Here is a 57,671-nt window from a genome sequence, read left to right on the forward strand (position 1 = left end):
CATTGAAAATCAATCTTCTTTTAAATACACTTCTGGCGAGTTATCACGTCTCATAAACTCCATTCGATTAGCTGCAAAAGTTGTTAATCATGAAGTTAATAAAGCAGGTTTAGTTGATATCATTGGAGTTGCTGGAGATATCAATATTCAAGGTGAAGATCAGCAAAAATTGGATGTTTACGCTAATGACAAGTTCATTCAAACCATGACCAAGCGAAATATTGTTTGTGGCATTGCTAGTGAAGAGGAAGACGATTTTATTTCTATCAATAGTCAAGATGAGAATCATCAAAATAAATACGTTGTCTTAATTGATCCTTTAGATGGATCCTCAAATATTGATGTTAATGTTTCTGTAGGTACTATTTTCTCAATATACAGGCGCGTTACTCCTGTAGGTACTCCTGTAACCATTCAAGATTTCCTCCAAAAAGGAAACCAACAAGTCGCAGCAGGTTACATTATTTACGGAACATCAACAATGCTTGTATACACCACTGGAGATGGTGTAAACGGTTTTACGCTAAACCCAGCAATTGGAACATTTTATTTATCACATCCAAATATGGAGTTTCCAAAAAACGGTAAAATATATTCTGTGAATGAAGGGAATTATATCCACTTCCCACAAGGTATAAAAGATTATATCAAATACTGTCAAATGGAAGAAGGAGATCGACCATATACAAGTCGTTATATTGGTTCTTTAGTTTCTGATTTTCATAGAAATATGATTAAGGGTGGTATTTATATGTATCCAAAAAGTTCACTAAACTCTAACGGTAAGTTACGTTTGCTTTATGAATGCAATCCAATGGCTTTTATCGCTGAACAAGCTAATGGTAAAGCAAGTGATGGTTTCACTAAAATTATGGATATCAAACCTACCGAACTACACCAGCGTGTTCCTTTTATTTGCGGAAGTAAAAACATGGTTGAGAAAGCTGAAGAATTTATGTTAAACGCACAAAAAAAAGCGACAAATTAATAAATTATCGCTTTTTTAAGAGTTTTGAATTTGCAAACTACTGATTCATGTTTTTCATACGCTCAGTAAACTCATCTAAATCTAATTCATAATGCACTAAGGTTAGTGCTTTATCTGTAATATATTTAACATTCTCCGGATTGAACCCTAAACCAATACATAGTTTTTCTAATAGGCTTACTTGGTTTGGTCCCTCTATGTGATCGGCCCATACCATACGCGCTAAATCATACAAGCGCTCTAAACGATGATCGTAAGATAATGGTGGATTGATTGGATGACTTCTATAATCTTTTAAAATCTGTTTATAATCGCTCTCTGTGATATCTAAACGTGTCGCTAAACGATCTAAAAATGCTTTTTCCGAGTCATTGATAATTCCATCACTCATCGCAACTCTCACGATAGCTGCAAAATGGTCTTCATTACGCTTTTTAAATCCGCTTTCGAATAATTCTGAAAATGACATGTGTTTTGTTTTTTTAGTACCACAAAGATAGTTTTATTAATACATTTTAACAATATGCTATGGCACAAAAATTTTATATTTGCACAAAATAAAATGTCTTGAGTAAATCCGTTCTCTCGCAATCATATGCACAGGCTTTGCAGAAGCAAAATCTGCGAAATGCTATTGCCTATTCTGGAGCAAAAATACATATTAAAGGTCTTGTTGGCTCTTCCCTGTCACTCGTTATTAGTGAAACATTTAAACAAACAGAGTTACCGTTTTTACTCATTTTTAATGACAAAGAGGAAGCAGCCTTTCACCTAAATGATTTGGAAATACTTCTGAACGACAAGGATGTACTATTTTATCCAGGAAGTTACCGCAGACCTTATCAAATTGAAGAAACAGACAATGCCAATGTCTTACTTAGATCAGAGGTCTTAAACCGTATTAATTCTCGAAAAAAACCAGCGCTTATTGTCACTTATCCCGATGCCCTTTTTGAAAAAGTTGTGACGCGTCGCGAATTAGAGAAGAATACCCTGAAAATAGGGGTTAGTGATAAACTCTCTATCGATTTTGTGAACGAAATTCTATTTGAGTACCAGTTTAAACGTGTTGATTTCGTGACCGAACCCGGAGAATTCTCAGTCCGCGGTGGAATTGTCGATGTGTTTTCATTTTCACATGATGAACCCTATCGCATTGAGTTTTTTGGGGATGATGTGGATAGTATTCGAACCTTTGATGTAGAGACGCAGCTCTCAACAGAACAAATCAAAAAAATAAGTATTATCCCGAATGTAGCGAATAAATTTCTAGAAGAAAACAGGCAGAGTTTTCTAAAATATATTGCTCAAAAAACAGTGGTCTTTACTAAAAATTCGGACTTATTATTTTCAAGAATTGATGACAACTTCTTAAAGGCTGAAGAGGCCTTTAAGACTTTATCCTCTGAATTAAAACATTCAGAACCTGAAGAATTATTCTGCAACTCCAAACTGCTAAAACAACAATTACTAGATTTCAGTTTGGTTGAATTTGGCACTTCAAATTTGTTTTCTAAAGAGACTTTTCAATTCAATACAATACCTCAGCCTTCATTTAATAAACAGTTCAACTTATTAATTGAAGACCTTAATACCAATCATAAAAAAGGTTACACCAATTACATCGCATGTGTTAGCGAACAACAAGCCAAACGTTTTCACGATATTTTCGAGGATGTAGCAGAAGACGTACATTATCAAACCATTGTGCTTTCCTTACATCAAGGTTTTGTAGATCATGACCAAAAGATTACTTGCTATACAGATCATCAAATCTTTGAACGTTATCATAAATTCCATCTTAAAAATGGTTATGCTAAGAAACAAGCCATCACGCTTAAAGAATTGACCAATCTTGATATTGGAGATTATGTAACACATATTGATCATGGAATTGGAAAGTTTGGCGGTCTGCAAAAAATTGATGTAGAAGGCAAAAAGCAAGAAGCCATCAAGTTAGTATATGGCGAACGTGATATTTTATACTTGAGCATACACTCACTTCATAAGATTACCAAGTTCAATGGCAAAGATGGAAAACCACCAAAAGTCTATAAACTCGGTAGCAAAGCTTGGAAAACACTTAAGCAAAAAACAAAATCTCGTGTTAAGGAAATTGCTTTTAACCTTATAAAAATCTATGCCAAACGAAAACTTGAAAAAGGCTATCAATACAAACCTGATAGCTATTTGCAACATGAACTAGAAGCATCTTTTGTTTATGAGGATACACCCGATCAAACCAGCTCTACGGCAGACATTAAAGCCGATATGGAAAGTGAACGCCCAATGGATCGTCTGGTTTGTGGTGACGTAGGTTTTGGTAAAACTGAAGTCGCTATTCGAGCTGCCTTTAAAGCCGTTGACAACGGTAAACAAGTCGCTATTTTAGTGCCTACCACAATTTTAGCTTATCAGCACCATAAAACCTTTACTGAGCGCCTTAAAGATTTTCCAGTAACCGTAGATTACCTCAACCGCTTCCGAACAGCCAAAGAAAAACGTGAAACCCTAGAGAAACTTGAAAAAGGTCATGTAGATATCATTATTGGTACACATCAATTGGTTAACAAAAATGTAAAATTTAATGACCTTGGTTTACTCATTGTTGATGAAGAACAAAAATTTGGCGTAGCAGTTAAAGAGAAACTAAAAACACTCAAAGAAAATGTTGATGTCCTGACACTTACTGCAACACCTATACCACGAACGCTGCAATTTAGCTTAATGGCAGCAAGAGATTTATCGGTCATTACGACGGCGCCTCCTAACCGATTTCCTATAGAGAGTCATGTCATTCGATTTAATGAAGAAACTATAAGAGACGCCATCACTTATGAAATTCAACGTGGCGGACAAATATTCTTTATTCACAATCGTATTGAAAATATCAAGGAGGTGGCAGGTATGATTCAGCGTTTGGTTCCTGATGCTAAAATTGGTATTGGTCACGGACAGCTTGACGGCAAAAAACTAGAGCATTTAATGTTAGCTTTTATGAATGGATCCTTTGATGTTTTGGTGAGTACAACCATCGTTGAAAGTGGATTAGACGTGCCAAATGCCAATACCATTTTTATCAATAATGCGAATAACTTTGGTTTGAGCGATCTCCACCAAATGCGAGGACGAGTAGGAAGAAGTAATAAAAAGGCCTTTTGCTATTTCATTACTCCTGAATATTCTGCAATGACGAACGATGCTCGTAAGCGTATCACAGCGCTAGAACAGTTCACCGAATTAGGAAGTGGTTTCAATATCGCGATGAAAGATCTCGAAATTCGTGGTGCTGGAGATTTATTGGGTGGTGAGCAAAGTGGATTTATAAATGATATTGGTTTTGATACCTATCAAAAAATCCTCAACGAAGCCATTGAAGAACTCAAAGAAAATGAATTCAAAGACTTGTATCAAGACGATGGAAAAGAGAAAAACTATGTCAAAGACATTACCATTGATACCGACTTTGAGCTCTTATTCCCTGATGATTACGTGAATAATATTACAGAACGCCTTAATCTGTATACAAAGCTAAATACACTCAAAACCGAAGAAGAATTAAAAACTTTTGAGACCGAAATCATTGATCGCTTTGGAGAATTACCTGTACAAGTAATTGACTTACTAAATAGCGTTCGTATCAAATGGATTGCCACTAAAATAGGTCTCGAGAAGATTATTATGAAAAAAGGTCGATTTGTAGGTTATTTTATCAATGATCAACAAAGTCCGTTTTATCAGAGTGCTAATTTCACAAAGGTGTTACAGTATATGCAAACACGACCAAAAGATTGTAAGATGAAAGAAAAACAAACGCGAAATGGTTTACGGCTCCTCTTAACTTTTGAACAAATCAAATCTGTTAAAAAAGCGCTTAATCGACTTCAAGACATATGAAAGACGGGCATCTCCAACATGTCTTTTGGCTAACACTGGCAACCGTATTTATTAGCACCTCTGGTGCGTTAGGAAAATATATTGCCATGCCAATTCCTGTTATTGTATGGTGGCGATGCGGTTTGGCAGCATTATTTCTATTCCTGTTTTGCAAGCACCAAAAGATTAACCTAAAGATCAATTCACGGAAAGACATGCTTACCTTCCTTATTGCAGCTATTTTCTTGGGCGCACATTGGGTCACCTACTTTTTTGCGTTGAAACTCTCTAACGTTGCTATTGGAATGCTATCTCTATTCACCTTTCCTCTCATGACAGCCATATTAGAACCTGTATTTTCGAAAGTCAAGTTTGACCCAGCTCATATCATACTTGGTGTTTTAGTCTTAATCGGAATATTCTTTTTAGCTCCAGAATTTGACTTAAAAAGTTCACAACTTCAAGGTATTTTATTCGGGCTCTTATCAGCATTTTGTTATGCCATTAGAACCCTAATGTTGAAACAGCACGTTTCAGTGTACAACGGCAGTATGCTCATGTTTTATCAAGTATTACTATTATCTGCGGTATTAGTTCCTCTGTTATTTATACTGGATACATCTGCTATTGAAACCCAATATCCATATGTAATTTTATTAGCTTTAGTAACAACGGCTATTGGTCATACCATGTTCATTCATAGTTTGAAATATTTTAAAGTTAGTACTGCCAGCATCATTGCAAGTACGCAGCCACTTTTTGGAATTATAATCGCCTTTTTATTTTTGAACGAAATTCCAACATGGAATACCTTTATAGGTGGTACCTTTATCATATCCACTGTTATTATTGAAAGTATACGTTCGAAGCGAACAACAAAAGAATAAATTTCAGATATTTGGCTTGATAATTGACATTGAAACTGTGTTGAAATAATTACATTCTTATGAGAAAATTTCTATTATTATTAGCATTCATACCATCACTTTTAAATGCACAACACGTTATAAGTGGTGGGTTTACTCCTGCAGAAGATTTCACCTATGCTTTTTTATATCATGCAACTCCAACAGGAGCCGAATATATTGACAGAGCCGAGCTTTCCCAGGAAGGACGCTTTAGTATTAAACTTGATTCAACGAAGAATCCAGGTATATACAAAATTGTTTATGCCCTACCTGCAGAAGAAAACAACTTTGATTTTATTTATAACGGAAAAGAATCGATTGATTTTAACTTTAGCATAGAAAACGGATTAGAATTCACAAATAGTAACGAGAATAAACTGTGGGCCTCTTATATTAAAAGTATGGCCATGGTAAATATGACCCTCAGTAATTTTTATACACAACAAAGTAACGATCAGCAAGCATTTATGGAAATTATAAAAACTATGAGTGATACGCAAAAAGCCTATGAAGAAAATTCTAAAGGCATGATAACCTCGAGTTTTGTAGAGGCTAATACGCCTTATATTCCTAAAACCTATGAAGATTTATCTACCTACTCAAAGCACCTAAAACAAACGTATTTAAAGCATGTTGATTTTAGTAATACCTTATTACAGAGCTCCGATTTTCTAGTGGAGCGCGTCTTAGCATATATCTTCGGCATGTCTGCAAATACCAGTAATACGGTTTATAAAACTGATATAGATCATTTGATGACCACTATGGGTGAAGGAAATATTCATATCAAAACTATTTTGTTTGAAATGATTTGGCAACGATTTAAAGAGATAGACAATGCAGAAATCGCAAATTATATTACCGACCAATACCTATTAGAATTGACTAAACAAACGGGATATGAAGCTTTAAAAGAGCAACTAATAGTCTTCAAAAACAATACCGTTGGCAATAAGGCTGCTAACTTCGATTTGACCTTCACGACAAATGGAAAAACCATAAGCACCAACTTACACGATCTAGATATCGCAAACCAATACTTGGTCATCTTTTGGAGTAGTACATGTGGCCATTGCCTAGATGAGTTGCCAAAAGTAAAAGCCTTTCTTGAAGATAAAAAAGATATCCAAGTGATTGCATTTGGGATGGAAGATGAAGACCCTAAAAACTGGCAAAATTTTATTGCAGATTATCCTGATTTCATTCATGTGTTGGGATTAGGAAAGTGGGACAACCCAACATCTAATGCATATGGCATATCATCAACACCATCTTTTTTTCTGCTAGATAAAGACAAGACCATTTTATCAAAACCATATGATGTTCAGGCATTGATGGACATCTTGAAATAGAAAAAACATAAACCAAGAAAAGCGCAACATTATGCTGCGCTTTTTTTATTTCATATTATTAAAGTTCAATTCAAGTTTGGAATCCGTAGTACTTTCCCAGGATAAATTTTATCAGGATCGGTAAGCATGGGTTGGTTGGCTTCAAAAATCTCCGCATATTTCATCGCATTCCCGTAATAGTGTTTAGCAATTTTACCCAAGGTATCACCGCGTTCTACCGTATGGAATTGGGCTTCTGGCTCAACATGCTCAACACTCATTTGATCGTCAACCAGAGCTATTCCTGCTGTATTACCTATCACTAAAACTACTTTTTCTCGTGTTGACTGATCATATGCTTTCCCAGAAACTAGTGCAATATTTAAATCAATAAAAACATGAAGATTCTCAACTTGTAATCGTAAATCGCTTATCGTTTCTTCTAAATTTCGTGCAGCAGCCTCTTCTCTGCGGTCTAATTCAGACTCTGTGGCAACTTTCTCCTTAGCCCTAACATCTAAAGTTTTTGTTACTAGCGTTTTTCCGATACCAAAGACTTTTGCACCCGCATCATTTATAAATGTAAACAATCCCATAATACCCTTATCATATTAGTATCTAATCTCAAAATTCGATTTTAGATCAATTCTAAATCCAAATTTATAGTTTAGACACCACTTATCTCCTTAAAGTCACATTCCTATAGTAAAAGAAAAACGCCCAACACATATGAATGTGATGGACGTTTCTGGAAACTAAATAACCAACCAAAATTTAGCTCCTTGTATTGTCTCTAGGGTTATCCTCTCTAAGCGTTTTTTGCTTACGCTTTTTAAGTTCTTTATTACCCTCAATACGCTTGCCTTGCGCATCGGTTTGTCTCAAGAATTGAATATATCCACGGCCTGTGAATTCATAAACGGTTTCTGAAGAAGGGTGGTATAATTCTATCCTTTGATCATTTATAACGCTCAACTCAAAGAATTCATTGTCAAAGAAATCATAATCTAGTGTTAATGTTTTTAGATACATATTAGTATTAATATCACCTACGCCATAAACGCCTGTATAATCCCAATATATATTCGCTGGATCTGAGATATTGACATCCTGAGAGCTTCTAAAGACCGAGTCATTACCTCCAGCCAAGAATTGTAAGTAGTTCTCGTTGTCAAATTCATTTAATACACCCATTTCACTTGTAAAGGTCTTTTCCCAAGCTTCATATTCTTGTAAGAAATAATGAATATTGTCATAAAACACAAAGTCATAATCAAACGTACTTCTCTGGAAACCATTTAAGAAATATGACGTGTCGTTAAATGGATTATATAATTCAATGGTATTATTATCAATTTGATAAACGTCAAAGGTTTCATAGCCATCAATATCATGATTGACGTCTAAAATCATGTTATAAGCATCATAAGTACCCACATCAATACCATAACCATTGCCTTGACTACCAAAACCAACCAAGTTGTTGTTAGCATAAAGGACACCATTTCTAAAAGACACGGTAAATGCAATTTGTAAAAACGGAGTTTCGCCAGGGCCTATGGTTTGGTTGATGTCTACATACCATAACTCATATGAACTCAACAACTGGTTCAAAGTGATACCAGGCTGATTATTAAAGTCATTGATAATTACTTCTTCTCGATAACAAGAGGTAAATAAAGTTGCTGTTAGAGCAAATCCTAAGAGTAATTTAATCGTTTTCATAATCTTCCGTTTTCTGATTTCTATTTTAGAAGTTTCAAAACGCGTGCCAAAATACAAGTCTATTCAAGAGATGCTATAAAAAACGGGGATTATTCCTTATTTTTGATTGAGATTTTTTAATCCTCTATACTATGAGTCAACCAATAAAATATGCAGTATTTGGTGCTGGAAGTTGGGCAACTGCCATTGTGAAAATGCTTTCTGAAAACTTAGATCAGATCGGTTGGTATATGCGAAGTGTTTATACCAAAGAGCATATCCTTAAAGAACAACACAATCCGAGCTATTTAAGCTCTGTTGAGTTTAAAACTGAACAACTCAAATTAAGTAATGATATTAATGAAATTGCTGAATGGGCTGATGTCTTGATTTTTGCAATTCCTTCCGCTTTTATGCATTCTGAATTAGAAAAACTAACTATAGATATTTCTCAAAAAACAATAGTCTCTGCCGTTAAAGGCATTATGCCACAATCTGGATTATTGGTTGGCGAGCATTTTCACGATATTTATAATATCCCATTTGAAAACATTGCTGTTATTGCAGGACCCTGCCATGCTGAAGAAGTGGCACTTGAACGTTTATCCTATTTAACCATTTCTTGTGCTGATGCCGAAAAAGCTCAAGCCATTGCAGATGTTTTATCAAGTGATTATATCAAAACTAAAATTAGTGATGATATTATAGGAACTGAATATGCCGTCATGCTTAAAAATATTTATGCTATTGCTGCTGGAATTGCTCACGGTTTGGGTTATGGAGATAATTTTCAAAGTGTACTCATGAGTAATGCCATTCGTGAAATGAAGCGTTTTATTAAAAAGATGCACAAGATGAAACGAAATATTAACAACTCTGCATATTTAGGCGATTTATTGGTTACTGGTTATTCAACATTTTCTCGTAATCGTATGTTTGGAAACATGATTGGAAAAGGCTACACGGTCAAATCTGCACAAATGGAAATGAGTATGGTTGCCGAAGGCTATTATGCTACAAAAAGTGCACACGAACTTAATCTCAAAAACAAAAAGAAAACACAATTGCCAATCATAAGCGCAGTTTATGAAATTTTGTACGAGAACAAAAATCCTAAAAAAGTATTTAAAAAACTAACCGATAAGTTAGATTAGTTATTTCACCAATACACCCTTTAATTGCATCAAAGGTATTGTTTGTAAAGCTTGGGTGTTTATGGTGTTTTTTCTGAATACATATGTTTTATCAAACATTTGATTACCTTCAAAAAACGTGACTTTAAACTCATTATTAATAGCCAATAGGCGTTCTTGCATGAACTCAATTTTAGCGTAACTTCTTGCCGGCAAAAACTTTATTGTGTGGCGCATGACTGGCGTGACTTTATCTTGAGAATACCCTTTTGAGACGATTAGCACTGTATCGAGATCTACATCTTTGTTATTAATAATATAGGCATTCCAATCAACGGTCTTGTATTCAGGATGTTGCTCTTGAACAACAACTACAAAGACATCTTTAACTTCTGGAATTTGAATATCCTTTTTCACTGATTAAAGTGCGCTTTTAAATTGTTCTAAGAAACGTACATCGTTTTCACTTAGTAAACGAATATCACTAATTTGATGAAGCAATAATGAAATACGATCAATTCCCATTCCAAAGGCGAATCCGGAATATTCACTTGAATCAATACCACAATTTTCTAAAACGTTTGGATCAACCATACCGCAACCCATAATTTCTAACCAACCAGTTCCTTTGGTCATTTTATAATCGGTTTCAGTTTCTAAGCCCCAATACACATCGACCTCAGCACTAGGTTCAGTAAATGGGAAGTAAGACGGTCGCAAACGAATCTTCGACTTTCCGAACATTTCAGTAGTAAAATATTGTAAAGTTTGTTTTAAATCGGCAAAACTTACATCCTTATCAATATACAGACCTTCTACCTGATGAAAGAAACAATGTGACCGTGCTGAAATGGCTTCATTACGGAACACACGACCAGGAGAAATGGTTCGGATAGGTGGTTTATTATTCTCCATATATCGCACTTGAACCGAACTCGTGTGTGTGCGTAGTAAAATATCTGGATCGGTTTGAATAAAGAAGGTGTCCTGCATATCCCGTGCTGGATGGTATTCTGGTAAATTTAATGCCGTAAAATTATGCCAATCATCTTCAATTTCTGGACCTTCACTTACATTAAATCCAATGCGAGAGAAGATATCAATGATTTGATTTTTAACGATGGAAATCGGATGCCGCGCACCAATCTCAATAGGCTCACCAGGACGCGATAAATCACCATAGATTCCTTTAGTGTCTTCATGACTTTCCAGCTCTTCTTTCAAGGCGTTGACTTTATCTTCGGCCGTTTGCTTGAGCTTATTGATGGTTTGTCCGAACTCTTTCTTTTGTTCATTAGCCACATTTTTAAACTCTGAAAAATACTGCTTTAAAAGCCCTTTAGACCCTAAATATTTAATACGAAATGCCTCAACCTCTTCTTTAGACTGGGTTGTAAATGCCTCTGCTTCTTCTATGAGTTCTTTAATCTTGTCTATCATGATACCTTCAAAATGAACCGCAAATTTATGAATTTTATTGAGAAATGCATTAAGGATAGAGGTTTTGTTGAAGCTTTTAAAACCTTAATGTTTGGATACAACTACCAAAATATTTGTATTCATCAAGTCATAAAATAAATGGAGTGTTTAAGTAAATTATAGCACTTTAATGATTTTAACTAAAGGTGTTAAGGGGTTAGAAACATCTATGTGAAAGGACACTATACCAATTCACAATTACTCGATAAACTTAGTTTCTAAAAAATAACTGACAATTGCATCTTTCATTAAGATGCTTTGCTCACCAGCCTTTAAAGGTGGAAGTTCCTCTTTTATCTTATAATGTGGCCAACCATCTTCATCAACGAAATCAAATTCGTAATAGCCATATGGTGAAAGTAGCTTACAAATAGCAATATGCATTAAATCAAGCTTATGATCCTTTTTGAATTTTCTATCTAATTGCCCTAATTCCTGAACACCTATTAAATAAATGATGGCATCCAAATCAAGAGAATCACCATCTGCAAATCTTGCAGAAAGCTTCTCAACTATCTGTTCCCAGCGTTGTTTTAATACTTCGTCTCTTGCCATATTTTTACTGCAATAATATTAGCCAACAAATTTAGTAAACTATAAGCTGTGTTTCTGCGTTATTAAATTAAAATCATAAAAATTATGTAGGTTTGTTAAAACGCATTCTTTATGGCATTGATTGATATAATCTTAGCAGCACTTCTGCTTTTTGGACTTATAAGAGGATTTATAAAAGGTTTGTTTGTTGAAGTGGCATCACTATTAGCTCTAGTTGCAGGTGTTTATGGTGCTATTCACTTTAGTAATTTTGCTGCAGATTTTTTAGTGAGTAAAGTGGAGTGGGATGAAAAATACGTTAATATTGTTGCCTTTGCGATTACTTTCGTCATTATTGTTGTGGTGATTGCTTTAGCTGGGAAGGCCTTGACCAAACTCGCCGACTTTGCTGCGCTTGGCATTTTAAACAAACTACTTGGCGGCGTTTTTGGCGCTTTGAAAATTGGATTAATATTGAGTGTGTTATTAATTGTTTTTGACAATATGAATAATACCATCCCATTTGCAGATGACAAAGATTTAGAAGAGTCCATCTTGTATGAGCCTGTTAAAAGTTTAGCGCCAATATTATTCCCGAGTATTCTTAATAAAGGGAAGGAAAATTCAGAAACCGAATCTTCATCTGAGTAACTTTAAAGATTAATAGTCATCAGTCCAACTAAAATAGCTATTATACACGCTTAGCTTTTCTTGCCTCACATAATGTAAAAAAGCCTGAGCTACGGGTGATAATACTTTCTTCTTTAGCCAAATTAGTTTCCATGTGGATTCTAGAGGCAGACCTTTTACAGGTACAATTTTTAATTCATCTTGTTCTATTTCATTCTTAATACTCAATAGAGAAACAATAGATACACCAATATCAGCAACTACGGCTTGTTTAATAGCTTCATTAGAGGTTAACTCTAATTTGATTTTTGGTTCAATTTGCTCTTGTTTAAAAAATTGCTGCATGGTATAGCGCGTTCCAGAACCCTCTTCTCGATATATTAACGGTGTGGTTCTGAAGAGTTTTTTCGTTTTTGCAATATTAGCATCTATTGGATTGTCTTTAGCCGCTACCAAAACCAGCTTGTTTTCTAGGATGGCTTCTTCATCTAAGTCAAGATGCTTTGGAATTACTGTAACCAATGAAAAGTCAACTTCATTTTGTTCCAAATCTTTAATTACTTGCGTTTTATTGGATACATCCATTACCAGTTCTACTTCTGGATGCTGTTTTAAAAATCCGTTTAAAAAATAAGGCATCACGTAATTTCCTGTCGATACTACTGATATTTTAAGTTTTCCAGAGAGTAGGCCCTTAAAGGCTTCAGTTTTATATTGAATGGTATTGACCTGCTCAAGAATGCGCTCGGCTATTTGATAAATTTCCTTACCAAATTCGGTGACGTAAAATTGTCTTCCAATGACTTCAGACAAGGGAATATCAAACTGATCTTGAAAATTTTTAAGCTGAATTGATGCTGCTGGTTGACTCATGTTAAGTTCTGTAGCAGCTTTGGTAATACTTTTATTTTGAACAATAACAGTAAATACTTTTAATTGATGCAATGTAAAGTTCATAAATATTATTTATGTATTTGATAACAAATTTAAATAAAAATATATGAATAAGTCCTTATACATTTGTGCAGTTTTAAAACTTTTAGCCTTATGAACATCGACATACTTATTAGTAATATCACAAACCCTGTTCTATTATTTTTTATACTCGGTATTATTGCAACTACTGTAAATAGTGATTTAACGATTCCTGAATCTTCTTCTAAATTTATATCGCTCTATCTTCTATTTGCTATAGGATTTAAAGGCGGGCAAGAACTATCTCACAGTGATTTTAATGCGGAAATTTTAAACTCTATAATATTCGCTGTAGCATTATCTGCTTTAGTTCCTGTCTATGTGTTTTATAGCTTAAAGAAAAAAGTTGGAGTTCCCAATGCTGGAGCTATAGCTGCTGCCTATGGATCGGTGAGTGCGGTGACTTTTGTAACCGCAGTATCATTTCTTGAAAACCAAGGTATTGATTTTGGTGGTCACATGGTCGCAATTATGGCTATCATGGAATCACCTGCAATTATTGTTGGTGTGATTTTGATTATGCTAAATGATAAAGTAAAAACAAACAAAAACTCGATGGGTTCCATTTTAAAACATTCCTTTACAAGTGGCAGTGTATTGATGCTTGTTGGAAGTTTAATTATTGGACTCATTGCCGATGCTACACAAGCTAGAGGTATTGAACCTTTTACCACTGATATATTCAAAGGGTTTTTAGCCTTATTCCTTTTAGAAATGGGAATGGTCACAGCAAAACGTATTAAAGGCTTTAAGCAATATGGTTTATCCTTATTCCTCTTTGCTATAGTGATGCCTTTAATTAACGGATTATTGGTAGCTTACCTCAGTGGTTTTATAACTGAGAGTGAAGGAAATCGTTTACTGTTTGCTATTCTTGGTGCAGGAGCTTCATATATCGCTGTGCCTGCAACCATGAAATTAGCCGAACCTCGAGCAGATGCTGGAATATACATACCAATGGCTTTAGGGATAACATTCCCCTTTAACATCACCATTGGCATGCCCATATACTATGCCTTTATACAGATGACCTAGTCTAAATCTAATCTAAAAACTTCAGAAAGATGTTCTGCGCTTTCCATAGAAACTTTGAGATCATTGATAACTCCATCTTTAAGATCATAAACCCATCCATGAATTTGAAGACCACTTTTGTCTTTCCACTTTTGTTGAATGATAGATGTTTTAGCTAAATCATAAACTTGTGCCTTGACATTTAATTCAACTAAACGATCAAAACGTTCTTTATCTGATTCTATTTTTTTTAGCTCGGTGTAGTTGTCTTTATAAACCTCCTTTATATTTCTGACCCATTTATTGATAAGACCGAGAGACTTATTTTGCATTGCCGCCTGTACACCACCACAACCATAATGACCACACACAATTACATGTTGTACCTCTAAGTGATTAACCGCATAATCTAAAACACTTAGCATATTCATATCGGTATGTACCACCATATTAGCAATATTTCGGTGAACAAAAAGCTCTCCTGGATGTGTACCAGTTATTTCATTAGCTGGTACCCGGCTATCGGCACACCCAATCCAAAGCACAGGTGGTTTTTGTCCCTTTGCCAAATTTTTAAAGTAGTCCTTGTTGTTCGTGGTCATTTCTTCGACCCATTCTTTGTTGTTAGCTAATAGCTTGTTATAATATGTATTTGGCATTTTATATTGATTTTAGTTTGAGTCTTTAACGTTTTGCTTAATCCAAGATAGGCATTCTTTAAAAGATTTAAAAATATGTGATTCAGGCACAAAATCTGGAATAATATCAATTCGTTCCATCATGTATCTTGGTTGTTTCAATAAATTTACAAATAATACTTCAACATTTCTGGATTTTAATTCAAGTAACATGTCTTCCATGGCATAGAGTCCAGATTGATCCATATATTGCATACGACCAAGTCTAAGTATTACAATAGAGGCAGTAACCGGTATTTGTAGTGTAAGTTGCTGGAAATCTGATGTTGACCCAAAGAATAAAGGTCCTTTCAAATGTTTAATAAATACCTCTTCTTTTAATTGCTTCGGAAAATCAGCTTCATCATCCCACGCTTCTTCTTTTAGAGACTTTACGTCCGATCGTTCGGCAGTGAGATCTCCAATTTTTTTCATAAACATAAGTGAGGCAATCACTAAACCTATACCAACAGCATAGATTAAATCCCAAAATGTAGATAATAACAATACTATAAGCATAATCAACACCTCAGAACTTAACTTGAGAGGTCCTAACTTTATATCTTTTGGTAAACTCGGGATTGCCTTTAAGCCTTTGTAATCCATGACACCAATTCCAACAGTGATTAATATTCCTGCCAAAACTGCAGCTGGAATTTTAGAAGCAATTGGTCCAAGACCTAGCAAGATAATTAGTAGCATCACACCGGCTATCATTCCTGAAAGTTTAGTTTTACCTCCAGCATTAATATTAACTACGGTTCTAATGGTCGCACCAGCACCGGGAATACCTCCAAACAACGCTGCAATACTATTGCCAATCCCTTGTCCAACCAATTCTTTATTTGGTTTATGTTTGGTTTTGGTCATGTTATCAGCAACCACACTAGTTAATAGAGAATCAATAGCCCCAAGTAAGGCTAATGTTAAGGCTGTAAAAATATAAGGTGTGATATTACCAATACTAAAATTACTAAACATTTCTAGTCTAGGCATGGGAATACCTGTTGGTATCTCTTCAATGGGTCTATAGTCAAGACCAAAGCCAACTGCAATACCTGACATAACAACCAGAGCCACCAAGGAACTTGGGACTTTCTTTGTAATTCGTTTGAAACCAAATACAATAACTATAGTACCAAGAGCGAGAATTAGCTCCAACCAATTAATATTTTGCAACGCTCTAGGAATTACTTTTAATGCACCAAGAGCTCCAGAAGCTTTTTTTGCTGCTAATGTTTGTGATTCTTTAAGGATATTTTCTTGTGAGATTTCATTAGAACGCTTAATTGTTTCTTTGAAATCTTCTAACACCAAAATTCCTTCACCAGCTTCATCTTTTAAGATATTTTGCAAAATGACCTCTTCTGCCTGAGGTTTAAATTGCTCTACAAAAACCATATCCTCCTTTGGGTAATATCCTAAAGAGGGTAAAATTTGGGTTATTATTATAATGAGGCCAATGGCCGTCATGAACCCAGATACCACTGGATAAGGAATATACCTTATGTATTTCCCCAAACCTATCGTTCCCAAGCCTATTTGCATTAATCCAGCTAACAGAAAAACGGTCAGAATAGCGGGTAAGGCTTTATCAATATCTCCATCGTTTGCAGCGATTATTCCAGCAATAACAATCATACTCACCGCAGTCATTGGAGCAGTAGGTCCAGAAATTTGGGTTGGTGTTCCACCAAATAAAGCAGCAAAGAAACTGATAAAAATAGCCCCATATAATCCGGCGCTTGGACCCAATCCAGAGGAAACTCCAAAGGCAAGAGCAAGAGGTAATGCCACAATTCCGGCTGTAATCCCACCAAAGGCATCCCCTTTGATATTTGAAAATAAATTCTTCATAGTTAGGTTGTTAGTAATACTTGATTAATAAAAACATCAATAGTGTTATCTGGTAATCAAATTACAAGAATCCCGAAGTTAACTTAATTTTTAAAATATTAAAAATTACTGCTTGAACTTTAATTAGAAATTAATAAGAATGAATTTATTGATAAAACTATAAGAACTGTATTGATTGACTTAGACCAAACATTCAAAACAAAAAAACTTCCAAAACATAATAACTATGTGTATGGAAGTTTTTACTTCGAAATATATTTAAAAAACTAATGCTATGACACTAATTCATTTTTAATTTGAACCTTGTAATTATCGATATTATTCTTTAAACCTAAATTGTTCAAAGACACTTTTCCTTCAGAATCCAAAACATTAGAATCTGTCACAACTAAAACGACTCCATTGTATCTTTTATTTACATAATGGGAAATACGATCTCCAAGAAAATTGAATCTTTTTTGCTTTCTTTCCCCAAGAATAATCAAATCTGGATTAGAAGTATTAATACAAGTTTCAATGTCATTTTTAATATTTCCAAAAGCAAAGGTTGACTTAATATTAATATTATTTTCTTTTGAAATTGGATTCACTAAATCTTTAATTTTCCTTTCTGTTTGATTACAAACTTCACTGATAGTTCGCATAGCAGATAATGGGTTTTCAGTCTGTACAACCTCAGTTGCTTCCTTTGCATAAAAAAACTCAACATTTGCATCAATTTCAAGAGATAATTTAGCAGCATATCTTAAAGTCTTTTCTGCACTTTGTTTTAAATCTGAAAGGACTAATATTTTATATTTATTGTTTTTCATAATTTTTTGTTTTCTATTTATTAATAGTCACTTAATACAAGCGTTCGTTTGTCCTCTGTTTTTACGTTTGAAAAACTTACTTCTTCGAGACTCCAATTGTAATTCTTATTGTAGGATTTAAATCTGTTTGAGTCATTAGTGTCGATTACTTTTAAATACATCCACTCATTATCTAATAAAGTTTGAAGATGCTTATTTTTTCTTAGAATCAACTCTACACGTCCTAAAGGTGCATGAATCATAGTTGTTAATCGCAGTGGCTGGTGATACATTTCTGTATCTGAGGCTTTTAGAGACTGCAATGGCAATCCCATTTTTAAATCCCCTCCATTACCTTGAACCACTCCAAATTGACCAGTAATATTATGTGTAATTTTTGAACCTCCACCAAACCTATTATTATCGACTGTACTAAAATAATAGTGGTTATTAATCCATTGAGTGACAACCATTGGCCCTCCCATAATACCTTCTAAGGCTTTACCTTCTGGATCTAATTCCCAGTTGTAAGAGTGCATAAAACATCTTCCATCAAGATGCATTGTAGATGTTAAATCTCTAGATCCAACAATAAAAGCCGCATTCTTTGCTAAACCCCATTCTGGTCTTGTTTCTCCCCAATTTAAAGATTTCTTTTTGGCCAATTCTACACTTCCCGAAGTTACATTTAAACGTTCTGAAGTCGCTGTCTCCTGCACTTTTCTAAGATTTTTCTTTAACATACTCAGTCGTTCTAGATGTGTTTCTGGTATGTGTGCATCAAATAGTACAATTTCATCTGTTGTTGTATTGTGTTCAGCTCCAACAAAAACTGTATCTGTAGGAATATCAATTTGATGAGATGATTTTAATTCTGCTCTAACAGCATTGTCATTCGCTAACGTTGCTAAAAGTCTAGCATTATGTCTTCCCGGGCTTGCCGCGCAAGCACCACAATCTAAACTAGATCCAAAGGGGTTATTTGCGGTATGGCTTCCGTGACCCGCAAAAATTACTAAAGGCGCAAAACGTTCCCAACCCATTAAGTCAAAACCAGACTTTACAATTGCTACTTTTTCTTGAAGAGCGATATCTTCTGAAGTTTTGTTTTTATCATTGTAAGCAATTCGAGGCTCGCAAAACGACTCATAATCACGCTTATTTCTGTTCTTAATTTTAAAATAAGAACTTGGTATAAAAGACTGTGCAATTAATGACAATCCGTAAAATGCCCCTGCACCTTCTACAAATCCAAAAGATGATGGTAACATATTCTTAAGTCGTTTTAAGATATGTGTTTTTGCCTTAGACATCCTTTTCTCACTCTTAAAGTTAGCATCTTTTTGAGCTAATTCTAAATTTGGAGTTTCTGTAATCTTGTATGGTGAACCAACAATTGGAGGACAAGATTTAATACTTATATCTTCCTGATAATGCTGGTAATCTGCTGCAATTCCGAAGAAACCTGCATAGCCATAAGTTTCGTAATTCCCAGAAGCTTCTACATGTCGACGTATCATTTCAGATCGTGTATCTATACAAAACACCATTTGAGCATCTGGCAATTCCGTTTTTTCTTTTGAGACATCAAATCTGATATTATTGGTTTTTAAATCTGAAACCAATCGGTTTTGAAATGTTGCTTCCCAAGCCTTAAGCCAGAGGTGTTTAAGCTTTACCTCTAAATCATTTTGACTAGTTTCTACGACAATCTCTAATGGCATATTAAGATGATTCGCAATAGTTAATCGTACTGCCAAATAATCTTCAATAGTTATAGGGAATTGTTGTTGCCAAACTGAGTTCGTATCTATACGATGTTTTATGTAACCTGTCCAACCTGATAATGCCGCTATATGAGCACTGAATAATTCATTATAGTTTATGATACTATGTGCGCTTAATACTTGCTCTAAGGCTTCAATGCTTGTTTTAGGCAAGTGCTTTAAACTAGGTTTACCGATATCTTTATCATATACAGCTAAGGCTTTCCAAGCATTGTAAAACCCTTTTTCTTTATTAGGTATTTGCCATTCTGCCATACCTTCATCCATAAAAACCGCTAACCATTTCGCCATAATGACGTCTAATTTTGAAGCCGGCTTTTGCAAAGGTGTCGTTTCAAGACGTTCCATCTCCTGCAAATAGGCTTCAGGAGACTTTAATAATTGTGCTTCCTTTAGCATTTCCGATAAAACAGTCTTATCGATATCGTTGTTTTCGAAGGCTTGTTTGTAAATAGAAGCGCTAGGATAAGAATTCGATTTTAAAAAACGTCCTGCCTCTTGTACCGCATCTTCAAAAGGCAACTTTTCATAGCCTGATAAGGGATTTGAAGTGACAAAAGAGTAAAGTGGCCAAGTTGTACCAATTCGTTTTGAAGCAGCTTCAATACTTAATAAAATTTGCTCTTGCTTAGTCATAACTATTTAGTTTTAAAAGAAATGATAGATTTACTTATGGGTTGTGAAATGTTCATGAGTTTTACATAGAGCCAGGGTATTTTTCTGTACACACCAGATAGCATAATGTGAAATCCGATTAGGAAGACTACTCCAAATATGATGTGTATTGGCGTTAATGCAATAGGCATGTTTGCCATTGGCATATCATGCATTAATATGGTTACTCCATTAAAGACTAATGCGTAAACTCCTATTCCAAGAATGATTAGTATTGGTGTTACTAGAAATTTTTGAGTACTAGAAAGACTCGCTTGGTTTAGTATGTTATAAACCACTTGCCCTACCGTTATTGCAACAATAAACGTTAGAAAGAGTCCACTGTCTATGCTTAATCCTTTTCCTGTGATATATCCAAAAAGCAGGCCTCCTATAACAGCTGAAAACGTAATGATTATAGCTTGTAAAGGTTTAATTACAATACTATCGGGCTTTTTTGGAAGTGAATTTTTTATTTCCTCACCTGCCGACAAGAATAAATAGGCCTTATAAAATCCATGAAGTATAAGGTGCGTAATAGCTGCAGAGAAAAACCCAAGTCCACATTGCATTACCATAAAACTCATTTGCGCAATTGTGGAACACGCTAATTTTTGTTTCACATTTACTTGCATTAATTTACTAAACTGCGCCACAATAGCGGTTAAACCACCAATAATAAAAATTAATAATAATACATTAGCCGTAAATAATAATGGAGCAAATAGGGTCAATAAAATCCCTGCACCATTAACAAAACCAGCATGCATAAGTGCAGAAGCAGGAGTTGGTGATGTCATTGCAGATAATAACCATCTATGGAATGGAAAAATAGCTGACTGAATTATTGCCGCCACTATAATGCATAATGCAGATATAGTAGTTATCCATTGTGGAACCGTGTATATATTTGCTAATATTTCATTTTTCGTGAATGTTCCGGTGCCATAAACTAGGATCCCAATAGCAATGGCTAAAAACAATGAACCTCCTATGTAATTTAGTCTGGCAAATTTTGCGGCATGTTGTGCTTCTTTCCATTCTGAATCTATGCCTATTAATTTGGACATGATTAATCCCATTAATAACCAAAAGAACACCAGTAAGAAAACGTTATTTGAAATAACAAAAAGCATCACGGAAAAAGAAAAACCTAAACAATACAAAAGAAAGCTTTGTTTCTTTTTGAAACCTTTCATGTAGTTTGTAGCGTACATTTGAACTATGGCGCTAAAAAAGGCGACAACAGTCCATATGACTATGCTAAAACCATTTATCTGAAATAGATTTCCAAAATTCCAACTAGGGAAATCAGAAAAATAGTAGACTATTAAAGTAGCGTTAACCAAAAAAATAAGCCAAGTCATTGGAATTAATATTTTAGATAACAAAGATTTGCTGTTTAGTTGCTCTAAATGATTTGTTGTTGACATAAATAAAAATCGTTTCGTTTCTTATTAATTTTCATGTGTTAAGATGAATTCTTAAACCACGGTGCAAATGTCAATAAACAATTTCATATATTTTTATATATATATTAAATGAATAATATAAATATTTTTTATACACACCCTGTTAGGCATCGTATTCATTGGATGTTTACAAAAAAAAAGAGCATCAAATAATGATACTCTGGCTTCAATTTTAGTGTTAAAAAAGGTTAAAACGTCTTTAGCATTTTAATATCATCATTCAAAACCCATCCTGTTTTACCATCAGAAAGCTTAATTTTCTTCCAATTATTTATGGTATCCAAGACTTGGACTTTGGTGCCTTCATGAAGTTTAAATGATTCTGTGCTTCTTAAATTAGGTTCGCTTTTTATTTGTGCTTCCTGAGCAAACACAATAGCTGGTTGGTCTTTTTCTACCAATTCATACTTATGGAATGCAAATGCTAAAGCCACAAAGGCTAAAATGATACATACCGAACTTGTTATAAAAGCAAATCGTTTTTTAGCTGTACGATGCGAAAAGACATAAAATAAAAATAGAATAACGAAAAGAACCACCAATACTACAGCTAATTTTGCCCAATTATCATAGCTCATAGTGTTGGTCGCTTTATTCAAGAGTCTTGAAAATCCAACCTCCGGTAACACTTCTATATCATCAATAGTCATATTACGAGCATAAGTAATATTGTTCAATATCTCTTTATCTCGAGGTTTTAATAATAAAGCTTTTTCGTAGTAATAAATACTCGGTGCTATATGGTTTAATTTATAATGCGCATTGGCCATATTATAAAACAATTCAGCAGAATGCTCACCACTATCTAAAATGGTATGATACTTTTCTATAGCTTTAGCATAATTTCCTTCATTATACAAACTGTTAGCTTGTTCAAAGACCTTTTCATTTTGAGCAAATGACGATGTCAAAATAAAACATACAAGTATGTGTAAGAATTGTTTCATCTCTACCTTAATTCTTTATCAATGATTGATATGGTGGAAGCAGATTTCTCATAGTCTTGTTGCATCTCTACATTCGTAATAGGAGTGTATCTTGCCAATTCACAATGCTCTAATATGCTAATAAATTCTTTTACCGTAGACGCATTAACTTGACGTTGAATTAACACGTCCTGTATTTTTTCTTTACTGAAATCACTCGTCTCGATATGCAACTTAGCCTTTAAATAATTATGCAATGCTTTTTCTAAAGCTATATAAAAGGCCTCTTTATTTCCTAATGCTTTTTTAGCTTCACCTAAATAACGCTTGGCTAATTTATCAGCTTTTCTAATTTTATTCCCAAAAACATCAGCACTTCGCTCTTCTTTCTTTTTACGATATACAATCGCTAATGGAATTGCTAAAAATGGCAGTAATAGTGAACCCCAAAATCCAGTAGATTTGAAAAAACTTTCTGTATCAACCGGCTTTAAATTAGCATCTGTTTTAATAAATGCAAACTGGGCTAGATTTGATGTCATTTCTTTTTTATTATCGACTGTAGACGCAATATTATCATCCCCAGACGAATTATTAATAGGGCCTTCTATAACATCTATCACAATTTCACCAGAAGACACACGTTTGTAGGTTTCTGTTTCCAAATCAAAATAAGAAAACGAGAGGCTAGGAATTGGATATTTCCCTTTGTACCGTGGTACAATAGTATAATTATCTGATATAGAACCTTGCATGCCAGTCAAATTCGTTCGAATTGATTCGTTATGTTCTGGTTCATAAACCTCAAGTGAACTTGGTACAGTAAGTTTTGGTAATTGAAATAAATTGAGATTGCCTTTACCTGTAACTTCTACTCTGGCTTGTAATGATTCAGAAGCGTTTAATTGCGATTTTGAGGTGATTACATTAAACTTAAAACTACCAACTGCCCCTGTAAAATCATCTGGTTTTCCCATTTCTGGTAAAGGTTTTACATTAATGGTTCGACTCCCTGCGGAAACTGTTCGATTGACCTGAGCCATGTGCCGCCCTCCAAAAATATCACGACGGTTGGTTGGTACTTCAACAGTAATATCTAAAGTTAGTGGTTCAATTTCTAACTTCCCTGTCTTTTGCGGATAAAGTACTGTTTTCCTCAAAACAACATACCGATAATCTTGCCCTTTGTATTTTCCGTTTTGAATGCGCAACCCCTTGGTATCTATTTTCTGACTCCAAAAGTCATTATACCTAGGGTTCTCGATTTCTCTCCAATTACTTACTCCTGTAGCAGCAGAAACATATAATTTATAGACCACTGTAATAGCCTCATTAAGATAAGGGTCTGATTTAGACACCTCAGCGACTAAATGAATGTTTTCAGAGGCTACACCCTCAACATTATAAGGATCATTTGGGCGTTTTACAGCATTTGTAATTTGTACACTTACAACTTGAGTTTTATATATTTCATCATCTATTTCAATACTCGCTTGATTGATTTTGAATGTTCCCTTTCTTTTAGGTGCTAAAAAATAGCTATAGGTTTTCGTGTAAGAATGCTGCCCATTTAACCATGAGTTACTGACTGATGTATTTGGACCGCCAACCACATTGAAGTTAGTAAAATCTGGTGGATTGAAATTATCACCATCCTTATTCATGACAAAATCAATACGTAATCGCTCATTTACACCAAGCTTGCTTTTGCTAACTTTCGCTTCAAATTTCACTTGAGCCGACGCTAGTGTCGTAAAAAGCACTATAAAAAGTACTGCTATGTATTTTAAGGGTTTCATTTGATTCAACTACCAATCTTTTTCAGGTTTCACTTTGACTCCTTTTTGTTTTTCAGCATTGATTTTTTCTTGAACTTTTTGTTCTTGATTATTCATTGCCTCTAACAAGTTTTTTATTTGCTGCGGAGATAACTGTCCTGGTTTAGGTTTCGGTTTTCCTTTTTGTTTATCATCTTTTTTATCTCCTTTACCTTGATCTTTTTCATCTTTAGGTTTACCGTCTTCATTTTTCTCATCATTCCCTTCTTTCTTATCCTGATCTCCTTTGTCTTCAGGATCATCCTTTTTTTCGTCTTCTTTCTTCTCCTCGTCCTTATTCTCGTCTTCCTTATCCTCGTCTTTCTTCTCCTCTTCTTTTTCTTTTTTGTTTTCCTGCTGTGCGGCACACTCTTTAGCGACTACCAAATTGTAACGTGTTTCATCATCAGTAGGGTCATTCCTTAAGGCGTTCTTAAAAGCCTCAACAGCTTCTTGACAAAGCTCCTTTTTCATTAAGATATTTCCAATATTGTGATACGCTTTATGTTTATCAACCTTTGATGTGGCATTTTCGGCAGCCTGAGCGTGGCGATATAATGCTTCTTCATAATTTCCTTTCTCATAATAGGAATTTCCTAGATTGTAACTTCCCGCTACAACTGAAGGGGCTTTCGAAATTGCTTTTCTATATTCCTTTTCTGCGGAAATAAAATTATCAGCTTCTGTTAGCTCATTAGCCTCATAAATAAAGTTAGTTGCCGTTCGTAAGGTTAATTGCTTCTCTCTTTCCTTGTCTTTATCTTGAGCAAAGGTGAGTGCTGTTGCTAAAACCGAACAAATAATTAAAAGCTTCTTCATTTTTATTTACGTCTTAAAATTCAGCATTTAAAGCAGCTCATCTTAATTTTTTAGAATCACTCAAGGCTTTAAAACTGTAAGTTGTATTATCAACATGATGTTAAACCAACCAAACAGCAATATAAAAAACTGTAAGACTTGATATAGTTAAAAAATTTATAAAATATTGATGGTTAAGGATGAACTAAATATTCTCATTAAACAGATTGAGTCGCTTTAACCATGCCGTTTTTCGTTCAAGTAAGAATAAATCGATAAACAAAAAGAAGATTCCAAAACCTAAAAACCATTGAAATTGATCTTTATAGTCTGCGAATTCTTTCGCTTCAAATTCCGTTTTATCCATACGATTCAAAATATCTTTAATCTCTTCAATCACTTCAGAGGTATTATTTCCTGAAATATACACGCCGTTAGCTTCTTTCGCTATTTCCTTTAAGGTATCTTCATTGAGCTTAGTAATCACGGTTTCACCCTGATTGTCTTTTTTATAGTTTAATAGAATCCCATTTCGTTTAATAGGTATTGGTCCGCCATCAACATCTCCCACACCAATAGTGAAAATTCTTATACCTTCATCAGCAGCTTCCTCGGCAACATTTGTAGCAACCTCACTATGATCTTCACCATCGGAAATAATAATTAGAACTCGATTGGTTTGCTCTTCGTCATCAAAATAGGTTTTTGCTAATTCTATAGCTTCATTGATGGCCGTTCCTTGAGACGACAACATATCTGTATTCATGTTTTGAAGAAACATTTTAGCCGAAGCATAATCGGTAGTAATCGGCAACTGAGGAAAAGCTTTCCCCGCGTATGCAATAATCCCAACCCGATCGCTGGCTAAATTATTAATAATCTGTGACACCAATTGTTTTGATTTCTCTAAACGATTAGGAGCAATATCTTCAGCAAGCATACTTTTAGATACATCAACGGCAAATACAATATCTACACCTTGACGCTTGACCGTTTCTAGCTTAGTACCTATTTTAGGATTAACTAGGGCAATGGATAAACATGCAAAAGCCAGACTGAGCATTACAACCTTTAAAACCGATTTAAAAAACGATTGGTTCGGACTTAAACGTTTCAACAATTTGTTAGAGGCAAAACGTTTTTGTGCTCTATATTTCCAAAATTGAAGTATAGCAAAAAAGAAGATAATTACTGGTATCACCAGCAAAACCCAAAACCAAACTTTTTCCTCTAATTGAAAATCAAACATAATTTTTATACAAAACTTCTAAAAACAGTCATTCTTAATACGGCTTCTATGAACATTAAACCTAAAGCAATTAAAACCAACGGCCGATATTTTTCATCGTATGTGGTGTATTTAATCTCTTCTATTTCTGTTTTTTCAAGTTTATTTATTTCGTTATAAATCTCTTTTAATTTCTTATTATTAGTGGCTCTAAAGTATTTTCCACCTGTGACATCTGCAATTTCATTCAGTAGGTCTTCATCAATTTCAACCTGCACGCGTTTGTATTGAAATGTCCCATTTCTATTGATAGAATATGGAGACAATGCCATACCATTTGTACCTAGACCAATGGTATATACTTTAATACCATACTCAACCGCTAATTCACTAGCAATTTTCGGATCAATAAAGCCAGAATTATTGACACCATCAGTCAATAGAATAATCACTTTACTTTTAGCCTTACTATCTTTTATTCGATTTACCGAAGTCGCTAACCCCATTCCAATCGCTGTTCCACCTTCAATAATTGTATTGTACTTAATATCTCTTAATGACCTTAGCACTATACCCTTATCACTGGTAATCGGTGTTTTCGTATAGCTTTCTCCTGCATATTCTACAAGCCCAATTCTATCATTTGGTCGTCCTTGAATAAATTCGGAAGCAACCTTTTTTAAGGCTTCTAAACGGTTTGGCAAGAGGTCTTTAGCCAGCATACTTGCTGAAACATCAATAGCCATTATGATATCAATACCTTTAGTGGTTTTCGTTCTAGTCGTTTCGTCTGAAGTTCTAGGTCTAGCTAATGCCGTAATTAAAAATGCTAAGGCTAATAATCGAAAAACAAAAAGCAAAGGACGTAATTTTGGCAATAGAGAATTCCCTACTTTAAATCCTTTAATACTAGATATTTTTAACTCAGCAGTTTGACGGTTACGTTTAAAAAAGTACCATAAAACAGCTATTGGAAGTAGTAAAAACAGCCAAAAAAATTCCTTATTTAAAAACTCTATCCCTTCAAACATCAGTCTTCCACTTTTTTAAGTTCTACAGAATTTAAAACGCGATCTATAATTTGGTCAGCATACTCGTTTTCATTATTCCATACCAAGGCAATTTTCTGCATCACAGATTTGTCATCGGCTACAAAAATGAGAATGACATATTCCCCTGAACGGTATTCGTCTTTAATATTCGTAGGAAATTCTCCCGTTCCAAATATCTTTATACCTTCAGCCGCATTTGGTGTAATGAATTGTTCTTGTTTGACAAGTAAATTTCTTGCCCCATTTTTTTCAAACGTTTGTATTGTTTCTTCAACCGCTCCATTCACATCTATTTCTTCATTTTCCTTCAACTCGTATCTCGTTGTTCCCACACTAATGTCAAATGCCGAATCCGTATCGCCATAGGCGAAGGCAACACGTTGAAGCGCTTGTGTACTATCTATGGCCTGTAACTCTATACGCTCTAAGACTTCTGGTGTTGAAATCATTATTGGTGGAATACCATACTCACTTCTCACCCAATCACCTTCAAGCAACGATTTATCTTCGTCACCAATGATGGTATCAACTACGTATTTAAATCCGTATTTCACCCCAAACCCAACAAAAGTTGCTGTTAATATCAATATACTTGCAGCTATGGTAATCCAAATTTTTTCACGTTTCTTTTTACGTTTCTGTTGCTCTCTATATTGTTGATTCAGTAATTTTTCCTCTTCAGTTGGCTCAGGCAATGCTTCCTTAACCTGATCAATTTCAGTATCAATAGTCGCTCTGTCCAGCTTTGCCAATTCAATATCTGGAGCAGACTTTGCGAATTTAACCAAATCGGCTCGTTGCAATATGGTTTGAATATTATCAATGTCAGCTTTACTTAAATCAATTTTATTGGCGTCGCTTAATAAATTCAAACGGTCTATCAACTCATCAGTTGTGCTTTCAAGTGCCCGATGGTAGACTTTTTCATCCAAATACTTTCTAATAATAAAGGTGAGTTCAGAGTAATATCCTTTCAATTCTGATTTCTGAAGATAGTCACTTTCATCTAATTTTTTTAGTGCTAACTTGGCTCTATCATAAGGAGGAAGCATAGCAATCTCTTCTTCCTCTGTTAATGGCTTTTTTCTCCAAATGAACCAATACAGAAGAAACACCACTAAAGCCAAAGCCAAACCTATTATGATTGCATACTTCCACCAATCACTTGATGCTTTCTCTACCTGAATCATGGGTTTGATATCATAGAGCTTCTGCTTGGTTGTATCAACCGCCACAGTACTCACCTGAATTTGTAATGAATCTGTGTAAAAGATTCTATCACCTATAATGATTTTTTGCTTCGGAATGGTATAACGACCAGAATCAAACTGCGTTAATCCGTATTTTTTAATGAACTGAAACTTGGTATTATTCTTTGTGGTATCTACCTTATAAGATTCAATCATTTCCAAAGGCAAAAAAGTTTGACCTTCTGGAAACACAACTACATCTATGGTATCGACTGCAACCTCAATTTTATAAGTTATCTGTTCACCTATTCTAATTTTAGTGGTATCTATCGAGGATTTAACTTGAGCATATGAGTATGCTGACCACAGAAAAAAGAGTATAAAAAATACCACTGACAATGGACCTCCAAAGACAGTAATATTTCTATTCAACATTTTAAAATTGTTAATCATAACTCTTATTATCCTCTTCTTTTAAAATAACCTAATAACTTTTTAACATAACTCTCATCAACGCGACAATCTATAGTCCCTGAGCCAGATTTTGTAAAAGTTTCTTTGTAATATTCTACCTTTGATCTGTAGTATTTGCCATAGTTTAATCGCACTGTATTTGATGCTGTATTAACCAATGCGAGTTCTCCAGTTTCTTCATCTTCCATTTGTACCATTCCAATATTTGGAATTTCAACTTCACGCCTATCATAAACTCTAATTCCAGTAATATCGTGACGCCCAGCAGAAATTTTTAGATTTTGCTTGTACTCATCATCTGTAATAAAATCACTTAATACAAATACAATCGCTTTCTTTTTCATCACATTAGATAAAAATTTAAGTGCTTCGGAAATATTAGTCAGTTTACTTTTAGGTTCAAATTCAATGAGTTCGCGTATAATACGAAGCACATGAGAACGTCCTTTTTTGGGTGGAATATATAATTCAATCTCATCTGAAAACAGAATGAGTCCTATTTTATCATTATTTTGTGTGGCTGAAAAGGCTAGAGTAGCAGCGATTTCAGTAACAATTTCATTTTTAAATTGATCTACGGTTCCGAACAGTTTTGAACCCGAAATATCTACCATAAGCATCATAGTTAGCTCACGTTCTTCTTCAAATACTTTAATATAAGGTTCGTTATAACGGGCCGTAACGTTCCAATCAATATTGCGCACATCGTCTCCAAACTGATATTGTCTTACTTCAGAAAATGTCATCCCTCGTCCTTTGAAGGTCGAGTGATATTCACCACCAAAGATATGATCAGACAAACGACGTGTCTTAATCTCAATCTTTCGTACTTTCTTTAGTAATTCCTTAGTATCCATTGTTTCAGTTTGCAGTGGTCAGTTTGCGGTTAGCCGTCCTAAATGGCATTAATTAGTATCAAGTTTTAGTCATGTTTAACGACATACTTGCTTATAAATACGCTCTACTGATTAAGGTACTTCGATTTCGTTAACTATCTTATTGATAATATCTTCTGAGGTTACATTTTCGGCCTCTGCTTCGTAAGTAATTCCAATTCTATGACGTAATACATCATGAACAACAGCTCTCACATCCTCAGGTATGACGTAACCTCTGCGTTTAATAAACGCATAACATTTTGCCGCTATTGCTAAATTGATACTTCCACGTGGAGAGGCGCCAAAAGAAATAAGCGGTTTTAAATCGGCTAATCGATATTGGTCTGGATAACGAGTTGCGAAGATAATATCGAGAATATATTTCTCAATCTTTTCATCCATATAGACCTCTCTTACAACCTCTTGCGCTTTTAATATTTGAGAGACTGAAACGACAGGGTTTACTTTATCCCAAGCTCCTTTAAGATTAGCTCTCATAATAAGTTGTTCTTCTTTTTGCTTAGGGTAATCTATAACTGTTTTTAACATAAAACGATCAACCTGTGCTTCTGGTAGTGGGTAGGTTCCTTCTTGCTCTACCGGGTTTTGAGTGGCCATTACTAAGAATGGTTTATCTAAAATGAACGTCTCATCTCCAATGGTTACTTGCTTTTCCTGCATGGCTTCCAGCAAAGCCGATTGTACTTTGGCTGGTGCTCTATTGATTTCATCTGCCAAAACAAAATTTGCGAAAATGGGTCCTTTCTTAATCGAAAAGTCATTGACTTTCATATTGTAAATCATGGTACCAACAACATCTGCTGGTAATAAATCTGGAGTAAATTGAATTCTACTAAAGCTTCCATCTATAGCTTTTGCCAAGGTATTAATCGCTAGTGTTTTAGCTAGCCCAGGAACACCTTCAAGTAAAATGTGTCCTTGACCCAATAAGCCAATGAGCAATCGCTCTACCATGTGTTTTTGTCCAACGATGACTTTGTTCATTTCCATCATTAACAAATCAACAAAAGCACTTTCCTTCTCTATTTTTTCATTAATGCTCTTAATGTCAATTGTACCAGTTTCTTCCATTATTCAATAAATTTTAAAGCTGTGATTTTCACGGTTTAATTATGAACCGCAAATTGTTGATTTTTTTGCTGTCTTGCTGTTAATAATTGGTTAAAACTTCATGGTATACTGAACTTTTGAAAGATTTCATAAAAAAAGAGCAATACGAAATGTGTTGCTCTTTTTTAAAATTATTATTGATATTATTACATAAGTTCAATTATACCTATATCCGTATTTTCACCAATAAGTACCTGAATATCTTCAATAATTAAATCATTTAAATCGGATGAGGGGTCAGGATTTATACTTAAATTAAAAATCCCTTCGGGTAAGCCAACTAATAAGAAATTTCCATTTGCATCAGTGAAAGTTGAAACTTCTTGATCATCGATATTAATAATTATTTCAGTTAATACACTCGATGGAGTAATAGTCCCACTAATAGTACCTGAAGTAATTTCTGGAATAGCTCTAATCACGGGTTTTAATATTATATTACTAGAATTCCCAGCATTTACAATAGATTCATCAACATTAAAATCAAGTAAAAAGGTATATTCAAAATTTGGTAACAACTCTTCATTGACTTGAATCTTCAATCCTGATTGTTGGGCACTAGGAGTTGATAAAGGAAATTCTTCACCATCTATTACTATTGTGTTATTGTCTCCAAGAACAAGTCTTATTTGATTTAATGTTCCTGATGGTATCTGATAATTATCAGCTAGAAGAACATTTACGCCTCCTGTTAATTCCAATAGATTATAAATTCCGGTGTTAATAGCTTCAAGGCTTTGCCAGCCATTTTCAGAATCATCATCATTATTTAATTTTACGAGTATATCGACCACATCAACATAAACAAACTCATAATCTCCAGGGGCGTCTGATAGTTTCACCGTTATTTTAGAACTCCCTGTTGATATATTTGAGTTAGTATTGTTGGAGCACCCCGAAAATAAAAATATCATTATTAAGAGGTTGGAATAGATTTTGTTTTTAAACATGATTATAACTTTATAATATATACGAACAAAGACTGAAAATAGATGATTAAAACAATTGAAACTGTCTTAAAGTCACACTGGTTTTAGGCCTTAGCTGAGCCATACCATCTAAAATAATAATAGATTCTGGTATATCAAATTCAATCACAAACTCATAAATCTTATTAGAATTCAATTCTTTATCGACCAAATTTACAGTTGCACCCTGCAATTCTGGAGCCATGACTAAATCATAGTTCAAACCTTGGTTTATTAAAGAATTATTCTCTCCTAAAATCAGTTTCAAATTATAAATATGACTTAGTGATACTTCATCAAAATCAACAAGCGTGACCACCCGATCTCCAATGATTTGACAAAAATCATGAATTCCCATATTTACGGTATTCAAACTTATCCAAGCGTCTGCATCTGTGGCATCAGCCTTTACCTGAAATTGAATATCAGATATTTCAATATTTACATGACTAAATTGGCTTGGCAAACCTGTTAATTTTATAGTAACAAGCGCACTATTAGAGTATGTTTCAGTTTCATATTCCTTCGAGCAACTACTCAATGTAAGTGTGATAAGCACACTGTAAAAAAGTGCTTTGTAGGTTGTAATTAATTTCATGATTTGGGATTAATAATTATTACAAGGCAATGATAGTCTCTTCTTTTAGATTTGTCTATTTTTATACATGAATTACAAAAAAACCCTTATAAACTGAAAAAAAAGTGAATTATTCTCGATTAATTGCAGGCACCATGACATGGGGGCTTTGGGGGAAACAGTTTCAAAAATCAGAAATGATTGACCTCATACAGCACTGTATTGAACAACAAATCACCACATTTGATCATGCTGACATATATGGTGGTTATACGACTGAAGCAGATTTTGGTAACGCATTTAAAGACAGCAGTATCAAAAGAGATGAGATATCGCTTATTAGTAAATGTGGTATACAACATTTAGGCGGTAATCGAATTAATACTGTAAAACATTATAACTACAGCAAAGCTTATATTATCTGGTCGGTAGAAGAATCATTAAGACATTTAAAAACAGACTATCTCGATCTTTTGTTATTGCATCGACCAAGTCCATTAATGCAGCCAGATGATATCGCTGAGGCTATTTCAGAATTGAAATTTAAAGGTTTAATTCGCGATTTTGGCGTGTCCAACTTTTCGCCATCACAAGTCGAATTATTAAGAAAATCTACAGATGTTTCGGTTAATCAAATCGAATTTTCGTTAACCCATCATTCAGCCATGCACAACGGTTGGTTAGATCATATGATTACCAACGCGATCACGCCAATGGCATGGTCACCTTTAGGACACACTTTTAAAGAAGATACTGAACAAACAAGACGCATTCACAAACAACTTGGTGAATTACTCGAAAAATATGATGCTACAGAGGATCAATTATTATTAGCTTGGATATTAAAACATCCAGCACAGATTCATCCAGTTATTGGAACAACAAACAAAAAACGAATTGTTAACGCCTCCAAAGCTTTAGCGATAAACTTAGAATTAGAGGATTGGTTCAAAATACTAGTGGCTTCTCAAGGTCACAAAGTCCCTTAACATTAAAAAACAACTATGAATAAAACAGCATTAATTACTGGTGCAACGAGCGGAATTGGCAGCGCGACTGCTCATGAATTTGCTAAACACGGTATCAAATTGATACTCTGTGGCAGACGACAAGAGCGTTTGGATGCCATACAAAAAGCCCTAAGTAAGAAAACCGAAGTCCATACTCTAAACTTTGATGTGAGAGATAAAAAAACCACACTAGAAGCGATTGCTTCTTTGCCTAATGACTTCAAACACATTGACATTTTAATTAATAATGCAGGAAATGCACATGGTTTCGACCCAATACAAACTGGAGACCTTGAGGATTGGGATGCTATGATGGATATTAATGTAAAAGGTTTGCTTTATGTGAGTAAAGCCATCATTCCGCAAATGACAGAACGCCAAAGTGGTCATATCATTAATATAGGTTCTTCCGCTGGTAAAGAAGTGTATCCAAAAGGCAATGTCTATTGTGGTAGCAAACATGCTGTCTTAGCCATTACTGAAGGAATGCGAATTGATTTAAATCCCTTTGGTATAAAAGTTTCGGCAGTAAATCCTGGGCTTGTAGAAACTGAGTTCTCTAAAGTGCGATTTAAAGGTGATGCCATTGCCGAAAATGTTTATAAAGGCTATAAAGCGTTACAACCAGAAGATATAGCTGATGTTATTTATTTTACCATTTCACGGCCTGCACATGTCAATATCGCCGACGTTTTAATGTTTTGCACAGCACAAGCAAATTCGACTATAGTGCACAAGTCTTAATAAACCCATGATCAATAAACGCCTTTTAATTAAAAATCTACTTGCTCATAATGATGAGAATAGTTTTTATGATAAAAAACGAAAGGTTGATATCAGTTTCAAAGAAGGAAAAGCAAAATTCTTAAAGCATATTTGCGCGTTATCTAACAGCAACCCTAAAAACAACTCCTATATTGTCATAGGTGTAGAAGATGAAGACAATAAAATTGTTGGAGTTCATTTTTTTGATGATAGTAAGATTCAAAATCTCATCAATGCCTACCTTACTCATCCTCCTATTGTACAATACGAAAATATCCCATTTCCACATTTGCCAGATGATAAAGTAGTCGGATTAGTTACTATTAGACCTACTGGTAAGCTCACATCACTTCGGAAAAATATTTGGAAATACTATGGTGGTGCTGTTTTCTTTAGAGATGGCAGTATGAGCATGCCGAAAGTTTTTGATATTGAGATAAAAGATGTGAATTCTAAGATTGTCAATGCTATTGAATCTCATGCTCAGAACAATATTCAATACACCTTGGATGGTGTATTTGATTTTATGAATAAGCGAAAAGATTTCAATCCTCAATACATGGTCTTTAAAGAGTATTTCGTTTTGTGCTGGTCTGGACAGAAAAAAACCGTTAAATCAGAGATGTTTTATTCGCGTGTCGATATTGAATTAATCAATGAACAAGTGCGCTTATTCTTTTCAACTTACGATGAAGTTTCCATAGCATATGACACTCATAAATTCAAGATTATTGAATACGTGAGTCTCGGTCTTCAGAATAAAAACAAGTACTATCCACTAGAGGAAACTATCATCTATTTTGAAGATAATGCTAACTATACTATTGAAACCAATCTCTTATTCGAGCCTCCTCAATTTGACAAGAAAGTATTGCATCATATTTATAATGCAAACAATGCCATTTTGGAAAAACTAAAAAAAGGCATTACCTTAAACAAGTACGAAGAACTCGACCTTAGAAACCTTCCTGCTACCTATCTTATTTGTTATTTGAATTTGTTTCATGAAGCCATAAACAAGCTAAATGAAGCTAAACCTTATTTAAAAAACCATAGTCAAACTGTTTACAATTTATATCAAGAGGTAACTAGGATTTTGCGCAAAGTAAAGTACAGTTAAGGGTTCATTTTTTTTTTAAATTACCATTCATACAGTTTTTTTTGCCACTCATAGTTTTTATTATTTACCAACCCGAAATTTTACGATTTTAGCAATGCTATTAATCAATTACATTTAACCTTGTTTCAAAATTTGATCCGTCAAAATGAAACAGGGTTTTTGTTTGTTTAGGCTATACTAAATTGAGTTTCGAGAAAGATGTATTTAAGATGGTTTCGTCATTAACATTGAGCCATTGGTCTAGAATTGAAGCATATATCGATCTAAAATCAATTGAGTATTTTAAATCTCCATTATCATCTAAATCCGATAAACTTGCCAGTTCATTATAAAACCCAGGAGTTTTTAATTTATTCCCAATGATGAACAAATTACTTGCTGCGCCGTGATCTGTACCATTAGCCGCATTTTGCTTGACGCGTCTACCAAATTCTGAAAATGTTAGAATTAAAGTGTCATCAAATGTGCCTTGCTCTTTTAAATCTGAAACAAAAGTTTCGATGCTTTCGGCATATGTCTTTAGAAGTCTTGCCTGACTATTTACCTGTCCTGCATGGGTATCAAAACCTCCTAAAGACGCATAAAAAACTTTAGTGTTTATCCCTGAATTTATTAATCTGGCTGTAGTTTTTAATTGATTGGCAAACTCATTATTTGGATAGGTTTTAGACTGTGTATTGGTTTTATGCTTTTCAAAAATATACTTGGCAGAAGATTCCGCTGCAATCATAGTTTTATATAGATATCCTAAATTGTGTTCACTCAAATGTTCATCCTGATAATGTCGCAATACATTCTTAAAATAAGGGTCTTGAGATGTTCTAAAGAACACTTGGGGATTTTTAACAGCAATTCCATTCATCAACTGTCCCTTCAATGCTAAAGAAAGGCTGTCGTCAATCTCAATTGCATTGTAAGGCTCATTTCCAAAAGCATCCAAATAACGACCAATCCATCCTGTTTGCAAGTTTTGTTCAGCACCACTAGCGGTTTGCCAAATGTCCATAGCTCTAAAATGAGAGCGATTTGGATTTGGGTAGCCAACGTTGTTAATGATAGTTAAATGCCCTTCATCATAAAGTTTTTTCAAAGGAAGTAAACTTGGATGAAATCCAAGATTATCGGTAGTCTTTATGATGTCACTTTTAGAAATCGCAATGGTTGGTCGATTTCTATAATAGTCATCACTGTTAAATGGCACTATAGTATTTAAGCCATCATTCCCTCCAGAAAGTTGAACGATAACCAAGCGCTTATAACCCAAGTTATGTGCTGGTAGGGATTCGAATGCTTGTAAAAAGCTCGGCACAAATAATAAACCACTTGCTAATGTTGATTGTTTTAAAAAATGTCTTCTTTCCATAATTAACACATTTGATATTCTGGCAATGACATTAATTGAATGCAGAAATCTCTTTTTGAGTTGATACTTAATGTTTTTAAATAAGTCGCAGTTCCAGAATTAAATTCGGGAATTACAATTAGGTCCTCTAGTTGATCAAAAGAGTATTTACTAAATTGCTTTTCAAAAGCTACCCAATCTACTGTTACATCAACAAATTTATTTTTTCGTTGTTTATAATACTTTTCAAAAGTGTCTTCAAATTCTCCTTTTTCCTTCACTGATATTTTAGCATTAGTAAATAAAATTGAAGGTAATTTTAATCTTAGCATAATTGTATTGCTATCTATCCAGCTTTTTCCTCCTTGCCAACCAGCTACATTTGGTGGATTCAACAGCATTTGTCCTAATAGCTTTTGAATTTTCAGAACGTCCTTTTTATTTTCAAATTTAAAAGGTACTATTGTATTCAATCCTACCAAAAACTCTATGGGAGATTTGATTTTTGAACCAATATGCGTTTCATCATAAAACCAATCAGACCTAAAAATATGCCTCATAAGGTTTTCGATATTGTAATCCTTATGGAAGATAGTTGCTAATTCTTCTACGCGTTCTTTATCTAGATTCTCATTTACAAAATAGCGGTAAATTTTACCACAAATAAAACGAGCGCATTGCTTTTGTTGCAAGATTATATCAATAATATCATCCCCATCATAGCGTCCTGTATGTCCAAGAAATTGCTTAAAGTCATAGTCATGCTGCGTTCTTCTCAGAATAAACTCTCCTTCAAAATTATTATTATAACCGGTGAATGCTCTTGCACTCTCTTTTACATCTTCTTCTTGATATTGTCCCTCGCCCAAGGTGAACAACTCCATTAGCTCTCTAGCAAAATTCTCATTAGGCTTTTGCTTTCGATTTTGTTTATTATTCAAATATTTTAACATGGCGGCTTCCTTTGATATCGCTTTTACGAAGTCCCCAAAATTTCCCAAAGCATGCGTTCTTAACGTATGATTATATTGCTGTACATGAAAAATATTTTGATTACGACATACAAAATGATTGGCCCAGAACAAGGTCATTTTTTCTCTTAGAGTTTCTTCTGAATGCTTCAAACGGTCTAGCCAAATCATATTGAATTCTGTGAGTTTTGAAGTACTCAATTCGAAAAACGCTTTTCTTTTACTTGGGTTATTTAAAAGACTTTGACCACTAAAATGATCTAATTCTGAAGTATCTACTTCTAATTTAGAGATAGTCGATGAAGATTGAAACAAGCGATCAACAATTTGAAATTTGTCCTTTTTGGATAACATATAGAATTCATCTGGCGACATTCCAAAGCCTGCTCTCCAGTATAAATGTTGAATATGGTGTTGCTTCATAGTATTATGACTTAACAATTTAATGTAAGTTTAATTGTTACGTTCAAAAATGATTCCAAAGATGAAAGTACAAAAAAACCGTTTCATAGATATGAAACGGTTTTTATCAATTATATGTTTTAAACCCTTGGTTATAAATCGAATTTAATTCCTTGAGCTAAAGGAAGTTCATCAGAATAATTCACCGTATTTGTTTGTCGGCGCATATAAATTTTCCAAGCATCTGATCCAGACTCTCGTCCTCCACCAGTTTCTTTCTCTCCTCCAAAAGCGCCACCGATTTCAGCACCAGATGTTCCGATATTTACATTAGCAATTCCACAATCTGATCCTGCATAAGACAAAAATTTCTCTGCTTCTTTCATTTCATTGGTCATAATCGCAGACGATAAACCTTGAGCAACTCCATTTTGTTTTTCAATGGCATTTTCTACCTCTCCAGAATATTTCATTAAATATAAAATTGGAGCAAATGTTTCATGCTGTACAATTTCAAAGTGATTTTCAGCTTCAATAATTGCTGGCTTAACATAACATCCACTTTCAAAACCTTCACCTTCTAGAACGCCTCCTTCGACTAATACATTTCCGCCTTCAGCTTTAGCTTTTTCAATTGCAGCTAAGTACGTATTTACGGCATCTTTATCTATTAAAGGACCAACATGTTTAGTTTCGTCTAAAGGATTACCAATTTTAATTTGGCCGTATGCACCAACAATCGCGTCTCTTACTTTATCATAAACAGATTCGTGAATAATTAATCGTCGTGTAGACGTACAGCGTTGTCCGCAAGTTCCTACAGCGCCAAATACAGCCCCTGGTACCACCACTTTTAAATCGGCAGTAGGTGTAATAATAATGGCATTATTACCTCCTAATTCTAGTAAAGATTTACCAAAACGTTCAGCCACAGTTGCGCCAACAATTCGTCCCATTCTTGTAGAACCTGTTGCAGAAACTAACGGGATTCTAGAATCAGTTGTCATCATTTGACCAACTCTATAATCTCCATTTATAATGCAAGAAATACCTTCTGGCAAGTTATTATCTTTTAAAATTGTCGCAATAATGTTTTGACAAGCTATAGAGCATAATGGAGCTTTTTCAGAGGCTTTCCAAACGCATACATCACCGCATATCCAAGCTAAAGCTGTATTCCAAGCCCATACAGCAACAGGAAAATTAAATGCAGAGATAATCCCAACAACACCAATTGGATGCCATTGTTCTCTCATGACATGTCCTGGACGCTCAGAAGGAATTGTTTGTCCATTTAATTGTCTTGATAGCCCAACTGCAAAATCACAGATATCAATCATTTCTTGAACTTCACCATAACCTTCCTGTAATGATTTCCCCATTTCGTACGATACTAGCTTACCTAGTGGTTCTTTCAAATCTCTTAATTTATTACCAAATTGACGAACGATTTCTCCTCTTTGTGGCGCAGGCACGTCTCTCCAAGCTTTAAACGCACTTGTTGCAGCGTCCATTACTTTATCGTAATCTGCTCTTGTTGTACTTTTTACTTTTCCTATTAATTGTCCATCAACAGGAGAGTACGATTCGATAATTTCTCCGTTAGAAAAATTGTTAGATCCCGAAGAAGATCCTTCATTAACATCACTAACACCTAATTGCTTCAAGGCGTCTTTTATTCCGAAATCGGTAGCAATAGCTTCCATATTTGTATGTTTTTTATGATTTATTAGATTTTGACACGAAGTTACTAATAAAAAGTCATTTTTACTTGAAGCATTTTGTTTAATACTGTAACTTTAAAGCACTTATAAATTTGATATAACCATGAGACAATCTATCCTTTACTTTTTTGTTTTTTTTATATGTTTTAGCTGTGTGGATAAAGGCAAAAATATGGAAACAGCAGCTGAAAATTCTACAGCAAGCCCTTCAGGAAAGGCTAATAAACCAAAAGCTGAATTCGCAATTATCATTCATGGAGGCGCAGGTACCATCCTAAAAAAGAACATGACACCAGAGCGTGAAGCTGCATATACAGCTAAGCTGGAAGAAGCCATTACCGTAGGCTATGAGATTCTGAAAAATGGCGGTAGCAGCCTTGATGCAGTACAAAAAACAATTAACGTGATGGAAGATTCGCCTTTGTTTAATGCTGGAAAAGGTGCGGTCTTTACTAATGCAGAAACTAACGAGTTAGATGCATCCATTATGGATGGCAAAACATTAAACGCTGGAGCTTCTGCTGGCACTACCAACGTTAGAAATCCAATAAATTTGGCTCGAATAATCATGGAAAAGTCACCTCATGTTATGATGGCTGGTTCTGGAGCAGAGACTTATGCCGAGGAACAAGGATTGATTATCGTAGATCCAAGTTATTTTTACACAGAAAGGCGATTAGAATCCCTCAAACGAGTTAAAGAAAAAGAAGCGCAAGAAAAAAAAGAAATAGATACAGAATCTGCTTCTTTAAATTTTTATGATGCAGATATCAAAGATTCAAAATTTGGAACTGTAGGCTGTGCTGCTTTGGATAAAAATGGTAATCTTGCAGCTGGAACGTCAACAGGTGGAATGACTAACAAACGTTATGGACGTGTGGGAGATGCCCCTATTATTGGCGCAGGCACTTATGCCAATAACAATTCATGTGCCGTGTCCAGCACAGGTTGGGGTGAATATTTTATTCGAGCTATGGTTGCTCATGATATTTCGGCATTAATGCAATACAAAGGAATGACATTAAAAGAAGCTGCTCACGAAGTCATTCAAAATAAAGTTCCTAATCTTGGTGGTGACGGTGGAATCGTAGCGGTGGATAAAAATGGTAATATGGTTGCCGAATTCAATACCGCTGGAATGTACAGAGCTACCATGAATGATAAGGGTGAGTTAAAAATTGGTATTTATAAAGAATAAATCAGGTCGAAGGCCCTTGAGACATAAAAAGTATAAATAGCAATCAAGGTAACTGAATACGAATTCTTATCAATTCTTAACGAATTCTATTTTATCAATAACACATAACACATCATGAACATAAAAGTCTCTTGATTTCTATATTTTTATGGTATTCAATTATCAAATTGGTAGTTTAACTTTTATAGACAAACCAATAAATAACTTCAAAGCCATGAAACTAAAACAGCTTTCTGTACTTCTATTGTCACTCATTATCGTATTTTCCTGTAAGAAGAAAGACACTATTACTCAAGATACTGATAACCTTTTTAAATATCGAGATTATATCAGTTATACATCATCTGGATTACAATCGGTGACCAATACCATTACCATTAACCTAGCACAAGAAGTTGAAGAATGGGAAATGGGTCAAGATATTTCCGATGAATTTATCAAAATATCACCTCATGTTGAAGGGATACTCAAGGCAACGAATAAACATACTCTAATATTTACTCCCGATGAATATCTCGAACCTGCTACGGAGTATACGGTACTGATAAAATTGGACAAGATTTATAATGACATGCCTAAAGATTACAAAGACTATGTGTTTCAATTCAAGACAATCACTCCCAATTTTAGTATCAGTACAAATGATTTACAATCTTATAGCAAACAATGGCAATACTTGGAAGCAGTGATAAAATCTGCCGATATTATATCGGTAGAGGATGCCAAAAAATTGGTGGTCGTAACTCAAAACGGTAAAAAATTAAAGCTACAGTTTAATGAACTAAATGCCCATGCAAAGTATTTCGAGTTTAAAATAGATAGCATTAATCGATTAGTTGAAGATTCAAAAATAGTGGTCCAATGGGATGGAAAACCCATAAATTCGGATAACACAGGAGAAAACACTGTGTCTATTCCTGGTATCAATAACTTTACCATAGTTAATGTTGAAGCCTACAAAACACCTGAACAGTTTTTATATATTAACTTCTCAGACCCCATCAAACCGGACCAAAACTTTGATGGTCTTGTTACTATTCAAAATGTGAAAAACCCTAAATTCAGTGTTATAGGAAACGTGCTAAAAGTATATCCAGACTCAAAGCTCGTTGGTAATATTCAAGTTGACGTTTTTCAAGGTATTTCAAACTCTGATGGTTTTAAACTCAAACAACCATTTTCAGAAGCTATTTCATTTGAAGAGATAAAACCTCAAGTTAGAATGATTAGTAATGGCACTATATTACCAAATTCAAACGAACTCAAATTCAATTTTGAAGCTGTTAATTTAAGAGCTGTAGACGTTCGTATCATCAAAATTTTTGAAGATAACATTTTGCAATTTCTTCAAGACAACCCAATGCACAGTAACAATCAAAATGAAATAAAACGTGTGGGACGTCGTATTGCAAAACAAACCATCGCATTGCAAACTGCAGCAGAAAACTCAGGAAAATGGAAAGCATACAGCCTAGATTTATCTAAATTATTCAAGGCAGATGCAGGTGCAATTTATCGGATTGAATTGAGCTTTAATAAAAACTATTCCTTATTTGATTGTTCTGCAAATACAAATAGTTCAGTAGATGAGGACGACGAATATGACGACTATTATTATGAAGAGGATTACTATTATGAAGAGGATTACACTGAAAATTTATCTGAAGACGAAGAACAACGCGAAGAAGATTACTGGGATAATCGTGCTTACAATTACAGAAACTACGCCTATAATTGGAGACAACGTGACAATCCATGTCATGATGCTTACTATAATGAAAGTAAAGTTATCTCTCAAAACCTATTAGCATCAAATCTAGGTGTCATTGTAAAACAAGGAACGAATAACCGCTATTATTTTGCTGTTACGAATATTTTAAACACCGAACCAGAAGCTAATGCAGCTATTAAACTTTATAACTTTCAGCAGCAAGAAATAGGCACTGTCTCTACAAATAGTGAAGGTTTAGCTACCTATGAGGCAAATAAATATGCAGCCTTCGCAATTGTCAGTAAAGGAATCAATACAAGTTACTTGCGACTTACCGACGGAAATTCACTATCACTGAGTAAATTTGACGTCTCCGGAAACAAATTACTACGAGGACTTAAAGGCTATATCTACGGAGAACGGGGTGTTTGGCGACCTGGTGACTCCCTTTTTTTAACCTTTATAATAAACGACAAAGCGAATGAACTTCCTGAAGGGCATCCTGTAAAACTTGAAGTGACAGACCCTAATGGCAAGCTCATCTACAAACAGGTGTCTTCTGATAATATCAATAACTTCTATAAATTTATTGTCCCAACAACTTCCGAAGGAAAAACTGGAAATTATAACGCTAAGGTCTCTGTTGGTGGTGCTCAATTTTACAAATCTTTGAAAGTTGAAACCGTTAAACCAAACCGTCTTAAAATCAAAATTGATTTTGAAAATGAGGTATTATCAAATTCAGAGCCTATTAATGGCACATTAGATGTCAAATGGTTACATGGTGCACCGGCAAAAAATATAAAAGCCGAAGTCAAAGCTAAATTCACGACTGCAAATACCAGCTTTAAAAACTATAAAGGCTATGTGTTTAATGATCCTGTCGGTCAATTTAATACCGAAGAACTCAATGTGTTTGAAGGCAATCTTGATGCTAATGGTATAACTAAAATTAATACAACTTTAAATATTGGCACCAATGCCCCTGGAATGTTGAGGGCTCAATTTTTAGTACGTGCTTTTGAAAATGGTGGTGACTTTTCATTAGATGCATTTACAACAACTTATTCCCCTTTTGAATCTTATGTTGGTTTGCGCTCACCACAAGGCAATTATTATGGTTCTTATTTCACTGACACCAATCAAACTTTTGATATAGCTGTTGTTGATAAAAACGGAAAACCGATAAAACGGGATAATCTCGAAATTAAGGTATACAAAGTAGAATGGCGTTGGTGGTGGAATTCTTCTTATGACAATCTATCTAGTTATGTCTCTAGTAGTTATCACAGACCCATATTAGATCAAAAAGCATCTACAGGAGCTGATGGAAAAACGAGCTTTACAATAAAAATTCCCGAGGGAGAACGTGGTCGCTATCTCATTAGAATTTATGATCCTGTTAGTGGTCATGCCACAGGCCGTACTGCATATTTCTATAGAAATTGGTCTGGTATGTCAACTGGAAATGACAAAGAAGCGGCAAAAATGTTGGTGTTTGCTGCCGATAAAAACAACTATTCGGTTGGAGAAACTGCTAAAATAAAATTCCCTTCTGGCAAAGAAGGTCGCGCCTTAGTTAGTATTGAAAATGGGTCTGATGTTATAGACTATAAGTGGGTAAAAACGACCAAAGGGGAAACTACTATTGATATTCCTATTACTTCGGAAATGGCACCAAATGTATTTGTAAACATCTCTTTACTCCAACCTCATGCTATCACGACCAATGACTTACCAATTCGATTATATGGTGTAATTCCAATTCTTGTCGAAGACCCTAAAACCATTCTAGAACCAGAATTGCGTATGGCAGATAAGCTAAGACCTGAACAGGAATTTGAAGTGTTAGTTTCAGAAAAGAATGATAAAGCCATGACCTATACCATTGCTATGGTAGAAGAAGGGTTATTAGATCTTACAAGATTTAAAACACCTAATGCATGGAAAGTGTTCTATGCACGCGAAGCTTTAGGTGTTAAAACCTGGGATGTTTATGACGATGTCATTGGAGCCTATTCTGGAAGCATAGATCAAGTATTTGCCATTGGTGGTGACGGAAGCGCTGCAAAAGGAAAGAATAAAAAAGCTAATCGTTTTAAACCTGTCGTGACTTACTTAGGTCCTTTTAAACTAAACGCAGGCGAGGAGCAGTCTCATAAAATTAAAATGCCAAATTATATTGGAGCCGTTCGCACTATGGTCATTGCTGGCAATCACAAAACCGAAGCTTATGGTAGTATTGATAAATCTGTTGAAGTAAAAAAACCATTAATGGTGCTCGCTACACTGCCAAGAAAGCTAAGTCCTGGGGAAAAGGTCACTCTCCCAGTTACAGTATTTGCTATGGAATCTAAAGTAAAAACTGTCAATTTAAGTTTAAAATTAAGTGATGGGATTTCAGTTGTAGGATCAAATACACAACAGTTAAGTTTTGATAAACCTGATGAGCAAATGGCTTACTTTCAATTGGATGTTAGTAAAGCCAAAGGACTCAATACTGTAGAAGTTATTGCCACTGGTAACGGCGAAAAATCAACTTATAAAGTAGCACTAGATGTTGTTAATCCAAATCCAATCACTTCTATTTATGAAAGCACTAGGCTTGAAGCCAAGGGTAGTCAAACCTTAGAGTTTTCAACTTTTGGTGTTGCAGGAACGAATTCTGCTATAGTTGAATTTTCAGCGCTTCCGCCAATGAATTTCTCAAAACGAATGGAGTACCTTATTCAATATCCTCATGGTTGTGTTGAACAAACCACGTCTAGCGTATTTCCGCAGTTATACTTGAGTGATATTTTCGACTTAAAATATGAGAAACAACAACAAATACAATCTAACATCGAAAACGGTATCAAACGTCTTGGTAATTTCCAACGCCCTAATGGCGGAATGAGTTATTGGATTGGAGAAAACACGGCGAATGATTGGGGTACAAGTTATGCCGGACACTTTTTAATTGAAGCAGAAAAAAAAGGCTTTGTATTACCATTGACCTTTAAAAATAATTGGCTCAGCTATCAAAAACAAGCCGCGCGTGATTGGAGACCTAGTTACAGACGTTCCAATTCCGATTTGGCACAAGCCTACCGTCTATATACTTTGGCATTAGCTGGAAGTCCTGATTTGTCTTCAATGAACAGGCTAAGAGAATTTAGTGAGATTTCAAATGAAGCCAAATGGCGACTAGCAGCTGCATATGCATTAGCTGGACAAAAGGAAGCTAGTGAACAATTATCACGAATGGCAAATATCGATTTTAGACCCTCGGATAACAACTATTATACCTACGGCTCGATAAACAGAAATAGAGCCATGGCTTTGGAAACTATGATTATTACAAAAAATACTAAAGCACGTGATCTTGCTGAAGAATTAGCCAAAGAGCTATCCAGTGAACATTGGATGAGCACTCAAACCACAGCTTATAGCTTATTAGCTATGGCAAAACTCGTGGAAACTAACGGCGGAAAAGACATGAATTTCAATTTTACTTTAGATAATCAATCAGAATCAATAGACACTAAAAACACTATAGCTCAGCGTGAACTCATGGTTAAAAATGGAAAAAATATTTTAAAATTGGAAAACACAGCTAACAGTCTCGTTTATGTAAGAGTTCTAAACTCGGGGAAATTGCCCCTTGGAGAGGAACTTTCAGAGCAACGTGGCTTGAGTGTGTCTGTAATCTATCAAGACCTTAATGGCAATCGATTAGATGCATCTAATTTACAACAGGGGCAAGACATTGTTGCTAGAATAAGTGTTAGTAATTTAAAGAGTCAATACTTACATGATGTTGCTTTAACTCAAATATTTCCATCAGGATGGGAAATTGTGAATACACGTTTTACAGATTTTGGAGATACTACAACGAGCTCTGCAAGATATACAGATATTAGAGATGATCGGGTCAATTTTTACTTCGATTTACCTCAAAAAGGTAAGAACGGAACCAAGATTTTTACCGTTATGTTAAATGCCGCATATTTAGGAAAGTATTATTTACCAGGAACACAAGTGGAAGCAATGTATGATAATGATTTCTTTGTAAGAAATAAAGGTCGTTGGATAGACGTTAAAAAATAAAACTATGACAAATACTGACTATTATGCTGTTATCTTCACCTCAACCTACTCTGAGAACACAAATGGTTATGCAGAAATGGCTATACAAATGGAAGTATTAGCGAAGCGACAAGACGGTTTTTTAGGTCTTGAAAGTGCTAGAAATGACATTGGAATAACCGTAAGTTATTGGGAAAATTTAGACGCTATAAAAAACTGGAAACACGAAACTGATCATTTATTTGCTCAGCATAAAGGTCGCAAAGATTGGTACACTTGGTATAAAGTGAGAATTTGTAAAGTTGAGCATGACTATGAGTTTTTTAAAGAAAATAATTCATCGTTACATTAACGTTTTAATGTGAAATGCCCTTTAAATTCTTGACCTTCAATAATTATAAGATACCAATAATCAGCAGTTGGTAACGGATTATTATTAAATGTGCCATCCCAAGCTACTGTTTTGTTTTTTGCAGAAAATAAAAGTTTTCCATAACGATCGAAAATATAAACTTCAGTAGAAGAAAAACACTCTATCCCATTTAACAAAAACGTATTATTATAAACATCTCCATTAGGGGTAAAAAACTTAGGAATATAAAAATGAATGAACTCCATTTCAACAATCTCATCACAATCTGCCGTTGTCACATAAATGGTATACTTCCCCCCAACAACGTCGTAAAATGTATTACTAGTTTGAAAATTTACCCCATCTATTGAATATAGAAATTCTCCGATATTAGACGTAAATACGATAATATCATTTCCATCAGATTGTATATCGGATATATTCGGAGTTTCAATTACAACAACATTGTACGTGATCTCTGTAGTCAAACAACCATCTGTAACAGTAACAATAAATAATCCTGAGGTATCAACAGTTATATCTGAGGTTGTCTCACCTGTATTCCAAAGATAAGTCGGATTTATTATTGTAGTATCTGCCTGCAATACAAGTGTTTCGTCTTCACACAGTGTAGCAAATTCTTCAAAAAAATCTATAGGTTGAGTGCCTAAAATTTCCCAACTACAAGTGTCTTCGTTGAATGAAGTTGTTTGCCAACATTCCAAATCGATTGGTTCTACAGGTTCAGTTCCCGAAACGTCCCAACTACAATTCGTATCATTAAAAGTTGTGCTTTGCCAACACTCTAAATTTGTAGGCTCTGTGGGTTGGGTTCCAGTAATAATCCAAGTACATGTTACAATATCAAAGCTAGTTGATTCCCAACATTCCAAATCGGCTGGAGGGTCAGGTTGTGATCCAGAAATTTCCCAGCTACAAGTAGCATTATTAAAACTTGTCAGTTCCCAACATTCTAATCCTGTTGGCTCAGATGGCTGTGTACCTGTGACCTCCCAACTACAAGTGTTGTTATTAAATGTAGTGGTCTCCCAACATTCTAATGTTGGCGGTGTTGGTTGTGTACCGGTAATTTCCCATAAACATGTTGTATCATTAAAAACCGTCGTCTCCCAACATTCTAATCCTGTTGGCTCAGCTGGCTGTGTACCTGTGACCTCCCAACTACAAGTGTTGTTATTGAATGTGGTTGTCTCCCAACATTCAATCGAAGGTGGTGTAGGTTGGTTGCCTGTAATGATCCAGCTACAGGTCGTATTATCAAATGCTGTAGTTTCCCAACATTCTAGTCCAGTGGGCTCAGCTGGCTGGGATCCTGTGACTTCCCAGCTGCAAGTTGTATTATTAAACATTGTTGATTCCCAACACTCTAACCCTGTGGGTTCAGCAGGTTGCGTTCCCGTAATTTCCCATTGACATGTCGCTGGATTTAAGGTTGCTGTTTCCCAACATTCTGTACTAGGTTCATTAGGTGCTTGAACGACATTTATAAGAAAGGTATCTGAAAACGTAATACAATCTAAGTTATTTAAATTTGCAGCAAATTCTGCCACTTTCGCCCTGTAAAACGTGGTAGATGTAATTCCAGTTATATTAATCAATTCATTGGTCGCTCCTGGAATATCAGTCCATGTAATACTATCAGGGCTTTCTTGCCATTGATAGAAATGATTACTAAATACGGTATTGTCAGGAGTTGCTGTTAAAGACGTAGAAAACGGTGTTTCACTGCTACACAAGCTAATACTATCGTTACCCGAATTATCGGTAACATCTATGAAATCACCACAACTTTTAAAAACAATATCATCAATAGCTAAATCATTTCCACAGCCACCAGAACCGTTATTAATCATTTTTAAAATGACAGACGTCTGACTTGGAATAGTTTGAAATACTAAAGCATATTGTTGCCAATTTGGTGTGCTTGAACTACCTATATTTCCCGTATTACCTGAGGCTAATAAGTTGGTATCTGTGCTATCCCATATTTCAAATCTCACATTGACAGGAATAGCTCCTGCTCCACAAAATCCTCCAGATGGAGTTAAATTCACAATCCACGATGAAAACTCATAAGATGTGTTTTCGCACAAACCAACGATTGTTGTTCTATAAAACTCCCCAGCCGAAAAACTAGAGTTGACAACAAGCATTCTTCCATTAACATCGTTAGCAGTGTGATCTTCAATATCAAACCAATCAAAATAATTGGTATTGCTCGAAACAGTATACAAACCGTCTCCTGGTTCTGCTCCATTTGCATAGGTATATGAAGTTGTTCCAGCGGGTAAGGGTGTATCATTAAGTCCTGTTCCAAAATTTTCTAGGAAGATTGGATCCCCAGAATTTCCTTGACAAAAACCTAACTGTGCGTGCATTGCTTCCGAAGAAAATAAAACACTAAAAATTATGATTATATTAAGATTAAAAAAGCTCTTTTTCACGTTTAAATATAAAGAGATTGTTATCAGCAATTCCTATATTTATTATAAAAAATATCTAAACATGTTAAGAAAATCATTTTGTGCAGTTCATGTATAGGTTATTAAGATATATCAAGCGGAATAAGAAGAAGTCTCTAGTGCTTTTTATACTAGTATTGGCTTATTATTTCTGTTTACCTAGCGTGCTTTTTACAGATCCAACAGCTACAGTAATAACCAGTAAGACCAACGAATTATTAGGGGCGCAAATTGCTTCAGATGGTCAATGGCGCTTTCCTCACAATGATAGTATTCCAGAAAAATTTAAAACCTGTATCATTCAGTTTGAAGACGAATATTTTTACAATCATCCTGGTTTTAATCCAATTTCAATTTTTAAAGCATTTAAAGATAATATCAGTTCGGGTAAAGTAAAACGTGGAGGTAGTACCTTAACTCAACAGGTTATACGGCTATCAAGAAAAGGCCAGTCAAGAACCTATCTTGAAAAATTAAAAGAACTCGTTTTAGCCTCTCGTCTTGAATTTCGGGAATCTAAAGACAATATACTTGCCTATTACAGTAGTAATGCGCCTTTTGGAGGTAACGTCGTTGGTCTTGATGCTGCATCATGGCGGTATTTTAATTGTGATGTTCATCAACTTTCGTGGGCTCAAAGTGCCACTTTAGCGGTGTTACCAAATGCGCCTAGTCTCATTTATCCGGGGAAAAATCAAAAACAACTCCTAGAAAAACGTAATAGATTATTAAAAAAATTATTAACTCATAATATCATAGATTCCTTAACTTATGAACTCTCGATTGCAGAAGAGCTGCCTAAAAAACCATATGCCTTACCACAAATAGCACCACATCTATTGCAAAAAGTAGCGCAAAATCATAGGGGTGAACGCGTGCAAACAACGATTAAGGGTGACCTTCAAAATCGTGTAAACCATATTGTAAATACACACTACAACCTTTTAAAACAAAATGAAATACATAATGCTGCGGTCTTAGTTATGGATGTGCATACAAGAGAGGTTTTAGCTTATGTTGGAAATACATCTACGATTAGAAGTCATCAAAAAGACGTCGATATCGTTGATAAACCTCGTAGTACTGGCAGTATTTTAAAACCGTTTTTATATGCCGCAATGTTAGACGCAGGTGACCTTTTACCAAATACTTTAGTTGCAGACATTCCTTCGCAATTTGGAAGCTACAATCCAGAAAATTTTAATAAAGAGTATGACGGCGTCGTTCCTGCCAGCAGAGCTTTATCACGTTCCTTAAATGTTCCTGCAGTGCGTATGTTACAAGATTTTGGAATAGATCGATTTCATGGATATTTAAAACAATTAAAACTCAAAGATTTAAAATATAATGCCAATCACTATGGGCTATCACTAATTCTTGGAGGGGCGGAGAGTAACCTTTGGGATTTATGTAAAAGCTATGCTGCTTTATCTTCAACTTTAAATCATTTTGCTGAAACTTCTAGTGAATATTACACTGACGAATTTGTTGAACCAACGTTTATAGCCAATGAGGGTGTAGATTTTGGAGCAACCTCAAGCGATAAAATTTTATTTAATGCGGCTTCAATTTATTTGACTTATGAAAGCTTAAAAAAGGTTAATAGACCGCAAGGTGATGAAAGCTGGGAGTTTTTTGATGACTCTAAGCAAATCGCATGGAAAACAGGTACAAGTTTTGGCTTTAGAGATGCTTGGGCCATTGGTACAACTAAAGATTATGTGGTAGGTGTTTGGGTAGGTAATGCAGATGGAGAAGGTCGTCCTGGTTTAGTGGGAGTACAAACTGCTGGACCAATACTTTTTGATGTGTTTGACATATTACCAAATAGCGATTGGTTCGAGAAACCGTATGATGAAATGCAAGAAGTTAATATTTGTTTGGAAAGCGGACATCGTGCATCTTCAATATGCGAGAATACTGAAGCTACATTTATTCAAACGAGCGGATTAAAAACAGAACCTTGTCCCTATCATATTTTAGTACATTTAGATTCTGCCGAAACGTACCAGGTGAACTCATCTTGTGAGGAATTAAGTGACATTAAGCATAAGCCTTGGTTTGTATTATCGCCATTAAAAGAATATTATTATAAATCAAAACATCCATTTTATAAGTCCTTACCTAAATTGCGATCAGACTGCACTGGTGATACACAAGTCACTATGGATTTTATCTATCCTAAAACTCAAAACACCATATTTCTACCAACAGATTTCGATGGAAATACAAATGAACTTATTTTAAAAATAGCACATTCAAAGCCAAAAACTAATGTGTATTGGTATCTAAATAAAACCTATTTAGGCACGACAAAAGACATCCATGAATTGGCCATTGTTCCTGTTAAAGGGAAACATGTTATTACTGTAGTTGATCAATTTGGTAATGAAGTGAAGCGTCAGGTTTCTATATCAGAATAAATGGTTTAGTATAAATTATTACCTTTGTTCACATAACTAATAAACCACATCACATGTATGATATTGTAAAAATGCTTCACTCTTATTGGGCTTACCTTGTGTTAGTCATGCTGGTAATTGCAGCTGTTAATGCTTTAATAAAACTACTTGGAGGAAAAGATTTTCAAGCTATCGACTTTAGAATTTCACTTTTTACACTGATTGTCACGCACATACAATTATTAATAGGTGTCGTCCTGTTTTTTGCATCAAATTATTTATCTCTTATTAGCGACATGGGAATGGGTGCCATTATGAAAGACAAAACGTTACGTTCTAATATTATTGAACATCCTACTACAATGATTATTGCGGTTGTCTTAATTACTATAGGATACTCAAAACATAAAAAAAAATTAACCTCTAAACCTAAATTTAAAATGCTAGCAATATTTTATACACTAGCATTAATATTGGTATTGGCTAAAATCCCATGGAATATATGGTTATAAAAAAAAGCGCTACAAATTTTGTAGCGCTTTTTTTTATTTTGTCATTAGTCCTCTGCTTGTTTAATAAGATACACATAGACTGGAAAGTGATCGCTAAATCCATCGGTAAATCCACCATCAGCAAAACTCCTTAAAGGGTAGCCTTTCCATCGTCCTCTTTTATTAGTAAGGTATTGTTTGTTATAAATTCCAGCCTTGTAGAAACGAAAGGACGAGTAATCTTTCTCAATCAACGGTGCTGTAAACATAATTTGGTCAAATAAACTCCAAGCATCTCTATAAGCAGTTGTACCAAATCCTTTTTCTCTAAACATGACTTCATAAGGATTATAAATTCCTTTAAGTTCTACATCTTCCCGGTTACTTTTCGCATTCATTACTTTCTTTACACTATCGTTAGTAGGGTCATCATTTAAATCACCCATAATAAAAATTTTAGCATAAGGATCTTTTGCTTGCAGCGAATCGGTAAGAAACTTACTTATTTTGGCTGCAGCGACGCGTTTAGGTCGACTCCGAGCCTCTCCTCCACTTCTGGATGGCCAGTGGTTAACAATCACATGAATAAGATCGCCATCTAACTCGCCACTTACTAATAATTGATCTCTTGTATGTTTGCGTTTTCTCGTATTATCATCATATATTTTTACGGTATGAGAACTATGACTAATTGGTCTAAATAACTGCTTTTGGTAAAGCAAAGCGACATCAATACCCCTCGCATCAGGGGATTCATAATGAATGATGCCATAATCTCTGGCTAATAATAGTGGGTCATTTACCACGTCTACCAAAACCTGACGGTTTTCCACTTCACAAACACCTATTACAGCAGGAGAGTTGCCAGTTAAATCTACTCCAATGTCGGCAATTACTCTGGCCATATTATGGACTTTCTTTTTGTAGACTTCATCACGGTTAGCATTCATTTCCATAATTGGACTAAGCTCATCAAGCTTAGTCGTATCATTGATAGTATCAAACAAATTCTCTAAATTATAGAATGCAACCGTATGAATCTTAAATCGTTTTTCTTTGTTTTCCTCTTGTGAAAAACTATTGAATGTCATTAAGAAACACAGTATCGTTAGAGAAAAATGTAATGGTTTCATATTTTGTATATTATGATATCTTTATGCTGTTTGCAAATGTCAAGCCAAAAGTATGTATTTATTATAAATAATGTAAATTTGGGCGCTTTAAATACTCTAAATTTAAAGCAACCGAACTATTAATCTTAATATTAAGCATGAAACAAAGTTTTTTTATTTTTTTATTCGGAATTTTCTTCGTGATGACATCATTTGCGCAAGAGACTATCATAAAAGGTAGTGTCTTAGATGGGACCACTGGAGAGTCAATTCCTGATGTAACCATTACCATCGAAGAAACTGGTCAAACAGTGAAAACGGATGCTAATGGTGAGTTTCAATTTAAAACCATTGTTCCTTTAGGAGAACAGGTATTAAAAATTGAAAAAGTAGGTTACGTCACAAAACGCTATCCTATTGTAGTTAATGAAGGACAAACCGTAGATATAAGCGGTATGACACTCGATTATGATAATAGTGACAAAAGTGACTTATTCATTATTTCTATTTCTGATGATAATTTAAATAGTGAAGATGACGGTTTAACAGATAATATTTCTGGATTACTTCAATCCTCAAGAGATGTCTTTTTAAATGCAGCTGCGTTTGATTTTAGTGCTACATTTTTTAGACCTAGAGGTTTAGACAATGCTAATGGTAAAGTTCTTATCAATGGTATTGAAATGAACAAGCAATTTAATGGTCGACCACAATGGGGAAATTGGGGTGGATTAAATGATGTTCAGCGTAATCAAGAATTCACAATGGGAATGTCTGCTAACGACTATACCTTTGGTGATCTTGCTGGTACAAACAATATTGTAATGCGAGCGTCAAAATATCGTAGAGGCGGACGAGTATCTTATGCTAGTGCCAACAGAAGTTATACAGGTCGTATTATGGCTAGCTATAACTCTGGACAGCTAGAAGGTGGTTGGTCTTATTCTGTTTTAGCATCTCGTCGTTATGGAGATGAAGGTTTTATTGATGGAACATTATATGACTCGAACTCATTCTTTGCGGCTGTTGAAAAACGTATAAACGATAAACACAGTATTAACTTTACTGGTATTTATGCGCAAAATAGAAGAGGTCGTTCTACCGCAGTGACACAAGAAGTTTACAATCTTAAAGGAAACACATACAATCCGTTTTGGGGACTTCAAGATGGAGAAATTAGAAACTCTAGAACTAGAGATATTGATGAACCAATCTTAATGCTTAATCACTTCTGGGATATTACTTCTAAGGTGAAATTAAATACGAATATCGCTTATCAATTTGGAGAAATTGCAAATACCAGAATTGATAATGGTGGAACACGTTTGTATGAAGATGGAAATGGAAATGTTGCCTTTTTAGGTGGTGCTAGAAATCCAGATCCTACCTATTATCAAAACCTTCCTAGCTTCTTTTTACAAGATGAGAATCCAACTGCCTTTGATTACGAGCAAGCTTATGGAGCACAACAGAATTTTGTAAATGACGGTCAATGGAATTGGAATAACCTCTATGAAGCTAATTCTAACTTAAGGGCTCAAGGATACAATTCACTATATGCTGTTCAAGCAGATGTAATTAAAGACTCCCAATTAAGTATTAATACCATTTTAGATGCAGATTTAGCAGATAATATTAGATTAAATGCAGCTATCAATTATAGAAACTTAAAAAGTGAAAATTTCGCTCGTGTTGAAGATTTACTCGGCGGGACAGGGTACCTAGACGTTGATTTCTTTGCCGACGAACCTGATAATGCTGTTACCGAAGAAGTCGCAGCAAACTTAGCACAAAGTGATTTAAGAAACCCTAACCGTATTGTCGGAGAAGGTGATCGCTATAAATATAATTATGAAATGAATGCCGATGTGATAAGCGGTTTTGCTCAAGCTCAGTTTAAATATTCTGAGATTGATTTCTATTTCGGTGCACAAATCTCACAAACATCCTATCAAAGAGTAGGGCTTTACGAAAACGGATTCTTCTCTGGAGGGGGAAACAACGGATCATTTGGAGAGAGTGATAAGTTAGACTTCTCTAACTATGGTATAAAAGGTGGTTTTACATATAAAGTTACTGGGCGCCATTTAATTGATGTCAATGCTAGTTATCAAACCAAAGCACCAGGTATTCGTAATTCATTTAGTAATGCACGACAAACCAATGCAACAGTCATAGGTTTAGAAAGTGAAAAAATACAATCGGTAGATGCAAGTTACATCTTTAGATCTCCTAAAGTAAAAGCAAGATTAACTGGGTTTTACGCAGGCTTCCAAGATGGAAGTGATATCGGTTTTTATTTTACCGAGGATTTAGCAGGTTTAGGAGTTGATACTGGAGATGCTTTCGTACAGGAAATTTTAACCAACATTGAAAGACGACATATTGGTGCCGAATTAGGTATCGAAGCTCAGGTTACTCCAACCATTAAACTAAAAGCAGCAGCTTCTATAGGTCAGTATACATTCCAAAATAATCCAAACTTATACTTAACCAGTGTAGATTTTGATGGTCCTTTGACTTTTGGTGATGGCACTACCAATTTACAAGATTATCACGTTGCCGGAGGCCCAGAACGTGCTTATCAAATAGGATTTGAATATAGAGATCCAGACTTCTGGAATATTGGAGTCACAACTAACTTCTTTTCGAATGCCTATATCGATGTGAGTAATCTAGCGCGATCTTCCAACTTTAGTTCAGATTTTGATGGTAACACTTTTAACGATTATGATCCAGATGCAGCTAGAGGGATTTTACAACAAGAGCAGTTTGACGATTATATGTTAGTGAATATAATAGGAGGTAAGTCATGGAAAATAGACGATTATTTCGTTGGATTCTTTGCTACAATCAATAATGTTTTTGATCAAGAATATAGAACAGGTGGATTTGAACAATCGCGATTGTCAAATTTCAGAAGATTAAGTGAAGATCAATCAAGGGCTAACGGTCCTATTTTTGGCCCAAGATATTTCTTTGGAAATGGTACCACGTATTACCTTAATGTATACGTAAGATTTTAATAAAAAACAGAACAAAATAAAATTCAAAATATGAAAGCAATTAATTTTAACAAAATAATACTACTACTTTTAGGATTGGTAGTGTTTAATGCATGTGTTGAAGATGATGACTTTGACACACCAAACACGACTGTTATAGAGCCTACTTTAGATGCTCCGGTAATCTCAGTTGATCAATTGATCGACTTATACGAACAAGACTTTTTAGCTTTTATTGATGACCTAGGCTTAGATCCAAATAACCCAGGTGACTCCTTTGCAATTGAGAACGCAAGAGAAGGTTTTAGATACTCTTTAGAAAACGACAATAACTATGTAAATGGTTATGTGGTTTCAATAGATGAAGCAGGAAACTGGTTTGAAGAATTAATAATTCAAAACAGAGCCGATCAAGGAAGCGCTGGTGTTAGAGTCATGATAGATGTTAATCCTTTATTTGTGAGGTATCAATTTGGACAACTAGTTTATGTTAAAGTCACTGGTCTCTTTATTGGTTCAAGTAATGGTGTTATCACTCTAGGTAAGACTGAAGGATTAGAAAAAATCCCGAGCGCTCAAGAACAAGATTTTATTCTTAGATCTCCTCAAGTTGAAGAGATTGTGCCAACTGAAATTTCTTTAAGCAATATTGATGCTGCCCTAGAA

At 34.8% G+C, this 57,671-nt stretch carries 44 protein-coding genes (2 of these 44 running past the window's edge); 17 read left to right on the forward strand and 27 right to left on the reverse strand.

Going from position 1 to position 57,671, the window contains the following annotated elements; translation table 11 throughout:
- Nucleotides 1-988 carry the 3' portion of a class 1 fructose-bisphosphatase gene (gene fbp, locus BLT57_RS01605; protein WP_091421316.1) on the forward strand. It extends 35 nt beyond the left edge of the window, so the window shows 988 of its 1,023 coding nt (coding positions 36-1,023); its start codon lies off the left edge, out of view; it ends in the stop codon at nucleotides 986-988.
- A 37-nt stretch (nucleotides 989-1,025) separates the two neighbouring features.
- Here fbp and BLT57_RS01610 read toward each other — a convergent pair whose 3' ends face one another.
- Nucleotides 1,026-1,457, reverse strand: coding sequence for a TerB family tellurite resistance protein (locus BLT57_RS01610; RefSeq protein ID WP_091421318.1), 432 nt, complete (start codon nucleotides 1,455-1,457; stop codon nucleotides 1,026-1,028).
- A 98-nt stretch (nucleotides 1,458-1,555) separates the two neighbouring features.
- Here BLT57_RS01610 and mfd point away from each other — a divergent pair, with 98 nt between their 5' ends.
- Genes mfd through BLT57_RS01625 form a run of 3 tightly spaced genes read left to right on the forward strand, consistent with a single transcriptional unit; the run spans nucleotide 1,556 to nucleotide 7,124 of the window.
- Complete coding sequence (gene mfd, locus BLT57_RS01615; protein ID WP_091421324.1) at nucleotides 1,556-4,885, forward strand: transcription-repair coupling factor; 3,330 nt, start codon at nucleotides 1,556-1,558, stop codon at nucleotides 4,883-4,885.
- Nucleotides 4,882-5,751 (forward strand): DMT family transporter, encoded by an 870-nt coding sequence (locus tag BLT57_RS01620; RefSeq protein ID WP_091421326.1) that lies wholly within the window; start codon nucleotides 4,882-4,884, stop codon nucleotides 5,749-5,751. Before mfd ends, BLT57_RS01620 begins: the two co-directional genes overlap by 4 nt.
- A gap of 59 nt (nucleotides 5,752-5,810) precedes the next feature.
- Nucleotides 5,811-7,124, forward strand: a complete 1,314-nt coding sequence (locus BLT57_RS01625) for a TlpA disulfide reductase family protein (protein ID WP_091421327.1) — start codon at nucleotides 5,811-5,813, stop codon at nucleotides 7,122-7,124.
- Between the two features lie 65 nt (nucleotides 7,125-7,189).
- Here the strand turns inward: BLT57_RS01625 and lysM are convergent, their stop codons facing one another.
- Together lysM and BLT57_RS01635 are read right to left on the reverse strand one after the other, a co-directional pair.
- Nucleotides 7,190-7,699, reverse strand: a complete 510-nt coding sequence (gene lysM, locus BLT57_RS01630) for a peptidoglycan-binding protein LysM (protein WP_091421328.1) — start codon at nucleotides 7,697-7,699, stop codon at nucleotides 7,190-7,192.
- Nucleotides 7,700-7,877: 178 nt separating this feature from the next.
- Complete coding sequence (locus BLT57_RS01635) at nucleotides 7,878-8,828, reverse strand: nicotinic acid mononucleotide adenyltransferase (RefSeq protein ID WP_091421330.1); 951 nt, start codon at nucleotides 8,826-8,828, stop codon at nucleotides 7,878-7,880.
- A gap of 131 nt (nucleotides 8,829-8,959) precedes the next feature.
- Between BLT57_RS01635 and BLT57_RS01640 the strand changes: the two genes are divergently transcribed.
- Nucleotides 8,960-9,961 (forward strand): NAD(P)H-dependent glycerol-3-phosphate dehydrogenase, encoded by a 1,002-nt coding sequence (locus tag BLT57_RS01640; RefSeq protein WP_091421334.1) that lies wholly within the window; start codon nucleotides 8,960-8,962, stop codon nucleotides 9,959-9,961.
- Here the strand turns inward: BLT57_RS01640 and BLT57_RS01645 are convergent, their stop codons facing one another.
- From BLT57_RS01645 to BLT57_RS14105, 3 genes are all read right to left on the reverse strand, one after another.
- On the reverse strand, nucleotides 9,962-10,357 hold the full coding sequence (locus BLT57_RS01645; RefSeq protein ID WP_091421335.1) for a hypothetical protein: 396 nt from the start codon (nucleotides 10,355-10,357) through the stop codon (nucleotides 9,962-9,964).
- Nucleotides 10,358-10,360: 3 nt separating this feature from the next.
- Nucleotides 10,361-11,380, reverse strand: coding sequence for a phenylalanine--tRNA ligase subunit alpha (gene pheS, locus BLT57_RS01650; RefSeq protein WP_091421337.1), 1,020 nt, complete (start codon nucleotides 11,378-11,380; stop codon nucleotides 10,361-10,363).
- Between the two features lie 237 nt (nucleotides 11,381-11,617).
- Nucleotides 11,618-11,974, reverse strand: coding sequence for a hypothetical protein (locus BLT57_RS14105; protein ID WP_091421340.1), 357 nt, complete (start codon nucleotides 11,972-11,974; stop codon nucleotides 11,618-11,620).
- Nucleotides 11,975-12,085: 111 nt separating this feature from the next.
- Here BLT57_RS14105 and BLT57_RS01660 point away from each other — a divergent pair, with 111 nt between their 5' ends.
- Nucleotides 12,086-12,604 carry a CvpA family protein gene (locus BLT57_RS01660; RefSeq protein WP_091421343.1) on the forward strand — a complete coding sequence of 173 codons (519 nt, stop codon included), beginning with the start codon at nucleotides 12,086-12,088 and terminating at the stop codon, nucleotides 12,602-12,604.
- A gap of 9 nt (nucleotides 12,605-12,613) precedes the next feature.
- Here the strand turns inward: BLT57_RS01660 and BLT57_RS01665 are convergent, their stop codons facing one another.
- Nucleotides 12,614-13,540: a LysR family transcriptional regulator gene (locus BLT57_RS01665; protein ID WP_091421345.1), complete on the reverse strand. Its 927-nt coding sequence runs from the start codon at nucleotides 13,538-13,540 to the stop codon at nucleotides 12,614-12,616.
- 90 nt (nucleotides 13,541-13,630) lie between these two features.
- On the opposite strand from BLT57_RS01665, the gene BLT57_RS01670 reads away from it, so the two are divergent.
- A complete protein-coding gene (locus BLT57_RS01670) occupies nucleotides 13,631-14,593 on the forward strand; it encodes a sodium-dependent bicarbonate transport family permease (RefSeq protein WP_091421347.1) in 963 nt (320 codons plus the stop codon).
- Here BLT57_RS01670 and can read toward each other — a convergent pair.
- From can to BLT57_RS01745, 15 genes are all read right to left on the reverse strand, one after another.
- Entirely contained in the window at nucleotides 14,590-15,231 is a 642-nt protein-coding gene (gene can / locus BLT57_RS01675; protein ID WP_091421349.1) for a carbonate dehydratase, read from the reverse strand. The genes BLT57_RS01670 and can overlap by 4 nt on opposite strands.
- 12 nt (nucleotides 15,232-15,243) lie before the next feature.
- The gene (locus BLT57_RS01680) at nucleotides 15,244-17,106 is read right to left on the reverse strand and encodes a SulP family inorganic anion transporter (RefSeq protein WP_091421351.1); all 1,863 of its coding nucleotides are present in this window, start codon (nucleotides 17,104-17,106) and stop codon (nucleotides 15,244-15,246) included.
- Nucleotides 17,107-17,378: 272 nt separating this feature from the next.
- Entirely contained in the window at nucleotides 17,379-17,918 is a 540-nt protein-coding gene (locus BLT57_RS01685; RefSeq protein ID WP_091421354.1) for a universal stress protein, read from the reverse strand.
- A gap of 20 nt (nucleotides 17,919-17,938) precedes the next feature.
- On the reverse strand, nucleotides 17,939-20,320 hold the full coding sequence (locus BLT57_RS01690) for a DUF2309 domain-containing protein (protein WP_091421355.1): 2,382 nt from the start codon (nucleotides 20,318-20,320) through the stop codon (nucleotides 17,939-17,941).
- 2 nt (nucleotides 20,321-20,322) lie between these two features.
- The gene (locus BLT57_RS01695; RefSeq protein ID WP_231928742.1) at nucleotides 20,323-21,705 is read right to left on the reverse strand and encodes a proton-conducting transporter membrane subunit; all 1,383 of its coding nucleotides are present in this window, start codon (nucleotides 21,703-21,705) and stop codon (nucleotides 20,323-20,325) included.
- Nucleotides 21,706-21,998: 293 nt separating this feature from the next.
- On the reverse strand, nucleotides 21,999-22,757 hold the full coding sequence (locus BLT57_RS01700; protein WP_091421365.1) for a tetratricopeptide repeat protein: 759 nt from the start codon (nucleotides 22,755-22,757) through the stop codon (nucleotides 21,999-22,001).
- A 2-nt stretch (nucleotides 22,758-22,759) separates the two neighbouring features.
- Entirely contained in the window at nucleotides 22,760-24,535 is a 1,776-nt protein-coding gene (locus BLT57_RS01705; RefSeq protein ID WP_091421368.1) for a BatD family protein, read from the reverse strand.
- 9 nt (nucleotides 24,536-24,544) lie between these two features.
- Entirely contained in the window at nucleotides 24,545-25,372 is an 828-nt protein-coding gene (locus BLT57_RS01710) for a tetratricopeptide repeat protein (protein ID WP_091421372.1), read from the reverse strand.
- 184 nt (nucleotides 25,373-25,556) lie between these two features.
- Nucleotides 25,557-26,600: a VWA domain-containing protein gene (locus BLT57_RS01715; RefSeq protein ID WP_091421375.1), complete on the reverse strand. Its 1,044-nt coding sequence runs from the start codon at nucleotides 26,598-26,600 to the stop codon at nucleotides 25,557-25,559.
- A gap of 5 nt (nucleotides 26,601-26,605) precedes the next feature.
- Nucleotides 26,606-27,610, reverse strand: coding sequence for a VWA domain-containing protein (locus tag BLT57_RS01720; protein ID WP_091421379.1), 1,005 nt, complete (start codon nucleotides 27,608-27,610; stop codon nucleotides 26,606-26,608).
- Nucleotides 27,610-29,256: a BatD family protein gene (locus tag BLT57_RS01725; RefSeq protein WP_231928744.1), complete on the reverse strand. Its 1,647-nt coding sequence runs from the start codon at nucleotides 29,254-29,256 to the stop codon at nucleotides 27,610-27,612. Before BLT57_RS01725 ends, BLT57_RS01720 begins: the two co-directional genes overlap by 1 nt.
- A gap of 26 nt (nucleotides 29,257-29,282) precedes the next feature.
- Nucleotides 29,283-30,152, reverse strand: a complete 870-nt coding sequence (locus BLT57_RS01730; RefSeq protein ID WP_091421385.1) for a DUF58 domain-containing protein — start codon at nucleotides 30,150-30,152, stop codon at nucleotides 29,283-29,285.
- Between the two features lie 111 nt (nucleotides 30,153-30,263).
- Entirely contained in the window at nucleotides 30,264-31,265 is a 1,002-nt protein-coding gene (locus BLT57_RS01735) for a MoxR family ATPase (RefSeq protein ID WP_091421389.1), read from the reverse strand.
- 185 nt (nucleotides 31,266-31,450) lie between these two features.
- Nucleotides 31,451-32,146 carry a DUF4382 domain-containing protein gene (locus tag BLT57_RS01740; RefSeq protein WP_231928746.1) on the reverse strand — a complete coding sequence of 232 codons (696 nt, stop codon included), beginning with the start codon at nucleotides 32,144-32,146 and terminating at the stop codon, nucleotides 31,451-31,453.
- A 154-nt stretch (nucleotides 32,147-32,300) separates the two neighbouring features.
- Nucleotides 32,301-32,870 carry a DUF4382 domain-containing protein gene (locus BLT57_RS01745; protein ID WP_091421392.1) on the reverse strand — a complete coding sequence of 190 codons (570 nt, stop codon included), beginning with the start codon at nucleotides 32,868-32,870 and terminating at the stop codon, nucleotides 32,301-32,303.
- A 104-nt stretch (nucleotides 32,871-32,974) separates the two neighbouring features.
- On the opposite strand from BLT57_RS01745, the gene BLT57_RS01750 reads away from it, so the two are divergent.
- The 3 genes from BLT57_RS01750 to BLT57_RS01760 are packed head-to-tail and all read left to right on the forward strand — an operon-like array spanning nucleotide 32,975 to nucleotide 35,744.
- Nucleotides 32,975-33,838 carry an aldo/keto reductase family oxidoreductase gene (locus BLT57_RS01750; RefSeq protein ID WP_231928748.1) on the forward strand — a complete coding sequence of 288 codons (864 nt, stop codon included), beginning with the start codon at nucleotides 32,975-32,977 and terminating at the stop codon, nucleotides 33,836-33,838.
- A 15-nt stretch (nucleotides 33,839-33,853) separates the two neighbouring features.
- A complete protein-coding gene (locus BLT57_RS01755; protein WP_091421397.1) occupies nucleotides 33,854-34,603 on the forward strand; it encodes an SDR family NAD(P)-dependent oxidoreductase in 750 nt (249 codons plus the stop codon).
- 7 nt (nucleotides 34,604-34,610) lie between these two features.
- Entirely contained in the window at nucleotides 34,611-35,744 is a 1,134-nt protein-coding gene (locus BLT57_RS01760; protein WP_091421398.1) for an ATP-binding protein, read from the forward strand.
- 172 nt (nucleotides 35,745-35,916) lie between these two features.
- On the opposite strand, the gene BLT57_RS01765 is transcribed toward BLT57_RS01760, so the two are convergent.
- From BLT57_RS01765 to BLT57_RS01775, 3 genes are all read right to left on the reverse strand, one after another.
- Complete coding sequence (locus BLT57_RS01765) at nucleotides 35,917-37,107, reverse strand: DUF1501 domain-containing protein (RefSeq protein ID WP_091421402.1); 1,191 nt, start codon at nucleotides 37,105-37,107, stop codon at nucleotides 35,917-35,919.
- 2 nt (nucleotides 37,108-37,109) lie between these two features.
- Entirely contained in the window at nucleotides 37,110-38,480 is a 1,371-nt protein-coding gene (locus tag BLT57_RS01770) for a DUF1800 family protein (RefSeq protein WP_091426605.1), read from the reverse strand.
- A 131-nt stretch (nucleotides 38,481-38,611) separates the two neighbouring features.
- On the reverse strand, nucleotides 38,612-40,165 hold the full coding sequence (locus tag BLT57_RS01775; RefSeq protein WP_091421405.1) for an aldehyde dehydrogenase family protein: 1,554 nt from the start codon (nucleotides 40,163-40,165) through the stop codon (nucleotides 38,612-38,614).
- A gap of 190 nt (nucleotides 40,166-40,355) precedes the next feature.
- Here BLT57_RS01775 and BLT57_RS01780 point away from each other — a divergent pair, with 190 nt between their 5' ends.
- From BLT57_RS01780 to BLT57_RS01790, 3 genes are all read left to right on the forward strand, one after another.
- Complete coding sequence (locus BLT57_RS01780; RefSeq protein WP_369825392.1) at nucleotides 40,356-41,381, forward strand: isoaspartyl peptidase/L-asparaginase family protein; 1,026 nt, start codon at nucleotides 40,356-40,358, stop codon at nucleotides 41,379-41,381.
- A gap of 214 nt (nucleotides 41,382-41,595) precedes the next feature.
- Nucleotides 41,596-47,181 (forward strand): alpha-2-macroglobulin, encoded by a 5,586-nt coding sequence (locus tag BLT57_RS01785; RefSeq protein ID WP_091426607.1) that lies wholly within the window; start codon nucleotides 41,596-41,598, stop codon nucleotides 47,179-47,181.
- A 4-nt stretch (nucleotides 47,182-47,185) separates the two neighbouring features.
- On the forward strand, nucleotides 47,186-47,512 hold the full coding sequence (locus BLT57_RS01790; RefSeq protein WP_091421409.1) for an antibiotic biosynthesis monooxygenase: 327 nt from the start codon (nucleotides 47,186-47,188) through the stop codon (nucleotides 47,510-47,512).
- Here the strand turns inward: BLT57_RS01790 and BLT57_RS01795 are convergent.
- Nucleotides 47,509-49,977, reverse strand: coding sequence for a T9SS type B sorting domain-containing protein (locus tag BLT57_RS01795; RefSeq protein WP_157717093.1), 2,469 nt, complete (start codon nucleotides 49,975-49,977; stop codon nucleotides 47,509-47,511). The two genes, BLT57_RS01790 and BLT57_RS01795, sit on opposite strands and share 4 nt — an antisense overlap.
- A gap of 89 nt (nucleotides 49,978-50,066) precedes the next feature.
- Between BLT57_RS01795 and pbpC the strand changes: the two genes are divergently transcribed.
- A complete protein-coding gene (gene pbpC, locus BLT57_RS01800; RefSeq protein ID WP_091421414.1) occupies nucleotides 50,067-52,418 on the forward strand; it encodes a penicillin-binding protein 1C in 2,352 nt (783 codons plus the stop codon).
- 53 nt (nucleotides 52,419-52,471) lie between these two features.
- Nucleotides 52,472-52,909 (forward strand): hypothetical protein, encoded by a 438-nt coding sequence (locus tag BLT57_RS01805; protein WP_091421415.1) that lies wholly within the window; start codon nucleotides 52,472-52,474, stop codon nucleotides 52,907-52,909.
- A gap of 44 nt (nucleotides 52,910-52,953) precedes the next feature.
- Here BLT57_RS01805 and BLT57_RS01810 read toward each other — a convergent pair whose 3' ends face one another.
- On the reverse strand, nucleotides 52,954-54,021 hold the full coding sequence (locus tag BLT57_RS01810) for an endonuclease (protein WP_091421416.1): 1,068 nt from the start codon (nucleotides 54,019-54,021) through the stop codon (nucleotides 52,954-52,956).
- 137 nt (nucleotides 54,022-54,158) lie between these two features.
- On the opposite strand from BLT57_RS01810, the gene BLT57_RS01815 reads away from it, so the two are divergent.
- Together BLT57_RS01815 and BLT57_RS01820 are read left to right on the forward strand one after the other, a co-directional pair.
- The gene (locus BLT57_RS01815; protein WP_197675473.1) at nucleotides 54,159-57,026 is read left to right on the forward strand and encodes a carboxypeptidase regulatory-like domain-containing protein; all 2,868 of its coding nucleotides are present in this window, start codon (nucleotides 54,159-54,161) and stop codon (nucleotides 57,024-57,026) included.
- A 30-nt stretch (nucleotides 57,027-57,056) separates the two neighbouring features.
- On the forward strand, nucleotides 57,057-57,671 hold the start of the coding sequence (locus BLT57_RS01820) for a DUF5689 domain-containing protein (RefSeq protein WP_091421418.1). 876 nt of this gene lie beyond the right edge of the window; 615 of the gene's 1,491 nt are visible here — the first part of the coding sequence; it begins with the start codon at nucleotides 57,057-57,059; the stop codon falls past the right edge of the window.

The sequence above is a fragment of the Formosa sp. Hel1_31_208 genome, from assembly GCF_900104785.1.
GTDB lineage: Bacteria > Bacteroidota > Bacteroidia > Flavobacteriales > Flavobacteriaceae > Psychroserpens.

Bases quoted from the DNA above. Each gene is read 5' to 3' on its own strand.
- BLT57_RS01610 (WP_091421318.1), bottom strand. From the start codon at position 1,457: ATGTCATTTTCAGAATTATTCGAAAGCGGATTTAAAAAGCGTAATGAA.
- BLT57_RS01620 (WP_091421326.1), top strand. From the start codon at position 4,882: ATGAAAGACGGGCATCTCCAACATGTCTTTTGGCTAACACTGGCAACC.
- BLT57_RS01625 (WP_091421327.1), top strand. From the start codon at position 5,811: ATGAGAAAATTTCTATTATTATTAGCATTCATACCATCACTTTTAAAT.
- lysM (WP_091421328.1), bottom strand. From the start codon at position 7,699: ATGGGATTGTTTACATTTATAAATGATGCGGGTGCAAAAGTCTTTGGT.
- BLT57_RS01635 (WP_091421330.1), bottom strand. From the start codon at position 8,828: ATGAAAACGATTAAATTACTCTTAGGATTTGCTCTAACAGCAACTTTA.
- BLT57_RS01640 (WP_091421334.1), top strand. From the start codon at position 8,960: ATGAGTCAACCAATAAAATATGCAGTATTTGGTGCTGGAAGTTGGGCA.
- pheS (WP_091421337.1), bottom strand. From the start codon at position 11,380: ATGATAGACAAGATTAAAGAACTCATAGAAGAAGCAGAGGCATTTACA.
- BLT57_RS14105 (WP_091421340.1), bottom strand. From the start codon at position 11,974: ATGGCAAGAGACGAAGTATTAAAACAACGCTGGGAACAGATAGTTGAG.
- BLT57_RS01660 (WP_091421343.1), top strand. From the start codon at position 12,086: ATGGCATTGATTGATATAATCTTAGCAGCACTTCTGCTTTTTGGACTT.
- BLT57_RS01665 (WP_091421345.1), bottom strand. From the start codon at position 13,540: ATGAACTTTACATTGCATCAATTAAAAGTATTTACTGTTATTGTTCAA.
- BLT57_RS01670 (WP_091421347.1), top strand. From the start codon at position 13,631: ATGAACATCGACATACTTATTAGTAATATCACAAACCCTGTTCTATTA.
- can (WP_091421349.1), bottom strand. From the start codon at position 15,231: ATGCCAAATACATATTATAACAAGCTATTAGCTAACAACAAAGAATGG.
- BLT57_RS01680 (WP_091421351.1), bottom strand. From the start codon at position 17,106: ATGAAGAATTTATTTTCAAATATCAAAGGGGATGCCTTTGGTGGGATT.
- BLT57_RS01685 (WP_091421354.1), bottom strand. From the start codon at position 17,918: ATGAAAAACAATAAATATAAAATATTAGTCCTTTCAGATTTAAAACAA.
- BLT57_RS01690 (WP_091421355.1), bottom strand. From the start codon at position 20,320: ATGACTAAGCAAGAGCAAATTTTATTAAGTATTGAAGCTGCTTCAAAA.
- BLT57_RS01695 (WP_231928742.1), bottom strand. From the start codon at position 21,705: ATGACTTGGCTTATTTTTTTGGTTAACGCTACTTTAATAGTCTACTAT.
- BLT57_RS01700 (WP_091421365.1), bottom strand. From the start codon at position 22,757: ATGAAACAATTCTTACACATACTTGTATGTTTTATTTTGACATCGTCA.
- BLT57_RS01705 (WP_091421368.1), bottom strand. From the start codon at position 24,535: ATGAAACCCTTAAAATACATAGCAGTACTTTTTATAGTGCTTTTTACG.
- BLT57_RS01710 (WP_091421372.1), bottom strand. From the start codon at position 25,372: ATGAAGAAGCTTTTAATTATTTGTTCGGTTTTAGCAACAGCACTCACC.
- BLT57_RS01715 (WP_091421375.1), bottom strand. From the start codon at position 26,600: ATGTTTGATTTTCAATTAGAGGAAAAAGTTTGGTTTTGGGTTTTGCTG.
- BLT57_RS01720 (WP_091421379.1), bottom strand. From the start codon at position 27,610: ATGTTTGAAGGGATAGAGTTTTTAAATAAGGAATTTTTTTGGCTGTTT.
- BLT57_RS01725 (WP_231928744.1), bottom strand. From the start codon at position 29,256: ATGTTGAATAGAAATATTACTGTCTTTGGAGGTCCATTGTCAGTGGTA.
- BLT57_RS01730 (WP_091421385.1), bottom strand. From the start codon at position 30,152: ATGGATACTAAGGAATTACTAAAGAAAGTACGAAAGATTGAGATTAAG.
- BLT57_RS01735 (WP_091421389.1), bottom strand. From the start codon at position 31,265: ATGGAAGAAACTGGTACAATTGACATTAAGAGCATTAATGAAAAAATA.
- BLT57_RS01745 (WP_091421392.1), bottom strand. From the start codon at position 32,870: ATGAAATTAATTACAACCTACAAAGCACTTTTTTACAGTGTGCTTATC.
- BLT57_RS01755 (WP_091421397.1), top strand. From the start codon at position 33,854: ATGAATAAAACAGCATTAATTACTGGTGCAACGAGCGGAATTGGCAGC.
- BLT57_RS01760 (WP_091421398.1), top strand. From the start codon at position 34,611: ATGATCAATAAACGCCTTTTAATTAAAAATCTACTTGCTCATAATGAT.
- BLT57_RS01765 (WP_091421402.1), bottom strand. From the start codon at position 37,107: ATGGAAAGAAGACATTTTTTAAAACAATCAACATTAGCAAGTGGTTTA.
- BLT57_RS01770 (WP_091426605.1), bottom strand. From the start codon at position 38,480: ATGAAGCAACACCATATTCAACATTTATACTGGAGAGCAGGCTTTGGA.
- BLT57_RS01775 (WP_091421405.1), bottom strand. From the start codon at position 40,165: ATGGAAGCTATTGCTACCGATTTCGGAATAAAAGACGCCTTGAAGCAA.
- BLT57_RS01780 (WP_369825392.1), top strand. From the start codon at position 40,356: ATGGAAACAGCAGCTGAAAATTCTACAGCAAGCCCTTCAGGAAAGGCT.
- BLT57_RS01785 (WP_091426607.1), top strand. From the start codon at position 41,596: ATGAAACTAAAACAGCTTTCTGTACTTCTATTGTCACTCATTATCGTA.
- BLT57_RS01790 (WP_091421409.1), top strand. From the start codon at position 47,186: ATGACAAATACTGACTATTATGCTGTTATCTTCACCTCAACCTACTCT.
- pbpC (WP_091421414.1), top strand. From the start codon at position 50,067: ATGTATAGGTTATTAAGATATATCAAGCGGAATAAGAAGAAGTCTCTA.
- BLT57_RS01805 (WP_091421415.1), top strand. From the start codon at position 52,472: ATGTATGATATTGTAAAAATGCTTCACTCTTATTGGGCTTACCTTGTG.
- BLT57_RS01810 (WP_091421416.1), bottom strand. From the start codon at position 54,021: ATGAAACCATTACATTTTTCTCTAACGATACTGTGTTTCTTAATGACA.
- BLT57_RS01815 (WP_197675473.1), top strand. From the start codon at position 54,159: ATGAAACAAAGTTTTTTTATTTTTTTATTCGGAATTTTCTTCGTGATG.